Origin of the sequence: Corallococcus silvisoli (genome assembly GCF_009909145.1) — a bacterium.
Classification (GTDB): Bacteria; Myxococcota; Myxococcia; order Myxococcales; family Myxococcaceae; genus Corallococcus; species Corallococcus silvisoli.
Genome location: NZ_JAAAPJ010000028.1, coordinates 57,672 through 106,121 on the forward strand (window position 1 = coordinate 57,672; position 48,450 = coordinate 106,121).

The 48,450-nt window shown below is 70.2% G+C and carries 42 protein-coding genes and 2 riboswitches (1 of these 44 cut by a window edge); of the genes, 23 read left to right on the forward strand and 19 right to left on the reverse strand.

What is annotated here, in order from left to right:
• A protein-coding gene (locus GTY96_RS35520; protein ID WP_161667044.1) for a bifunctional metallophosphatase/5'-nucleotidase crosses the window boundary here: on the forward strand, positions 1–1,264 show its 3' portion. Its footprint begins 641 nt before the window's first position; only the last 1,264 of its 1,905 coding nucleotides appear in the window; the start codon falls outside the window, past its left edge; the stop codon is at positions 1,262–1,264.
• A gap of 12 nt (positions 1,265–1,276) precedes the next feature.
• Here the strand turns inward: GTY96_RS35520 and GTY96_RS35525 are convergent, their stop codons facing one another.
• The 4 genes from GTY96_RS35525 to GTY96_RS35540 all read right to left on the reverse strand — a co-directional run bounded on the left by GTY96_RS35525 (position 1,277) and on the right by GTY96_RS35540 (position 4,376).
• On the reverse strand, positions 1,277–1,681 hold the full coding sequence (locus GTY96_RS35525) for a hypothetical protein (protein ID WP_161667045.1): 405 nt from the start codon (positions 1,679–1,681) through the stop codon (positions 1,277–1,279).
• A 128-nt stretch (positions 1,682–1,809) separates the two neighbouring features.
• On the reverse strand, positions 1,810–2,409 hold the full coding sequence (clpP, locus tag GTY96_RS35530) for an ATP-dependent Clp endopeptidase proteolytic subunit ClpP (protein WP_143902418.1): 600 nt from the start codon (positions 2,407–2,409) through the stop codon (positions 1,810–1,812).
• Between the two features lie 112 nt (positions 2,410–2,521).
• On the reverse strand, positions 2,522–3,919 hold the full coding sequence (gene fumC, locus GTY96_RS35535) for a class II fumarate hydratase (RefSeq protein WP_161667046.1): 1,398 nt from the start codon (positions 3,917–3,919) through the stop codon (positions 2,522–2,524).
• Between the two features lie 97 nt (positions 3,920–4,016).
• Positions 4,017–4,376, reverse strand: coding sequence for a PspC domain-containing protein (locus GTY96_RS35540; RefSeq protein WP_161667047.1), 360 nt, complete (start codon positions 4,374–4,376; stop codon positions 4,017–4,019).
• A gap of 272 nt (positions 4,377–4,648) precedes the next feature.
• On the opposite strand from GTY96_RS35540, the gene aceB reads away from it, so the two are divergent.
• From aceB to GTY96_RS35555, 3 genes are all read left to right on the forward strand, one after another.
• The gene (gene aceB, locus GTY96_RS35545) at positions 4,649–6,271 is read left to right on the forward strand and encodes a malate synthase A (RefSeq protein ID WP_143902424.1); all 1,623 of its coding nucleotides are present in this window, start codon (positions 4,649–4,651) and stop codon (positions 6,269–6,271) included.
• A gap of 59 nt (positions 6,272–6,330) precedes the next feature.
• Entirely contained in the window at positions 6,331–7,617 is a 1,287-nt protein-coding gene (gene aceA, locus GTY96_RS35550; RefSeq protein ID WP_143902426.1) for an isocitrate lyase, read from the forward strand.
• A gap of 223 nt (positions 7,618–7,840) precedes the next feature.
• On the forward strand, positions 7,841–8,233 hold the full coding sequence (locus GTY96_RS35555) for a hypothetical protein (RefSeq protein ID WP_143902428.1): 393 nt from the start codon (positions 7,841–7,843) through the stop codon (positions 8,231–8,233).
• A gap of 47 nt (positions 8,234–8,280) precedes the next feature.
• Here the strand turns inward: GTY96_RS35555 and GTY96_RS35560 are convergent, their stop codons facing one another.
• The 5 genes from GTY96_RS35560 to GTY96_RS35580 form a co-directional block, all read right to left on the reverse strand.
• Positions 8,281–8,526 carry a hypothetical protein gene (locus GTY96_RS35560; RefSeq protein ID WP_143902430.1) on the reverse strand — a complete coding sequence of 82 codons (246 nt, stop codon included), beginning with the start codon at positions 8,524–8,526 and terminating at the stop codon, positions 8,281–8,283.
• Positions 8,527–8,607: 81 nt separating this feature from the next.
• A complete protein-coding gene (locus GTY96_RS35565) occupies positions 8,608–8,946 on the reverse strand; it encodes a hypothetical protein (protein ID WP_143902432.1) in 339 nt (112 codons plus the stop codon).
• A 24-nt stretch (positions 8,947–8,970) separates the two neighbouring features.
• Entirely contained in the window at positions 8,971–10,257 is a 1,287-nt protein-coding gene (locus tag GTY96_RS35570; RefSeq protein ID WP_370456585.1) for a TIGR04013 family B12-binding domain/radical SAM domain-containing protein, read from the reverse strand.
• Between the two features lie 61 nt (positions 10,258–10,318).
• The gene (locus GTY96_RS35575) at positions 10,319–11,236 is read right to left on the reverse strand and encodes a type VI immunity family protein (RefSeq protein ID WP_143902434.1); all 918 of its coding nucleotides are present in this window, start codon (positions 11,234–11,236) and stop codon (positions 10,319–10,321) included.
• Complete coding sequence (locus GTY96_RS35580) at positions 11,233–12,042, reverse strand: hypothetical protein (protein WP_161667048.1); 810 nt, start codon at positions 12,040–12,042, stop codon at positions 11,233–11,235. Before GTY96_RS35580 ends, GTY96_RS35575 begins: the two co-directional genes overlap by 4 nt.
• Before the next feature lie 94 nt (positions 12,043–12,136).
• Positions 12,137–12,349, forward strand: a riboswitch (cobalamin riboswitch).
• Positions 12,350–12,523: 174 nt separating this feature from the next.
• On the opposite strand from GTY96_RS35580, the gene GTY96_RS35585 reads away from it, so the two are divergent.
• The 8 genes from GTY96_RS35585 to GTY96_RS35620 all read left to right on the forward strand — a co-directional run bounded on the left by GTY96_RS35585 (position 12,524) and on the right by GTY96_RS35620 (position 21,134).
• On the forward strand, positions 12,524–12,940 hold the full coding sequence (locus tag GTY96_RS35585) for an acyl-CoA thioesterase (RefSeq protein ID WP_161667049.1): 417 nt from the start codon (positions 12,524–12,526) through the stop codon (positions 12,938–12,940).
• Between the two features lie 35 nt (positions 12,941–12,975).
• A riboswitch (cobalamin riboswitch) is annotated at positions 12,976–13,192 on the forward strand.
• A gap of 430 nt (positions 13,193–13,622) precedes the next feature.
• Positions 13,623–14,969: an aminotransferase family protein gene (locus GTY96_RS35590; protein ID WP_235686106.1), complete on the forward strand. Its 1,347-nt coding sequence runs from the start codon at positions 13,623–13,625 to the stop codon at positions 14,967–14,969.
• On the forward strand, positions 14,966–16,525 hold the full coding sequence (locus GTY96_RS35595) for an aldehyde dehydrogenase family protein (RefSeq protein ID WP_143902440.1): 1,560 nt from the start codon (positions 14,966–14,968) through the stop codon (positions 16,523–16,525). Before GTY96_RS35590 ends, GTY96_RS35595 begins: the two co-directional genes overlap by 4 nt.
• 13 nt (positions 16,526–16,538) lie before the next feature.
• Positions 16,539–17,891 carry an acetyl ornithine aminotransferase family protein gene (locus GTY96_RS35600; protein ID WP_143902442.1) on the forward strand — a complete coding sequence of 451 codons (1,353 nt, stop codon included), beginning with the start codon at positions 16,539–16,541 and terminating at the stop codon, positions 17,889–17,891.
• Between the two features lie 13 nt (positions 17,892–17,904).
• Entirely contained in the window at positions 17,905–18,813 is a 909-nt protein-coding gene (locus GTY96_RS35605) for a CoA transferase subunit A (RefSeq protein ID WP_143902444.1), read from the forward strand.
• The gene (locus tag GTY96_RS35610) at positions 18,803–19,576 is read left to right on the forward strand and encodes a CoA-transferase subunit beta (RefSeq protein ID WP_235686107.1); all 774 of its coding nucleotides are present in this window, start codon (positions 18,803–18,805) and stop codon (positions 19,574–19,576) included. The genes GTY96_RS35605 and GTY96_RS35610 overlap by 11 nt, the downstream gene beginning before the upstream one ends.
• A gap of 30 nt (positions 19,577–19,606) precedes the next feature.
• Entirely contained in the window at positions 19,607–20,806 is a 1,200-nt protein-coding gene (locus GTY96_RS35615; protein ID WP_143902446.1) for a thiolase family protein, read from the forward strand.
• Positions 20,807–20,843: 37 nt separating this feature from the next.
• Complete coding sequence (locus GTY96_RS35620) at positions 20,844–21,134, forward strand: hypothetical protein (RefSeq protein ID WP_143902448.1); 291 nt, start codon at positions 20,844–20,846, stop codon at positions 21,132–21,134.
• Between the two features lie 49 nt (positions 21,135–21,183).
• On the opposite strand, the gene GTY96_RS35625 is transcribed toward GTY96_RS35620, so the two are convergent.
• Complete coding sequence (locus GTY96_RS35625; RefSeq protein ID WP_407926994.1) at positions 21,184–22,254, reverse strand: polysaccharide lyase; 1,071 nt, start codon at positions 22,252–22,254, stop codon at positions 21,184–21,186.
• Between the two features lie 338 nt (positions 22,255–22,592).
• Here GTY96_RS35625 and GTY96_RS35630 point away from each other — a divergent pair, with 338 nt between their 5' ends.
• Positions 22,593–23,618: an arginine N-succinyltransferase gene (locus GTY96_RS35630; protein ID WP_161667050.1), complete on the forward strand. Its 1,026-nt coding sequence runs from the start codon at positions 22,593–22,595 to the stop codon at positions 23,616–23,618.
• Here GTY96_RS35630 and GTY96_RS38105 read toward each other — a convergent pair.
• Positions 23,602–24,789 carry a transglutaminase domain-containing protein gene (locus tag GTY96_RS38105; protein ID WP_407926995.1) on the reverse strand — a complete coding sequence of 396 codons (1,188 nt, stop codon included), beginning with the start codon at positions 24,787–24,789 and terminating at the stop codon, positions 23,602–23,604. The two genes, GTY96_RS35630 and GTY96_RS38105, sit on opposite strands and share 17 nt — an antisense overlap.
• A gap of 65 nt (positions 24,790–24,854) precedes the next feature.
• Between GTY96_RS38105 and GTY96_RS35645 the strand changes: the two genes are divergently transcribed.
• Complete coding sequence (locus GTY96_RS35645) at positions 24,855–28,004, forward strand: ABC transporter substrate-binding protein (protein WP_161667051.1); 3,150 nt, start codon at positions 24,855–24,857, stop codon at positions 28,002–28,004.
• Positions 28,005–28,061: 57 nt separating this feature from the next.
• Here GTY96_RS35645 and GTY96_RS35650 read toward each other — a convergent pair whose 3' ends face one another.
• The 3 genes from GTY96_RS35650 to GTY96_RS35660 form a co-directional block, all read right to left on the reverse strand.
• Entirely contained in the window at positions 28,062–30,203 is a 2,142-nt protein-coding gene (locus GTY96_RS35650; protein WP_161667052.1) for a hypothetical protein, read from the reverse strand.
• A 164-nt stretch (positions 30,204–30,367) separates the two neighbouring features.
• Positions 30,368–30,991 carry a DedA family protein gene (locus tag GTY96_RS35655; RefSeq protein WP_143902885.1) on the reverse strand — a complete coding sequence of 208 codons (624 nt, stop codon included), beginning with the start codon at positions 30,989–30,991 and terminating at the stop codon, positions 30,368–30,370.
• Between the two features lie 194 nt (positions 30,992–31,185).
• Positions 31,186–31,947 carry an SDR family oxidoreductase gene (locus GTY96_RS35660; protein WP_161667053.1) on the reverse strand — a complete coding sequence of 254 codons (762 nt, stop codon included), beginning with the start codon at positions 31,945–31,947 and terminating at the stop codon, positions 31,186–31,188.
• Between the two features lie 264 nt (positions 31,948–32,211).
• Between GTY96_RS35660 and GTY96_RS35665 the strand changes: the two genes are divergently transcribed.
• Positions 32,212–32,802, forward strand: coding sequence for a hypothetical protein (locus tag GTY96_RS35665; RefSeq protein WP_161667054.1), 591 nt, complete (start codon positions 32,212–32,214; stop codon positions 32,800–32,802).
• A 286-nt stretch (positions 32,803–33,088) separates the two neighbouring features.
• Here the strand turns inward: GTY96_RS35665 and GTY96_RS35670 are convergent, their stop codons facing one another.
• The 4 genes from GTY96_RS35670 to GTY96_RS35685 form a co-directional block, all read right to left on the reverse strand.
• The gene (locus GTY96_RS35670; protein ID WP_143902460.1) at positions 33,089–34,159 is read right to left on the reverse strand and encodes a radical SAM protein; all 1,071 of its coding nucleotides are present in this window, start codon (positions 34,157–34,159) and stop codon (positions 33,089–33,091) included.
• Entirely contained in the window at positions 34,156–34,395 is a 240-nt protein-coding gene (locus tag GTY96_RS35675; RefSeq protein ID WP_014399836.1) for an anti-sigma factor family protein, read from the reverse strand. The genes GTY96_RS35670 and GTY96_RS35675 overlap by 4 nt, the downstream gene beginning before the upstream one ends.
• A gap of 65 nt (positions 34,396–34,460) precedes the next feature.
• On the reverse strand, positions 34,461–35,090 hold the full coding sequence (locus GTY96_RS35680) for an RNA polymerase sigma factor (RefSeq protein WP_143902462.1): 630 nt from the start codon (positions 35,088–35,090) through the stop codon (positions 34,461–34,463).
• Positions 35,091–35,125: 35 nt separating this feature from the next.
• Entirely contained in the window at positions 35,126–35,710 is a 585-nt protein-coding gene (locus GTY96_RS35685; RefSeq protein WP_143902464.1) for a DNA-3-methyladenine glycosylase, read from the reverse strand.
• Positions 35,711–36,321: 611 nt separating this feature from the next.
• On the opposite strand from GTY96_RS35685, the gene GTY96_RS35690 reads away from it, so the two are divergent.
• From GTY96_RS35690 to GTY96_RS35710, 5 genes are all read left to right on the forward strand, one after another.
• Positions 36,322–37,158 carry a Hint domain-containing protein gene (locus tag GTY96_RS35690; protein ID WP_143902466.1) on the forward strand — a complete coding sequence of 279 codons (837 nt, stop codon included), beginning with the start codon at positions 36,322–36,324 and terminating at the stop codon, positions 37,156–37,158.
• A gap of 151 nt (positions 37,159–37,309) precedes the next feature.
• A complete protein-coding gene (locus tag GTY96_RS35695) occupies positions 37,310–39,067 on the forward strand; it encodes a M1 aminopeptidase family protein (RefSeq protein ID WP_143902468.1) in 1,758 nt (585 codons plus the stop codon).
• 41 nt (positions 39,068–39,108) lie between these two features.
• A complete protein-coding gene (locus tag GTY96_RS35700; RefSeq protein ID WP_143902470.1) occupies positions 39,109–39,921 on the forward strand; it encodes a hypothetical protein in 813 nt (270 codons plus the stop codon).
• Positions 39,922–40,073: 152 nt separating this feature from the next.
• Entirely contained in the window at positions 40,074–41,636 is a 1,563-nt protein-coding gene (locus tag GTY96_RS35705; RefSeq protein WP_255442238.1) for a M4 family metallopeptidase, read from the forward strand.
• Between the two features lie 102 nt (positions 41,637–41,738).
• Positions 41,739–42,518: a Hint domain-containing protein gene (locus tag GTY96_RS35710; protein ID WP_235686108.1), complete on the forward strand. Its 780-nt coding sequence runs from the start codon at positions 41,739–41,741 to the stop codon at positions 42,516–42,518.
• Positions 42,519–42,761: 243 nt separating this feature from the next.
• Here GTY96_RS35710 and GTY96_RS35715 read toward each other — a convergent pair whose 3' ends face one another.
• Positions 42,762–43,754, reverse strand: coding sequence for an FG-GAP repeat domain-containing protein (locus GTY96_RS35715; protein ID WP_161667055.1), 993 nt, complete (start codon positions 43,752–43,754; stop codon positions 42,762–42,764).
• Between the two features lie 382 nt (positions 43,755–44,136).
• Between GTY96_RS35715 and GTY96_RS35720 the strand changes: the two genes are divergently transcribed.
• From GTY96_RS35720 to GTY96_RS35730, 3 genes are all read left to right on the forward strand, one after another.
• On the forward strand, positions 44,137–46,128 hold the full coding sequence (locus tag GTY96_RS35720; RefSeq protein WP_161667056.1) for a HEAT repeat domain-containing protein: 1,992 nt from the start codon (positions 44,137–44,139) through the stop codon (positions 46,126–46,128).
• A gap of 133 nt (positions 46,129–46,261) precedes the next feature.
• Positions 46,262–47,416, forward strand: a complete 1,155-nt coding sequence (locus GTY96_RS35725; RefSeq protein WP_143902478.1) for a hypothetical protein — start codon at positions 46,262–46,264, stop codon at positions 47,414–47,416.
• Positions 47,417–47,691: 275 nt separating this feature from the next.
• Positions 47,692–48,276: a hypothetical protein gene (locus GTY96_RS35730; RefSeq protein ID WP_143902480.1), complete on the forward strand. Its 585-nt coding sequence runs from the start codon at positions 47,692–47,694 to the stop codon at positions 48,274–48,276.
• Positions 48,277–48,450 lie beyond the last annotated feature (174 nt).

Sequence of the window (48,450 nt, forward strand, 5' to 3'; positions counted from 1 at the left end):
CGTGGACGGCTGCCAGGACGGCACCGGCTTCTCCGGCGCGAAGTTCAAGTTCCTCGCGGCCAACGTGGCCACCGGCCCGGGCCGCACCCTCTTCCCGCGCTACGACGTGCGCACCTTCCAGGGCGTGAAGGTGGCCTTCATCGGCATGACGCTGGAAGGCACGCCGAACATCGTCACGCCGACGGGCGTCGCCGGCCTGGAGTTCAAGGACGAGGTGGAGACCGTCAACGCGCTGGTGCCGGAGCTGAAGTCGCAGGGCGTGAACGCCATCGTCGTCGTGGTGCACGAGGGCGGCACGCCCGCGGTCGACTCGCTCTACAACGAGTGCAAGGGCATCTCCGGCCCCATCGTGGACATCGCCCAGAAGCTGGACCCCGCCGTGAGCGTCATCCTCAGCGGCCACACCCATCAGGCCTACAACTGCACGCTGAGCGGCAAGCTGGTCACCAGCGCCGCGTCGGTGGGCCGGCTGCTCACGGACATCGACCTGACCCTGGACGTGGCCACCGGGCAGGTGCTGAAGGCCCAGGCCCAGAACGTCATCGTCACCCGCACGGTGACGCCCGACTCCGCCACCACCGAGCTCATCACCCGCTACAAGGGCCTCACCGCGGCGCTGGAGAACCGCGTCATCGGCTGGATTGCCCAGACCCTGGTCCGCGGCAACATCCAGACGGACCCCACCGGCCAGTCCACCATGGGCTTCGTCATCGCGGACGCGCAGCTGGAGGCCACCCGGCCCGCGAACCTGGGCGGCGCCCAGATTGCCTTCATGAACCCCGGCGGCGTGCGGGCCGACCTCGTGCGCGACCCGGCCAACCCCAGCGACCTCGGCGCCGTCACCTACGGCGAGTCCTTCACGGTGCAGCCCTTCGGCAACAGCCTGGTCACCCTGACGCTGACCGGCGCGCAGATTGAGCGCCTGCTGGAGCAGCAGTGGCCCAACGCCAGCACCACCCGCATCCTCCACCCGTCCGCGGGCTTCACGTATGCGTTCAGCGCGTCCGCGCCCCCGGGCTCCAAGGTGGACCCCGCCAGCATCCGGCTGAACGGCACGACGGTGGATCCGGCCGCGAACTACCGCGTCACGGTGAACAGCTTCCTCGCTCCGGGCGGCGACGGCTTCAGCGTCCTCACGGAGGGCAAGGCCCCCCTGGGCGGCGCGGTGGACACCGACGCGCTGGAGGCCTACCTGGCCGCGCGGAGCACGGAGGCCAACCCGCTGCCGGCCCCGGCGCTCGACCGCATCACCCGGCTGCCGTAGCCACGGCCGCGCTCAGGGACCCGAGCCGCCTGTCGCGGGGCTCGAGTCGCTGGGCTGGAAGATGCCGGTGGTGGGCACGGGCGGCGGATTGATCTCCAGGCGCCGCCCCCCCGTCACGCGCTCGGCCAGCTCATCGAACTGCAGATCCAGCAGCTTGCCGGAGCCCTGCTGGGGGAGCCCGAAGCGGATCCGCCAGTAGTTGGGCTCGAAGCGCACCCCTTCGGAGCCCTTCGCCAGGACGAGGCCGTTCTGGTGGGCATACTCCGCGCCCGAGTCGACGACGTTGCGCTCCCCCAGCTCCGCCTGCACGTCCGGGGACGAGGGGGGCACGGGGGTGCGGCGCGTGGGGCCGGTGGCACAACCAACGCCCGCCATGAGGACAGGCAGGAGAGCGGCGACGAGGAAGCGGGGGGCCATACCCGAACCTTGGGCACGCCCCCGTCAAGCCGCACCGTGGGGCACCTTGCGGAACCCCCTGCCGTCGCATGCTCGCCCGGAGCAACGGCGCGGGGGGCGCGCCCCCGCTCGCCTGGAGGCCCGCGGCGCTACTTGGGCGCCGGGACTCCCGAAGCGCGCTCCACGACCTCGTCGATGAGGCCGTACTGCCGGGCCTCCTCGGCGCTCATGAAGTAGTCGCGCTCGGTGTCCTTCTCGATGCGCTCGATGGTGTGGCCCGTGTGCTTCACGAACAGGCCGTTGAGGTACGCGCGCAGGCGGAGGATCTCCTTCGCCTGGATTTCGATGTCCGTCGCCTGCCCCTGCGCGCCACCCAGCGGCTGGTGGATCATGATGCGGCTGTTGGGCAGGGCGTAGCGCTTGCCCTTGGAGCCCGCCAGCAACAGCAGCGCGCCCGCGGAGGCGGCCTGGCCCACGCAGATGGTGGACACGGGGCATTTGACGTACTGCATCGTGTCGTACATCGCGAGCGCCGCGGTGACGGAGCCGCCCGGCGAGTTGATGTAGAGGTTGATGCCCTTGTCGGGGTCCTCGGACTCCAGGAACAGGAGCTGGGCGACGATGAGGTTGGCCACATCGTCGTTGATGGGCGTGCCCAGGAGGATGATGCGGTCCTTGAGCAGGCGGCTGTAGAGGTCGTACGCCCGCTCGCCGCGGTGCGTGGTCTCAATGACGAAGGGGACGTTCATGGCCCCCGTACCCTAATCGTCCCCCTTCCCGCGCGCTCCCCCCTTCTTGCGCGAGCGTGCGCTGTCCCACGATTGGGGGGCCCGGGGCGGCCCCCGGGGGTCGGACGGCGGCCTACAGCCCCCCGGTCATCTTCTCCGGGCGGACCCACTGGTCGAACTGTTCTTCGGTGACGAGCCCCAGCTCCACCGCGACCTCCTTGAGCGTCCTGCCCTGCTTGTGCGCCGTCTTGGCGATCCTCGCCGCGTTGTCGTAGCCGATGTGCGGGTTGAGCGCCGTCACCAGCATCAGGCTGCGCTGGAGGTTCTCCTGGAGGCGCGGGAGGTTGGGCTCGATGCCCACCGCGCAGTTCAGCCGGAAGCTGCGCATCCCGTCCGCCAGCAGCCGGCAGCTCTGGAGGAAGTTCTGGATGAGCAGCGGCTTGAAGACGTTCAGCTCGAAGTTGCCGGACGCGCCGCCCAGGGAGATGGCCACGTCGTTCCCCATCACCTGGGCGCACAGCATGGTGAGCGCCTCGCTCTGCGTGGGGTTCACCTTGCCCGGCATGATGGAGCTGCCCGGCTCGTTCTCCGGGATGTTGATTTCGCCAATGCCCGAGCGCGGCCCGGACGACAGCCACCGGATGTCATTGGCCACCTTGAACAGCACCGCCGCCAGGCCCTTGAGCGCGCCGTGCGCCTGCACCAGCGCGTCGTTGGCGGCCAGCGCCTCGAACTTGTTGGGCGCGGTGATGAAGCCATGGCCGGTGAGCCTGGCGATCTCCACCGCCACGCGCTCGGCGTAGCCCGGGGGCGCGTTGAGGCCGGTGCCCACGGCGGTGCCGCCCAGCGCCAGCTCCGACAGGTGCGGCAGCGCGGCCTCGATGTGACCCTTCGCGCGCTCCAGCTGCGCCACGTACCCGCTGAACTCCTGGCCCAGCGTGAGCGGCGTCGCGTCCTGCAGGTGCGTGCGGCCAATCTTCACGATGGACTGGAACGCCTGGGACTTCTGGGCCAGCACGTCGCGCAGGGCCTGAAGCTCCGGAAGCACGTGCTTCACCACGGCCTCCACGGCGGCCACGCTCATCGCGGTGGGGAACACGTCGTTGGAGCTCTGGCCCTTGTTGACGTCGTCGTTGGCGTGCACCTTGCGCGCCTCGCCGCGCTCGCCGCCCATGAGCTCCGAGGCGCGGTTGGCCAGCACCTCGTTGCAGTTCATGTTCGTCTGGGTGCCGCTGCCCGTCTGCCACACCAGCAGGGGGAACTCCTCCTCGTGCTGTCCGGCGAGGACCTCATCCGCGGCCTTCACGATGGCCTGGGCCTTGTCCTTGGGCAGGGTGCCGTTCTCCAGGTTCACCAGCGCGGCGGCCTTCTTCACGAGCACCAGCGCGTGCACCAGCGCCGGAGGCATGCGCTCCGTGGAGATGGCGAAGTTCTGGCGGCTTCGCTGCGTCTGCGCGCCCCAGAGCCGGTCGGCGGGGACTTCGATGGGACCGAAGGTGTCCTTCTCGATGCGAACGTTCTTCGTGCTCACGGTGCTGGCCTCCAGCGGACAGGAACGATGTCCCGCGCGATTAACATCCTCGCCCCTGTCCGTCAGGCCCAAGTGCTCCGCGGCCCCCATACGACGCTCAGACGCGACGCTCCCAGCGCGGCGCGTCCTCGTCCACGGGCGTGCTCCCCACCCGGGCAATCCAATCCAACGGCCCCTGGAAGGGGGCCCGGCCTCCGGGCCGCGCCGGGGTGAACCCCCAGAGCAGCACATAGAGCAGCAGGCTCATCCCTCCGGACGCGAACAGCAGGAGCACGAACGCCACCCGCACCAGCGCGGCGTCCACGTCCAGCTCCCGAGCCAACGCCGCGCACACGCCCAGCAGCGCCCGCCCCTCTCCCCGGTGCAGCGGCACCGTGCGCGTGCGGCAGTGCGAACACCGCGCCGCCCCCTCGGACAGCTCCCGCGAACAAGCCCTGCACCGCGTCGTGACGTCCATGAGCTGGCCTCTCCGTCCGCCCCCCGCTTGGCGAGATGGGGGCTCCATCCCTACCTACGGAGGCCGCCGCCGGGTGATTGCATCCCCCAGAACTCGTGATTTCGCGGGGTTCTGTCCCGGTGCGTCAGTGAATTTACAGATTTAATGATGGCGGTGTTGACAGCCTTACAGGCAAGCAGCTTCTAATTCACCCCGACTTCCCTTCCACAGACGGCAGGGGCATCTTTCAGCCCGTTGAGCCGCCTTTACAACGCATCTCGTCAGGAGCCGACATGGACGCCAGCACCCCCCAGGAATCTCCGGCATTCGGCCCCGGCGTGAGCGTCCAGGGGACCTGGCATCCGGACTACGCGGAGGTGCTGACGCAGGACGCCATGGCCTTCGTGGCGAAGCTGGCGCGCACCTTCGGGGAGCGGCGCGAGGCCCTGCTGGAGCGGCGCAAGAAGGTGGCGCAGGGCTGGCGCAAGGGGGAGCGCCCGCACTTCCTCCCGGAGACGGCGGACGTGCGCAAGGGCGACTGGACGGTGTCCCCGGTGCCCGCGGACCTGCAGGACCGGCGGGTGGAGATCACCGGTCCGGTGGACCGCAAGATGATCATCAACGCGCTCAACTCCGGCGCCAGCGTCTTCATGGCGGACTTCGAGGACGCCAACAGCCCCACCTGGGACAACGTGGTGCGCGGCCAGCTGAACCTGCGCGACGCCGTGCGCAAGACCATCTCCTTCACGGCGGAGAACGGGAAGCGGTACGCGCTGAACGAGCAGCACGCCGTCCTCTTCGTGCGCCCGCGCGGCTGGCACCTGCCGGAGCGCCACGTGCTTGTGGACGGCAAGCCCATCTCCGGCTCGCTCTTCGACTTCGGCCTGTTCTTCTTCCACAACGCCCGCGAGCAGCTCCAGCGCGGCACCGGCCCGTACTTCTACCTGCCCAAGATGCAGAGCCACCTGGAGGCCCGGCTGTGGAACGACGTGTTCCACCTGGCCCAGAGCGAGCTGGACATCCCGCGCGGCACCATCAAGGCCACGGTCCTCATCGAGACGCTGCCCGCCGCGTTCGAGATGGACGAAATCCTCCATGAGCTGCGCGAGCACTCGGCCGGCCTCAACTGCGGCCGCTGGGACTACATCTTCAGCTTCATCAAGACGCTCCAGTCGGACGCGTCCGTGGTGCTGCCCGACCGCGGTCAGGTCACCATGGACAAGGGCTTCCTCAACGCCTACTCGCAGCTGCTCATCCAGACCTGTCACCGCCGGGGCGCGCACGCCATGGGCGGCATGGCCGCCTTCATCCCCATCAAGGGCGACGCCGTCGCCAACGACGCGGTGATGGCCAAGGTCCGCGCGGACAAGCTGCGCGAGGCGAAGAACGGCCACGACGGCACCTGGGTCGCGCACCCCGGCCTCGTCCCGGTGGCGAAGGAGATCTTCGACGCGCAGATGAAGGGCCCGAACCAGGTGGCCAACAAGCGCGAGGACGTGCACGTCACGGAGGCGGACCTGCTCCAGGTTCCCTCCGGCACGCGCACCGAGGAGGGCCTGCGCCACAACATCCGCGTGGGCATCCAGTACACCGCCGCGTGGCTGGGCGGCCTGGGCTGCGTGCCCCTCTACAACCTGATGGAGGACGCGGCGACGGCGGAGATCTCCCGCGCCCAGGTGTGGCAGTGGATCCACCACGGGGCCACGCTGGAGGACGGCCGCAAGGTGACGCCGGAGCTGTTCCGCGAGCTGCTCGCGGAGGAGATGGCGCGGATGGCGCGCGAGGGCGCCCCCGAGCGCTACGGCCCCGCCCACATGGAGAAGTCCCGCGCGCTCTTCGAGCAGCTGTCCACCGCGCCCGCCTTCGAGGACTTCCTCACCCTGCCGGCCTACGAGGCCCTGGACGCGAAGTCCTGACGTTTCGAAGCACCGACGTTCTTCTTCAACCCTTCACCGCAGCCCCGAGGAGTCCTGGCATGTACGACGCGACGCCGACCACTTCCGATGCCTCCCCCCATGCGAAGCTCCACGCGCAGCGCTTCGACGGAATCACCCGCAACTACACCGAGAAGGACGTGGAGAAGCTCCGCGGCTCCATCCGCGTGAGCCACACGCTGGCGGAGATGGGCGCGCGCCGCCTCTGGGAGCTGCTCCACACGGACGCGTACATCAACGCGCTGGGCGCCCTCACCGGCAACCAGGCCGTGCAGATGGTGCGCGCGGGCCTCAAGGCCATCTACCTGTCCGGCTGGCAGGTCGCCGCGGACGCGAACTCCGCCGGCCAGATGTACCCGGACCAGAGCCTCTACCCGGTGGACTCCGTCCCCAGCGTGGTGAAGAAGATCAACAACGCCCTGCGCCGCGCGGATCAGATCGACCACGCCGAAGGGCGCCATGACCGCAACTGGTTCGCGCCCATCCTCGCGGACGCGGAGGCCGGCTTCGGCGGCCCGCTCAACGCCTATGAGCTGATGAAGGGGATGATCGAAGCGGGCGCCGCGGGCGTGCACTTCGAGGACCAGCTGGCCAGCGAGAAGAAGTGCGGCCACATGGGCGGCAAGGTGCTGGTGCCCACCAGCCACTTCGTGCGCACGCTGACCGCGGCGCGCCTGGCGGCGGACGTGATGGGCGTGTCCACGCTGGTGGTGGCTCGCACGGACGCGGACAGCGCCAAGCTGCTGATGAGCGACGCGGACGAGTACGACCACGCCTTCATCGACAAGGCGGCGGGCCGCACGGCGGAGGGCTTCTACCGCATCAAGGGCGGCCTGGAGTGCGCCATCGCGCGCGGCCTGGCGTACGCCCCCTACGCGGACCTGGTGTGGTGCGAGACCAGCACCCCGGACCTCGCGCAGGCGAAGGCCTTCGCGGAGGGCATCCACAAGAAGTTCCCCAACAAGATGCTCGCGTACAACTGCTCGCCGTCCTTCAACTGGAAGAAGAACCTGGACGACAGCACCATCGCGAAGTTCCAGCGGGAGCTGGGCGCCATGGGCTACAAGTTCCAGTTCGTCACCCTGGCGGGCTTCCACGCGCTGAACTTCTCCATGTACGAGCTGGCCCGTCAGTACAAGGACCGCGGCATGGCGGCCTACAGCGAGATGCAGCAGTCGGAGTTCGGCGCGGAGAAGAACGGCTACACCGCCACGCGCCACCAGCGCGAGGTGGGCACCGGCTACTTCGACCAGGTCGCCGAGGTCATCTCCGGCGGCAGCGCCAGCACCCTGGCCCTGCACGAGTCCACCGAGGCCCACCAGTTCTAGGCCCGGCGGATCATCCCAGCCTCTCCTGAAGGCCGCGGGTCCTAGTGGAATTCCCCTGGGATTTCGCGGCCTTCGCCGTTCCCAGGGCCGGGGGGCCAGCGGGCGCGGCGCCGGAATCAGCAACTTCCGGGGACCCATGGCGATAATGGGAGGAACTTGAAGCCCCAGAGGCACGCCCCCGGGTGTGCCTCCCAGCAGACCGGGGCCTTTGAAGGGAGCCGCCATGAACCGCATCACGTCCCTCTCCGGTCCTCGGGTGCAGCCGGCCACGACGAACACCGCCTCCTCCGTGTCGGGCAGCCGCTTCGGCTCGCTGATGTCGGGCGCGGCCGCGCAGCCCAAGGTGGGCGCGCAGCTGACGGGCGGCACGGTGGTGTCCTCCGCGCTGGCGCAGGCGGGGACCACGCCGCACGGCTCGCTGGTGGGCACGTACACGGCGGGCGCCACGTCCACGACCGCCAACGGCCAGCAGGCCTCGGCGACGGGGCAGGCCGGCGCGGAGCCCAAGAGCGAGGAGATGCAGGCGCTGGAGGACCTGGCCACCATGTCCGCGGTGACCATGTCCCAGTCCATCCTCCACATGGGCGGGATGAAGATCGACCTGGAGCGCGAGTAGTCCGCGCCCCAGGCCGCCGCTGCGGTTCCGAAGCCCTGGGGGAAACCTCAGGGCTTCTTCTTGTCGCTGTCGTCGCTGTACTGGTCGCGGATGCCGTCGTGCCGGCTGCGCGGGTCGCGCCAGGGCTTGTCCACGTCGGTGCGCTGGCCGCCGTCCTGCCCGGTGACGTCGTTGAGCTCGTCGGCGCGGCCCTCCGCGGGCACCTCGTCGCCGTCCGCGTCAGGGTCCTTCTGCCTCGCGGGATCCAACGGGATGCCGGCGCTCTTCTTGAGGTAGTCGTCCTTGGGGTCCATGCCGTCACTCCTCCCTTGAGTCCTCAAGGTGGTGACGGGGCCCCGTTCCGGGAGCGGCCGGGCGGACGGGCCGCCCCTGCCTCAGTTGAGGTACTTCGGCTTCGCCTGCGCGGTGGGCGCCTGGGCCTTCATCATCTCCAGGCCCTGGCGGGTGAGGACGAAGCGGACGACGCCGGAGCCGCGCTCGGTCTCGATTTCGGCCTCGAAGGCGGGCCCGGCGATGCCGCCCAGGGACACGTCCTTGCGCAGGTTGGAGACGCGGCCGGAGAGCAGATCACCCGCGACCTCCCGCGAGCCCTCCCCGCGCGAGTACAGCTCGAAGGCGGCCTCGTGCAGCGTCATCGCCAGCGCGGGCGTGAGGGGCTGGGAGCTGAAGAGCACGGAGATGAGGAGCCAGTAGGGCGGCGTCTGTTCAGCCATCGTGCGGCAGTGTAACGGGTGTGGCTACCGGGCGCGCGGCTGTCTGCGGGCGGCGATGGCCTCCGCGAGCACGCCCTGCTGCTTCCAGTGGCCGTACAGGCGGCCCTGGGACGCGAGCCAGTCCAGGCGCTGCCGGGTGCGCGCGTCCAGCCGGCCGGGCGGCGCGTCGCGGAACGGCGTGCCGGGCAGCGGCATGAAGGTGTGGCCGTGCACGCGCGCGCCCAGGTCGGACAGCCGCTGCATCAGGTCCAGGGTGGCGTCCACGTCCGCGGGCTCCTCGCCGGGCAGGCCCAGGATGAAGTCCACGTTGGGGACGAAGCCGCCCTCCACCGCGAGCCGCGCGGCGCGCACCACGGTCTCCACGTCGTGGCCGCGCCGGGTGGCCTGGAGGATGCGCTCGGAGCCGGACTGGCCGCCGATGATGAGGTTGTCGTTGGCCACGTAGCGCTTGAGCAGCGCCAGGGCCTCTGGCGTGACGTGCTCCGGGCGAACCTCCGACGGGAAGGTGCCGTAGTAGATGCGCCCGTCCGGGGCCATGGCCTCCGTCACGGCGGCGAGCAGGTCCTCCACCGCGGCCAGGTTCACGGTCTCGTCCGGGGTGCCGTAGGACATGGACGTGGGGGTGATGAAGCGCAGGTCGCGGCGGCCCGCGAGGCGCAGCTCGCGCGCCCACCGGGCGATGTTGGGCACGGAGCGGTGCCGGAAGCGCGCCTTGCTCATGAAGGGCGTCTGGCAGAAGCGGCAGGCGTAGATGCAGCCGCGCGTGATCTCGATGGCGCCGAACTTCACGTGCTTCGCGGCGAACGGGGGGAAGTCGTCCAGGCGCACGCCCTCCCCGTGACCGTGCTGCACGAGCTTGCCGTCCTTCAGGTGCGCGGTGCCGTGCGTCGTGCGCGGGTCCTCGCCCTGGAGGACGCGGACGAGCAGGGCGCGCAGGGTGTGTTCGCCCTCGCCCACGGCGACGAGGTCGAAGCCGGCCTGGAGCGTCTGAAGCGTCTCCGCGGTGGCGTGCACGCCGCCCGCGATGCAGAGCACGTCGCGGCCCTCCAGCCGTTCGCGCACCCAGTGCAGCTCCTCCACGGAGGGGCCGAAGCTGGCGGAGTAGAAGGACCACGCGGCGACGACGGTGTCGCCCGCGTCCGCGCGCTCGCGCACGGTGTCCAGCAGGGCCTCGCGGCTGCGCGGGAAGTGCAGCGACACGTCGGAGAGCGCGGGGTCGGCCTCCACGGCGCCGGCGAGCACGGTGAAGGCGTACTTGCCCGGGTACTGGTAGCTCAGGACGAGCGAGACCTTGCGAGGCGTCAGCGACATGGCGGCCCGGGATGATGCCACAGGGCCCGCGTGCGACGGGGCACGCTCGGCCGGTGCGCGGTCAGAGGAAGCGGCGCTCCCACTGGCGGACCTCGGCTTCGGTGAGGTCCCCCCAGGAGCCCCGGTGTGCGTAGAGCCAGGGCTCCAGCACGCGGGCGAGCTCGCGGTACGCGGGCAGTGTGTCACCCGCGTCCAGATCCCCTGCTTCGGGCGCGGGGCCCAACGAGACGACGGCCCGGTCCGGGGAGAGTGACTGGACCTGGGTCGCGGGAGCGTGCAGCCGGGAGCGCAGTCCCTCCGCGCCGCCCAGCTCCTGCAACACGGGCGGGCCCAGGAAGGTGAGCCATGCGGGGGCGCGGACCTTCGTGCCCAGGTGCAGCGCGAGCTGGTCCAACTGGTTCAGGTCGAAGCCCGGATGGCGCCGGGTGGTTTCGCGCAGCAGCGGCGTGAGGGTCCGGGTCCAGGCATGCACTTCGAGCGACAGGCCCGCATGCCCTGAGTCCCAGGGCAGCGCACGGCCCAGGTCGATGGCCAGCGCACGGATCCACTCCGGCCCGCGCTCGGCCAGGAACTCGGTGGGCAGCCGGAACTCCAGCGTGCAAGTGCTCTCCGGATAGGCCTCGTGGAAGCTGGCCGAGTCACTTCCTCTCCCGTGATACCTGAATGCGACTCCCGTCGCGGAGTGCGACAGCTCGTTTGCCTCAACGAAGCAAGAGGGGCTCAGGATCCGCTTCTGGAGCTCCGCCTCTCCCTCCGCATCCAGCTCCGGCCAGTCTCCGGTGTAGCAATCCCAGAACCAGCGCAGCCGTCGCGGTTCGACGGCCCGCCGGTAGCGCTCCTGCGCACGCCAGAGGGCAGGAGCGATCTCTTCGTGAGGCGCGCGCAGATAGAAGGCGATGCTGATCCCCTCCCTCATGAGGACCACGGTCGTCCCTTCAATCTCCATCGATTCACGAACTGTCGGCACCTGCTCGTTCATTGGGTGATTCCCATGTTGGGGGATACCAGGAGAGGGGCCCGTTCGCTCGCCAAGAGGTCCTGGTACACAGCATTCTGCGGCCTGTCGGCGAAGGGGCTTGCCGGCGGATAGGTGTCCCATCTGGCATCGTTGGTCGCCGGGCACGGGAACTTGAAGTCGTAGAGGGCCTGGACCTTCAGGGGGTTCCCGAGCGCGTGCAGCACCACATCGGGCGCGATGCTCCCCACCAGCAGGTGGAACTGCCCGGCCGCGAGCCACCGCGCCACCTCCTCCGGGTCCAACCACCGTATCCGCCCTGTCTTCGCGTCCCGCAGGTAGCGCGGCTCCAGGCTGAACCGCCCCGCGTCCGTGTCACCCAGGGCCCGCTGCACGCACTCCAGTGCCGCCGCGTGCTTGGCCTCTCCCAGTTGCATCGCCCGCGTCACCTGTCGCCCATTCGCGTCCACCACCTTCTCCCGGCACACCTCCGGCGAGGTCCGCTTCCCCGGCCCCAGCATCCGCTCGTTCACTTCGAAGTTCGCCTGCTTCGCGCACTCCACCAGCGCCCGCTCCACGCGCGCCACCTCCGCCGCTTCCCACAGGCGCATCATCGCGGCGGCCTGGCCGGCCCGCGCGGCCGCCCGCGACAGCCACGGCAGCACCGCGTCCTCACCCACCTGCGACGCGCACGCCGGGCTTCGCAGACATCCGGCCGTCGCGGAGTCCATCGACGCCTGTGAATAGCTCCGGGGCGCCCTCACCTCCGGCCCCGCGCACGCGGTCCACAGGAGGTAGCACAGCCACCACATCCTTCGGAGAGGAGTCACGTCGTGCCTCCTCGCACGAAAGCGCGAGCGCCTTCAACCCAACGCACTCGTGGACACTTGGCGGATGTGAACCGCGCGGCTAGCGTGCCTCCCGCCGACGGTGCCTCGCGGGAGTCCGCGAGGTTTAGCAAGGGAATCCGGTGCGAATCCGGAGCTGCCCCGCAGCGGTGAGTGGGAACGAACGCTGTCACACGCACTGGTCCGGAGTCGGACTGGGAAGCGACGGCCAGTAGACGCCACGGAGGCATCCCCATCAGGTGGGGAGCGCTCCGGAAGCACGCCCACGAGTCCGAAAACCTGCCTTCGGCCCCTGCGGAGGATCGTCTCCGACAGGGCGGTACCCCGGCCCCTCGCGGGAAGGTCCGGTCATCCCTCGCGGTCCCGTGCGTCCGCCACCGCCCGCGTCCCGGGCCCGGGAGCCGTGTGTCCCGGATCCGACGGCGCTCGGCGCTGGCGGCACCGCACGCCAGGAGTCCTTGCCATGACGTCCCCTTCTTCTTCCCTCCCTCCGTCCGCCACCGAGACCCGCATGGTCGACATGGTCTTCCCCGACCAGACCAACCACTACGGCACGCTCTTCGGCGGACAGGCGCTGCGGCTGATGGACATGTCCGCGTTCATCACCGCCAGCCGCTACGCGCGACGCACCGTCGTCACCGCGTCCAGCGAACGCGTGGACTTCCACACCCCCGTGCGCCAGGGCCAGCTGGTGGAGCTGGTGGGCCGCGTCGTCGCCACCGGCCGCACCTCCCTCACCGTGGACGTGGAGCTCTACTCGGAGGACCTGCTGTCCGGCGCGCGCCTGCTGTGCACGCGCGGGCGCTTCATCCTGGTCGCGCTCGACGCGGAGCGGCGTCCCACCGCGGTGCCGCCGCTCGCGCCGGAGAACCAGACATGACAGACATTGCCTTGACACCTGAAACAAGCCGGGCGTATAGACGACGCCATGCTGGTGCCTGGGTTTACCCAGGCTGAAAAGGGAACCCGGTCCGAATCCGGGGCTGCCCCGCAGCGGTAGGTGAGAACGACCGCCGTCCATGACACTGGAGCCCGTGTGGGCCCCGGGAAGTGACGGCCAGTAGGAACCCCGGCCCGCCTCACGCCGGACGCGCTCACAAGCCCGAAGACCTGCCCGCATCCGGCCCGTGGGAGACATCCACGGACGGTTCGACCTGGAGCCCCGAGGGAGGGCGGGAAGGTCCGAGCGCAAGCCCCTGTCTTCACAGGGATTTTCGCCTCGGCACACTCCCCTTCTCCCTTCGTGTCTCCAGCCACCCGCGGGGGTGGGGGTCGGTGTCTTCGGGCCCGTCCATGGCCCGGGTGCGCGGCGTCGCACCGGGACACCTCGCCTCCTCCTTCGTGGGTCACTGGCCGGGCGACGCGGGTCGCCCGTTAGGACGAGCGATGCGTGGAGTGCGGCGAAGACAGCGCGAAGCAGTGACAGGACGCGGAAGCCAGACACGGCACGGGAGGCCCCGGGCGCGGCGCGCCTGACGCCTCTTCGCGCATTCCTCCTCTCAATTCCTTTCATCCACCGCGAGCGCGCCCTCCACGCGCGCCGCCTGGGGAGACGTCTGTCTTTGAACGCCATCCGCTACCCGGACGGGAACGTGCTCCTGCGCAACCTGTCGCGCGAGTTCCCCGTCGTGACCCACGGCCAGGGCATCTACCTGTACGGCGCGCAGGGCCGCCGCTACCTGGACGGCTCCGCGGGCGCGCTGGTGGCCAGCGTGGGCCATGGCAACCGCGAGGTCGCGGACCGCGTCCATGAGCAGCTCCTCCAGGTCGCGTACGTCAACGGCACCCACTTCACCACCGAGGTGACGGAGGCCCTGGCCACCCGGCTGTGCGAACACGCGCCCCAGGGACTCAAGCGCGCGGCCTTCCTGGGCTCCGGTTCGGAGGCCATCGAGGCGGCGGTGAAGTTCGCCCGGCAGCTCTGGGTGGAGCGCGGACAGCCCCAGCGCTCGCGCGTCATCACGCGCGTGCCCGGCTACCACGGCAACACGCTCTACGCGCTGTCCATGTCCGGACGGCCGCACTACCAGACGTTCTTCGGCCCCATGCTGTCCCAGGTCGTCACCACGCCCGCGCCCTACCCCTACCGCTGCGGCCTGGAGGACTACGCGCGCGACGGGGCGGCGCACTACGCGCGGCACCTGGAGGAGGCCATCCAGCGCGCGGGGCCCGACACGCTCGCCGCGTTCGTGGCGGAGCCCGTCATCGGTTCATCGGCGGGAGCGTCCGTGCCGCCGCCCGGCTACTTCGAGGCGGTGTCGGCCGTCTGCCGGCGCCACGGCATCCTGATGATCGCCGACGAGGTCATGTGCGGCTGCGGGCGCACCGGCCGCTTCTTCGCGAGCGACCTCATGGACTTCACCCCGGACGTGCTCGTGATGGGCAAGGGGCTGAGCGGTGGCTACGCGCCCCTGAGCGCGGTGCTGGTGCGCGAGGACCACCTGGAGGAGCTGCGCCGGGGCTCCGGCGGCTTCATGCACGCGCAGACGTACCTCCAGGCGCCGTGCATGACGGCCGCGGGGCTCGCGGTGCTGGACTACTACGAACGGCACGACCTGGTGGCGCACGCGGAGCGCGTGGGCGCCTACCTGCAACGCCGGCTGCGAGAGGTCCTGCTGCCCCTGCCCCACGTGGGCTCCGTGCAGGGCGTGGGGCTGATGGCGGGCGTGGAGCTGGTGGAGGACAAGGCCACGAAGCGGCCCTTCCCTCGCGCGCGCAGGGCCGTGGAGGGGCTGCTCGCGGAGCTGTTCGCGCTGGGGCTCATCCTCTGGCCCAACACCGGCCACGCCGACGGGACGAACGGCGACCTGGTGATGGTGGGCCCGCCGTTGATCATCACCGAGCCCCAGGTGGACGAGCTGGTGGACCTGCTCGCCCGGGGCCTGACCCGTTTCCTGGAGCGGCCATGACCTTTCGCATCACCTATTCGGTGCTGGACGCGGACCTGACGGAGCTGCACGCGCGCTTCGACGCCGCGCTCGCCACGGTGCGCGCGCGCCTGGGCGCGGAGTACCCGTCCTGGATCGCCGGCAAGGCGCACCACAGCGGGGACCTGCTGGACAGCCGCAACCCCACGCGGCCCTCCGAAATCATCGGGCGCTTCCACCGCACCGCGCCCGGCGAGGTGGGCCGCGTGGTGCGCGCGGCGAAGGACGCCCAGCGCGCGTGGGGCGCCACCGCGTGGGAGGAGCGCGTCCAAATCCTGCGCCGCGCCGCCGACCTCATCTCCGAGCGCCGGTGGGAGCTGGCGGCGGGGATGACGCTGGAGGTGGGCAAGAACCGGCTGGAGGCCCTGGGCGACGTGGAGGAGGCCGCGGACCTGCTGCGCTACTACGCCGGGCAGGTGGAGTCCGCGCGCGGCTTCCACCTCCCCATGGCGCGCCTGTCTCCCCGCGAGGACACGCGCAGCGTGCTGCGCCCCTACGGCGTCTTCGTCGTCATCTCCCCCTTCAACTTCCCGCTCGCGCTGGCGGCGGGGATGAGCGCGGGCGCGCTGCTGGGCGGCAACGCCGTCATCCTCAAGCCCAGCGAGGAGGCCCCGGGTTGCGCGGACGGCCTCTTCCACGCCTTGAAGGACGCGGGCCTGCCGGACGGCGTGTTCCAGGTGGTGCACGGCGAGGGCGAACGCCTGGGCGCGGCGCTGGTGCGCCACCCCGCGGTGGACGGCGTGGCCTTCACCGGCAGCAGCACGGTGGGCATGGAGATCCACCGCCAGCTCACCGCGGAGCACGTGCGGCCCGCGCTGCTGGAGCTGGGCGGGAAGAACGCGACCGTTGTCTGCAAGGACGCGGACCTGGAGGCGGCGGTGGAGGGCTGCCACCGCTCGGCGTTCGGGATGTCCGGCCAGAAGTGCAGCGCGCTGTCGCGCATCTACGTGCACGAGGACGTGCGCCGCGACTTCCTCGAACGGCTGGCCCGGAAGGCCCGCGACACGGTGGTGGGGGACCCCGCGCTCGCGTCCGTCTTCATGGGGCCGGTCATCAACGCGGCCTCCGTCCGCCGCTTCGAAGAGGCCGTGGCGGAGGCGCGGCGCGACGGCACCGTGCACGCGGGCGGCGGCGCACCGGCCCTGGACGCGTCGCTCTCGCACGGCCACTTCGTCGCGCCCACGGTGGTGGAGCTGCCGCACGACCACCGGCTGATGCGCGACGAGCTGTTCCTGCCCTTCGTCGGCGTGGCGACCTTCCGCACGCTGGACGAGGCGCTGGCGCGGCTCAACGACAGCGCCTACGGCCTCACCGCCGGCATCTTCAGCGAGGACCCGGCCACCGTGGAGGCGTTCATGGCCCGCGCGGACGCCGGGGTGCTCTACGCCAACCGCCGCACGGGCGCGACGACGGGCGCGTGGCCCGGCGTGCAGCCCTTCTGCGGCTGGAAGGCCAGCGGCTCCAGCGGCAAGGGCGGCTGCGGTCCCTATTACGTCTCGCAGTTCATGCGCGAGCAGTCCCAGACCCGGATGGGTTGACCTGGAAGACCCCATGCACCCGCTCTATCCCGAAGTGAAGGTCGCGCCCCCGGGGCCCAACGCCCGGGCCATCATCGACCTGGACAAGCGCTACACCTCGCCGTCGTACATCAAGGAGTACCCCCTGGTGGTGGAGCGCGGCGAGGGGCCGTGGGTCCACGACGTGGACGGCAACCGCTTCCTGGACTTCATGGCGGGCATCGCCGTGGCCGCCACGGGGCACGCGCACCCGCACGTGGTGAAGGCCATCCAGGAGGCCGCGGGCCGCTTCCTCCACATCTGCGGCACGGACTTCTACTACGACGGCTTCTCGCGCCTCTGTGAGCGGCTGGCGAACTACCTGCCGGAGATGGGCCCCAAGAAGGTCTTCCTCACCAACTCCGGCACCGAGGCCGTGGAGGGCGCGCTCAAGCTCGCGCGCCACCACACGCGCCGGCAGACCATCATCGCCTTCAAGGGCGGCTTCCACGGCCGCACCTATGGCGCCATCTCCCTCAACTCCTCCAAGGTGGCCCAGCGCGCGTTCTTCGGCCCGCTGCTGCCGGGCGTGCTGCACATCCCCTACGCCAACCCGTACCGCTGCGCGAACGGCTGCGCGCCCGGCGCGTGCGGCGACGCCTGCAACCCGGTGCGCCTGCTGGAGACGGACTGGTTCGTCAACCACGTGGACCCGCGCGAGGTGGCCGCCATCTTCGTGGAGCCCATCCTGGGCGAGGGCGGCTACGTGGTGCCGTCCGCGGGCTTCCTCCAGGACCTGCGCCGGCTGTGCGACGCGCACGGCATCCTGCTGGTGTTCGACGAGGTGCAGTCCGGCATCGGCCGCACCGGACGGATGTTCGCGGCGGAGCACTTCGGGGTGATGCCGGACATCCTGCTGTCCGCCAAGGGCATCGCGTCCGGGATGCCGCTGGGGGCCATCATCGCGCGCGAAGCGGTGATGACCTGGCCGCGCGGCTCCCACGGCAGCACCTACGGCGGCAACCCGGTGTGCTGCGCCGCCGCGCTCGCCACGCTGGACGTCGTGGAGGGCCTGCTGGACAGCGTGCGGGACACGGGCGAGCACCTCCAATCGGGCCTCAAGGCGCTCCAGCGCGGACACCCCGTCATCGGCGACGTGCGCGGCGTGGGCCTGATGGTGGGCGCCGAGTTCGTGCACCCGAACACCCGGGAGCCCGCGAGCGCGTACGTGGCGGACCTGGAGCAGCTGGCGTTCCAGAAGGGCCTGCTGCTGCTGTCGTGCGGCAAGTCCACCATCCGCTTCGCGCCCCCGCTGGTGGTGGGCCGGCACGAGGTGGACGTGATGCTGGGGGTGCTGGGCGCGTGCCTCCAGGAGCTGGATGTCCGGCACGGCATGAAGGGGAGCTGAGGGGAGCGCGGCCATGGACAAGCTCTGTTCGATGAAGGAGGCCATCGCGGCCTCCGTGCACGATGGCGACTCAATCGTCATCGATGGCTTCACCCACCTCATCTGCTTCGCGGCGGGACACGAAATCATCCGCCAGGGCCGGCGCAACCTCACCGCCATCCGGCTCACGCCGGACCTCGTCTACGACCAGCTCATCGAAGCCGGCTGCGTGAAGCGGCTGGTGTTCAGCTGGGCCGGCAACCCGGGCGTGGGCAGCCTGCACGCGCTCCGGCGCCGCAGCGAGGCGGGCTGCGCCGAGCGGCTGGAGCTGGAGGAGTACTCGCACTTCGGGCTGCTGTCGCGCCTGCAAGCGGCGGCGGCGGGGCTGCCGTTCTGGCCGCTCGACAACTACTTCGGCGGCGACATCGCGCGGGTGAACACGAACATCCGCACCGTGCGCTGTCCGTACACCGGGCGGGAGCTGGCCACGGTGCCCGCGCTGAACCCGGACGTGACCGTCCTCCACTGCCAGCGCGCGGACCGGGAGGGCAACGCGCAGGTGTGGGGGCTGCTGGGCTCCCAGAAGGAAGCGGCCTTCGCGGCGAAGCGGGTCGTGGTCGTGGCGGAGGAGATCGTCCCCACGGAGGTCATCCGCGCGGATCCGAACCGCACCGTTGTGCCCGGCATCATCGTCAGCCACGTGGTGCATGAGCCCTGGGGCTGCCACCCCAGCTTCGTGCAGGGCTTCCACGACCGGGACAACGACTTCTACGTGAAGTGGGAGGACATCTCGCGCCAGCCGAAGACGTACCAGGACTACCTGGAGGCCTTCGTCCACGGCGTGAAGGACCGGCGCGGCTACCTGGAGCGGCTGGAGGCGGGGTTGCTCGACAAGCTGCGGGCGAAGCCCCGGCCTTGCGCGGGGGTGGACTATGGGTACTGACGCGGCCACGACGGCCAGCGCCAGCGAGCGCATGGCGTTCCGCGCCGCCCGCGAGCTGCACGACGGGGACGTGGTGTTCGTGGGCATCGGCCTGCCGAACCTCGCGTGCAACCTGGCGCGGGCCACGCATGCGCCGGGCCTGTTCATGATCTACGAGTCCGGCGCGGTGGGCGCCATCCCGGAGCGGCTGCCGGTGTCCATTGGCGACCCGTCGCTGGTGACGGACTCGCTCGCGGTGGTGGGGCAGGCGGACATCTTCCAGTGCCTGCTGCAACGGGGACACATCGAAGTGGGCTTCCTGGGCGGCGCGCAGGTGGACCGGTGGGGAAACCTCAACACCACCGTCATCGGCGACTACGCGAACCCGAAGGTCCGGCTGCCGGGCAGCGGCGGGGCCTGTGAGATCGCGGTCCATGCGCGGCGGCTGCTCATCATCATGCGGATGAGCCCGCGCACCTTCGTGGAGCGCTGCGACTTCGTCACCAGCCCGGGCCACCGCATGAACGGGCGCTCCCGGAAGGAGCTGGGCATGCCCGGCGGCGGCCCCACCCGCATCATCACGGACCTGGGCGTGCTGAGCTTCGACGAGACGGGCGAGGCGGTGCTCACCGAGGTGTACGCGGGCGTCACCCCGGAGCAGGTGAAGGCCGCCTGCGGCTGGCCGCTCAAGGTGGCGCCCGAGGTGAAGACGGGCGCGTCACCGGACGCGGCGGTGCTGCACCTGCTGCGCGAGAAGCTGGATCCGAAGCGCCTGTATCTCTGAGTCCCCGCTGTCCCCCGGAGCCCAAGTCCCATGTCGTCCGAAGCCTTCATCGTCGATGCGGTGCGAACACCCATCGGGCGTTACCGGGGCGCGCTCCAGTCCGTGCGGCCGGATGACCTGGCCGCGCACGTGCTCCGTGCGCTGGTGACGCGGCAGGGGCTGGACGCGTCGCGGGTGGACGAGGTGTTCCTCGGCTGCGCGAACCAGGCGGGCGAGGACAACCGCAACGTGGCGCGGATGGCGCTGCTGCTCGCGGGGCTGCCCCAGGGCGTGCCCGGCGTCACCGTCAACCGGCTCTGCGCGAGCGGCCTGGAGGCCATCATCCAGGGGTGCCGGATGATCCGCCTGGGGGAGGCGGACATGGTGCTCGCGGGCGGCGTGGAGTCCATGACGCGCGCCCCCTGGTCCATGCCCAAGCCCGAGGAGGGCTTCCCCTCCGGGCGGATGGAGGCGTGGGACACCGCGCTCGGCTGGCGCTACCCGAACCCTCGGCTCGCGGAGCGCTTCCCGCTGGAGCAGATGGGCGAGACCGCGGAGAACGTGGCGGAGAAGTGGGGCATCTCGCGCGAGGCGCAGGACGCCTTCGCCCTGGCCTCGCATCAGAAGGCGGTGGCCGCGCGGGGAGCCGGGCACTTCGCGCGAGAGCTGCTGCCGGTGGAGGTCCCCCAACGCAAGGGGCCTCCCCTGCGCGTGACGGAGGACGAGGGGCCGCGCGCCGACACGTCGCTTCCGAAGCTGTCCTCGCTGCGCGCCGCGTTCCGCGAGGGAGGGAGCGTGACGGCGGGCAACGCGTCGACGCTCAACGACGGCGCGGCCGCGGTGGTGCTGATGAGCGAGCGCGCGCTGAAGGCCTCCGGCAGGACGCCCCTGGCCCGGTTCGTGAGCAGCGCGAGCGTGGGCGTGGATCCGCGCTTCATGGGCGCAGGCCCGGTGCCGGCGACGCGGAAGGCGCTGGAGCGCGCGGGCTGGACGACGGACTCGCTGGACCTGGTGGAGCTGAACGAGGCCTTCGCCGCGCAGGCGCTCGCGTGCATGCGCGACCTGGAGCTGGCGCCCGAGCGCGTGAACGTGAACGGCGGCGCCATTGCCCTGGGCCACCCGCTGGGCGCGAGCGGCGCGCGCATCGTGACCACGCTCGTCCACGAGCTGGAGCGCCGCGGGGCACGACGGGGACTGGCCGCGCTGTGCGTCGGCGTGGGCCAGGGACTGGCGATGACGGTGGAGCGGTGAGTCCGAGCGAACGACGCGGAGCCCCGAGGAGCCGTCCATGACACCGACCCTGCGCATCACCTTCCACGACAGAGGGTCTGGCTGGCGCTACACGGTGGCGTTCCCCGATGGCGCCCACGAGTCCGGTCCCCTCCAGGGGCTGGAGGATCTGGCGGCCGTCCTCCAGCGCTGGGGACAGGGCCTGACCGACCTGCCGTGGACGGAGCTGCCCACGTTCGGGGGCGCCGCGCCCTCCAGCACGGAGGGCGTGTGGAGCTGGGACCCGACGCGGCTGCTCGTCGGTGAGCGCGCGGACGCGGTGACGCTCGTGCGCCGCACGAAGGGCTGAGCCCGCCTCCCGCTCCGAACCTGCCGGAGCGGGGAGCGCCTTCGCCCGCTCAGCTCCGGCGGCGGCGGCGGGCCTGCATCAGCCCCAGGAGCCCCAGCAGCGAGAACGCGGCCAGCGACCCGCCGCTCGCGGAGCACCCGCCGCGGAAGTCCACGTCGCCCTCGTCCAGCGGCGACGGCTTCACGCCCGTGCCCGTCCCCAGGTCCATGCCTGCATCCGCCACGCCCGCATCCGCCACCGGCTCCACGGGCGTACCCGCGTCCGCCACCGGCTCCACGGGCGTACCCGCGTCCACCACCGGGTCCACGGGCGGCGTCCCCGCGTCCACGACCGGATCCACCGGAGGCGTGCCCGCGTCCACCGCGGGCGTGCCCGCGTCCACCGCGGGCGTGCCCGCGTCCACCACCGGATCCGGCTTCACCACCGGAAACACGTCCTCGCGGCTCGTCGCCTGGATGAACCCGTCGTGGTAGACGACGCCGACCGGCTTGATGGTGTCGTCCCGGTACAGGCCCAGCTTCAGGTAGTTGTTCTGACCGGCGAACATCGTCATCGCCTTGCGCTTCGTCAGCACCTGCACGCCGTTGTGCCACAGCTCCACGAAGCCCACCGCCGCGTCCGGCGACCACTTCACGTGGAAGATGAACTCCTGCCACACGCCGCGCTTGAGCGCCGCGCTCCACACCGTGCCGCTCTCGTTCACGTTCAGCCGGATGAGCTCGCCCTTGACGAAGAACTCCACCGGCGGCGAGCCACAGCACCCGTCGTGGTGCCACTGCGTGAAGAGCTGCCACGAGTCCACGCTGGGGAAGTCGTTCGCGAACATCACCTTCCAGCGATACCAGTACTCCGACCCCACCTTGTCGCGGCTCAGGTAGACCAGCTCGTTGCGGTTGCCGCTGGAGTTGATGGGGTCATCCCCCTGCTTCACCGTCGCCTTCAGCGCGTACTTGCCCTCCGCCACCGGGCTCGTCACCACCTGGAGCCGGTCCGAACTCACCATCTGCTCCGAGCTGTATTGCGAGCGATTCCCTGTCTCGAAGTCCCCACGCCAGACGATTTCCGCCGCTGCGAGGCTCGGGAGCAGACACATCGCAAGCCACAGGTGCAGTGCTTTCAATGCTGAATCCTTGAGGAGGGGGGAGGGGAGGGAGCGAAACTTTGACGGCAAAGCTTCAACAAACACTACCCCAGCTCATCGCCTCACTTCATTCCCTCCCAAAGACATTCCAACATGCTTGTCAACAGGGCATGCGGCCAGCCAGGGGCCCTCCTGTTTGAGACATGTTTCACCTCGGGGCCGGGCCACCCGCACCCACCGAGCGGACAGGGGGGCGATGTCCTGAACGCAACGCGTCATTGACAAGGAGGCATGCAGGAGGCTGACGGCCCGGGGGCGTGGTGTAAGGTCGCAGGCCCTTCCGGCGCTCCCTTCCCGGGGCGCTCTTCGTGTGCCCCATGCTCGTGCTGCGAGACGTCCAGAAAACCGATTTGCCCGGCCTGAAGCGTCTTGCCGCGGTGCTGAACACGGTCAACCTGCCGAACAACGAGGAGACGCTCGAGGCCATCATCGACAAGTCGGTGAAGAGCTTCGCCGGCAAGGTGAAGGACCCGTTCGAGCGCGAGTACCTCTTCGTGCTGGAGGACGTGCGCAACAGCCTCATCATCGGCACGTCGATGATCATCGCCCAGCACGGCACCTACGACGCGCCGCACATCTACTACGAGGTGAGCGAGCGGGAGCACTACTCCGCGTCGCTGGAGCGGCACCTGCGGCACAAGGTGCTGTCCATCGCGTACAACTACGAAGGCCCCACGGAGATTGGCGGCCTGGTGGTGGACCCGCCCTACCGGGCGACGCCGGACAAGCCCGGCAAGCAGCTGTCCTTCGTGCGCTTCCTCTTCATCGCCATGCACCGGCGGCTGTTCCGGCCGCGCGTCCTGGCGGAGCTGTTGCCGCCGCTGCTCCCGGACGGGCGCAGCCTCCTGTGGGAGGCGTGCGGGAAGAAGTTCACCGGCCTCACCTACCTGGAGGCCGACCGGCTCAGCCGCCAGAACAAGGAGTTCATCAAGGAGCTGTTCCCCGCGTCGGACATCTACGCGTCGCTGTTCCCGGATCGCGTGCAGCGGGTGCTGGGCGAAGTGGGGCCGGCCACGCGCGGCGTGCAGCGGATGCTGGAGCGGGTGGGCTTCCGGTACGTGGAGCGCATCGACCCGTTCGACGGCGGCCCGCACTTCGAGGCGAACACGGCCGACGTCAGCCTGGTGCGCCGCTACCGCACGATGAAGCTGGCGGACGAGGACTTCGAGCTGGAGGGCGATGACGTGCTCGTCGCCGCCGAGCGCGAATCCGGCCGCAACCGCTTCCGCTCCGTGCGGTGCCAGGCGCGGTTGGACAACACGGTCATCTACCTGCCGGCCCGCGCCAAGGAGATCCTGGAAGTGAAGGCCGGCGCGAAGCTGTCCATCATTCCGTTCGAGTAGCGCGCACCACGCGCCAGTCCCCGCGCAGGAGCGACAACCAGCGCTCCCCGGCCTCCAGGCCGGGGCCTTCGGGGGACACCAGCGCCAGCGGCAGGTGCGTATCGGGACGCACGGGATCCAACGACGTGGGGTCCAGGTCCAGCGTCCCGCCCCCGCGCAGCGCCACCCGAACCCAGGCGTGCGGCCGCGCGGGGCCGCCGTCCACCACCAGCAGCCCGTGCACCAGCCCCACCTTCCGCCCCTGGGCGCGCGCCAGGGACGCGAAGCGCAGCGCATGGGCCAGACAGCCGCCGGCCTCGCCCTCCCCTCCCGCCCGCCAGTCCGCCGCCGTGGGCCCCTTGTCCGGGAAGGCCGCGTGCACCTTCGCGGACAGGGCCCGTGCCGCGTCCGGCGACCACTCCGTCATGTCCGGCAGGCGGCTGGGGACCACGAGGGTGCTGGCGCGGTTCACGCCATCAGCGGCGGCTCGCCGCTCGGCGCCGCCGCTCGTGTCAGCGCCCACTCCGGCCCGCGGCGCCCTCCCCTCCGCGGCGCCCGATGCGACGGTCGCTCCCGCCGAGGCCGAGGCAGCGCCAGGCGATGGTTCGTGCCCTGCCTGCCCGCCTGGCATGAGCCTCAGGGGCCCTTCGGTCCCTCCCTCCACGGGGACGCCGTCCGCGAAGAGCTCCGGGGGCGCTCGCAGCCGCTCCCCTGGCGGCGCCGCCGTGAAGCTCGAGTCGCCCACCTCCACCGCCTGGAGCCATCCCCGCGCGTCGTAGCGGGCACGGAAGCGCGCGCCGAGCATCGTGCCCTCCACGCTCGTCGCGCTCCGCGTCGTGACACAGTGAAGGCCCTCCTGGCCGGACAGCTCCTCCCGGCCCTTCACGCAGCCCTCGGGCGGCGGCCCTCTCCACAGCCACAGCGCCTGCGGCACCGCGTCCGCGTCCTTCACGCGCCCCGTGGGATCCACCGCGAGCGTCACCTCGCGCACGCGCTCACCCGCCCGGCCTTCGCGCACGTGCAGGTGCCGGCTGGTGTACGTGAACCGCCCCGCGTCCAGCGCCAGGGAGACCGTCCCCACCGGCACGCCCCGCCACGCGAAGACGAACCGGGCGGCCCTCCCGGCTTCGGTGCCCGTGCTGGCGGGGATTCCCGGGAACACCAGCATCGCGATGGCGAAGAGGGCCTTCATGTATCGCGGAGCATGCGTCGAATTGAGGACCGGCGCGAGAAGGCGGGATAGCGTTCATCCCGTCCATGGGCGCCAAACGGTACCTCTTCTCGTTCGGGCTGGCGGCGGCCCTGGTCTCCGCCTTCATCCTGGGCCTGCTGTTGTGGTGGGTGACGGGCAAGCCGGACGACACGGCCGGGTGGGCGGTGCTGCTGCTCGGGGTTCCGTTCCTCTGGCTGGCGGGCAGCTACCTCGCGTGGTTCCGCTTCGCGGCGATGCGGCGGCGCGAGCGGCGCGACCTGATGTCACGCCTCGCCGAAGGCGACCTCACCACGCCCATCCACCAGGGCTTCGAGGGCCAGGAGGACCTGCGCCGCCTCATCCTCTCCCTGCGCCGCGCCATGTCCCAGGTGCAGCGCGTGACGAGCAACCTGCACCGCACCGGCAACGGCGTGAGCGACCAGGCCCGCATGTTGCTGGAGGCCGCGCGCCGTCAGGGCGGCGCCGTGGAGCGCACGCTCACCGCGGTGGCGGGCAACGGCACCAGCCTCCAGGTGGCCATCAAGCGCGTGCTGCACATCGAGACCTTCGCGCATGAGACCACGGGCGCCCTGCTGGAGATGACGGAGCGGCTGCACCAGGTGGTGGATGGCCTGGAGACGGTCAACGACTTCAGCCAGCGCACCAGCGGCCTCACCCAGGCGATGACGGAGCGGCTGACGCACATCGCGGCGTCGGGTGACGAGCTGGGCCGCTTCGCGTCCGAGGCGGAGGACTTCGTCGCGCTGGTGGAGGGCGGCATCGACGCCGTGCGCCGGCGGGCCACCGACACCAACAGCATGGCCATGGCCGTCACCGCCACCGCCCAGCGCGGCGAGACCCTGGTGGGCGACAGCGTGCAGGGCATGTACCGGGTGGAGGAGACGGTGCGCAAGGCGGCCGAGCTGATGGAGATGCTCGGCACGCGGTCCATGGAGATTGGCCGCATCGTGGACGTCATCCAGGAGATCGCCGACCAGACGAACCTGCTGGCCCTCAACGCCGCCATCATCGCCGCGCAGGCCGGCGAGCACGGCCGCCCCTTCGGCGTGGTGGCCAATGAGATCCGCAGCCTCGCGGAGCGCACCACGCGCTCCACGCGCGAGATTGGCACCATGGTCACCGGCATCCGCGACGCGGTGGAGACCGCCGTGGCCCTGGTGCAGGAGGGCCGCGAGCAGGCCACCGCGGGCGTGGCCCTGGGCGACCGCGCCGCCGAGGCCCTGGGGGAGATCCGCAGCATCACCCAGCGCACCTTCGCGGCCGTGGAAGCCACGGTGATGGAGACGCAGCGGCTGGAGGCGCAGGGCGCCACGGTCGTGGAGGCCAGCAAGCGCGTGGCCCGGCGCGTGGAGGACATCACGCGCATGGCCATTGAGCAGTCCGGCAACGCGCGGGACCTGGTGCGACAGATTCAAGAGATGTCGCGCGTGGGGCAGAGCGCCGGCCAGAAGGCGGAGGCCCAGGCGCGCACGGGCCGCGACCTGTCGGAAGCGGTGATGCGCCTGAGCGCCGCCATTGAGGAGCTGCGGCAGGCCCATCAGGTGCTCACCCGGGGTGACGCGTCCATCCGCGAGGAGGTCGCGCAGGTGCGCGAGGACGCGCGCCGGGTCATCCGCATTGGCGACGGGTTGGATCGCACGGTGGACCAGCTGGGCCATGAGACCGCGAGCCTGGAGGCGGAGGTGTTCCGCTTCCAGCTGCCTCGGGCGCGCGCGGGCGGCACGCTGCGGGTGGGGGTGCACCAGTCGGGGTCCTTGCGCAGCCGGCAGACGGTGGATCCGCTGTACAGCGTCGAGAACCAGATGGCGGAGCTGACGGCGTGCCTCTTCTCCTGCCTCGTGCGGCTGGAGGACGGCATGCTGGTGCCCGACCTGGCCGAGCGCTGGGACGCGGACCCCTCCGCGCGCCGCTACCGCTTCTATCTGCGCCGGGGCGTCACCTTCCACGACGGCACGATGCTCACCGCCCAGGACGTGAAGCGACACCTGGAGCGGTTGATGGACCCGGCGTTGCGTTCGCCGGACCGCAGCCTGCTGGAGGACGTGGAGGGCGCTCGGGAGTACGCCAGCGGCCTCGCGCGCGAGGTGACGGGCATCGAGGTGCTGGACGAGGGCACGCTGGAGATCCGCCTGCGCGAGCCCAAGGCGTTCTTCCTCCAGCTCATGGCGCTGACGCCCACGGCGGTGGCGAAGATGGACCCCTCCGGCAAGCTGGTGGGCTCCGGGCCGTTCCGCGTCGTCGGTCTGGAGTCGGACCGCATCGTGCTGGAGCGCAACCCGGGCTACTGGCGCAGCGGGACTCCGCTGCTGGACCGGCTGGAGTTCCTCCTGTCGGACTCACGGGATCAGGCGGTGCGGCAGCTCTTGGACGGGCAGGTGGACCTCGTGTCCTACCTGCACGTCGAGCACACGGAGGCCAAGGGCCTGGAGGCGCATCAGGTCGTGGCCAGCACCACGCCCTCCACGGCGTTCGTGGGCCTCAACCTGCACGAGGCGCCCTACAACGACGTGCGCGTGCGCCGGGCGCTGCGCGCGGGCATGGACATCCCGGGCGTGGTGCAGCAGTTCCATCCGGGCGCGCGGGTGGCCCGCACCTTCACGCCCCCGGAGCTGCTGGAAGGGGCCGCCGAGCTGGGTCCCGCTCCGGGGCCGGACCTGGCGCTGGCGGAGCGGCTGTTGCGCGAGGCGGGCGTGCGGCGGTTGCAGCTGAACCTGCACCATCCGGTGGGGCGCGACACGTCCGCCGAGGACGCGGTGCTCTTCCGCCCGTTGATTCAAGCGGGGCTGCTGGAGCTGCGGCACGTGCAGATGAGCCCGGAGGAGTACCTGCCGCGGCTGCGCGAGGGGAAGGTCCCGGCCTTCCGCACGCTGTGGCTGGCGGACTTCCCGGACGCGGATGCCTTCCTGCACTTCCTGCTCAACTCCAGCGCGCAGACGGTCTACCCGCTGGGCTACCGCAATCCGGAGCTGGATCGGCTCACCGCGGAGGCGCGGGTGTCCATTGATCCAGAGCTGCGCTCGCAGCTCTACCGGCGCGCGGAGTTGCTGGCGCGCGAGGACTGCCCGCTCATCCCGCTGTACCACGACCGCACCCACGCGGCGGCGGTGGCGTCGGTGCAAAACCTGCGGCTGCACCAGACACCTCCGCAGGTGCGCTTCGAGGACCTCTGGGTGGACCCCAGCGCGGGCGCCTGAGCTGCCCGGTGAGGGCGAAACCCGCGGCTGCGTCGGACGCCGCGGACCTCGGCCGGCCTAAGGCGCCGCCCGGCGGGAGCCTCCGGGACTGGCGTGCCGCAGGGGCCAGCCACGGGACTCGGTGCGCCCTCCCAGCGGATAGGACTCCAGCAGCCAGACCCCGTCGCGGCGCAAGGCCACGTGCAGCATGTCGCCCGCGAACACAGCCCCCGCGACATGGACGCGGCCCGGCAGTGAGCACTGGCTGGCCTTCCTGCCTGAAGAGATCCACTCCAACCACGCCTGCCGCTGACCATCCGGCAGCTCCACGTCCGCGAGGACGCCCACGATGTCCCGCTGGAGCAACGCGGCTTCGTGGAAGACCCCGGGGAGCACCGGCGAAGGCAGCACGTCCACTTCGGAGAGGCCCCCGCCGTCGTCGGAGCGGAAGGCGCGCAGCACGGTGCGCAGCGCCTCGGGCGGACACGGGAGGCCATCCGTGCGGTCGCACGCGAGCGCGAACGCATGTCCGACCGCGCCCCCAGGGGACACCAGCACGGGCTCGGCCAGGGGGGACAGCGTGCGAACACCGCCGTCCCAGTCCAGCGCCCCGAGCACGCCCCCATCCGTGTCCACGAACGCCTGCGTGCCCACCAACAACCGTCCGGACGCGAGCGCCAGCGACGCCGCGCCCCCCGGGACACCGGCGCCGAGCGCATCGAGGCTCAGCGGCGCGACCCCTGCGTCCGCGTCAGGCGGCGCCCAGGATGTGAAGGCCAGCCGTCCGTCCCACGGCGTATAGAGATATGCCCCGCGCGCGGCGTCGACGGCGAGCCGAGCCGCGCCGCCCCCCGGCTCGTCAGGCCCCACCGCGAGCGGCACTCCCGCATCCGCGCTCAGCATCACCAGCCGCGAGCGCCGCGCCTCCGCGCCCGCGAACGGTGTCTCGCTCCACGTGACATACGTCAGCACCTCGCCTTCCGCCGTGAGCGCCACGCGGCCCGCGCCCGTGCCGGGCACACCCGCGGGCACCCCTGCGTCCAGCGCCCCAACGGAGGCCCCCAGCGGCGCGCGCCAGCGAAGCTCCCCCGCCCCCCGGGGCGCATAGGCCTCCAGTGCCTCCGGCGCGAGCACCACCACGCCCGCGCCCGACGCCGCCAGCAACGTCCGCGCCCCCCCATCCGCGTAGGGCGATTCGTAGCGAAGCAGCCCGCGATCCGTGTACGCGGCGAGCCAGCAGCCCGCGTCCTCGCCGCACACCGACGCGTAGACCGTGTCGTCATCCGCCAGCAGCACCGGTCCACCGTCCTCCGCGACCGGCTCGCCTCCCAGCGCCGCGCTGAAGACGGCCTCCAGGTCCCCCGCGTCCGGACGCACGCACGCGCCCTCCTGGCACGTGCCCTCGTCCTGACAGGGGGTGGCGGGAGCGCAGACGAAGCCGTCCGGCGGCGTCACCGACCGGCACGTGCCACTGATGCAGACCTCGGCCCGCTGGCAGCTCACCGCGCCGCACGGGCTGAAGTCCGCCACGTCCACCTCCTTGCAGCCCACGTTGCGGTCGCACACCCCCGCCTTGCACGGGTCGCGCGGCGGCGGGCACACGACCTTCTCCGTCACGCAGCCCTGCGTCGGAGAGCAGCTGTCCACCGTGCACGGGTTGTCGTCATTGCACGTGCGTGGCCTCCCCACGCAGACGCCCGCCTGGCATGTGCCATTCTCCTGGCAGCGGCTGCTGGGGATGCATGATGCGCCGTCCGCCTGCGGGGACTCGATGCACAGGCCGGACTCCAGGTCGAAGCGCGACTCGCGGCACTCGCCCTGTGGCACGCACGGCAGCGGACGCACGCCCACGCCCACGAGCTTCACCTTCGCCGTGGTGCGCCCCGCGGTGAGCACCAGCTCGCCCTCCACGGGCTCGCTGCCCGCCGAGAACAGGATGTCCACCGTGCCCGTGCCGCTGCCCGTCACGACAATCTGGGACACGACGACGAAGAAGGGCGCGTCCGTCACCGCCTCCACCTGGACGCCCGCGCGGCCGGTGGCCACCAACGTCAGCGAGCGGCGCACCTGGGTGCCCTCCAGCACCCGGCCGAAGTCCACCACCGTGTCCTGCGGCCGGAAGCTGGCGCTCGCGCCGCCCACGTTGGGGCCATCACCACATTGGCACCCACCCAGGAGCAGCAACATCAGGAGCCACCAGCGAGCACTAGCACGGACCATGCCCTGACTCAACCGCGCCACCCGGCTCCGCGCAACGTGCGCCCTCCGCGTGCGGGTCGCCCCGCGCACAGTCTCCACGCCCCGGCGGGCCATCCCGCGTTCGCGGGCACCACCGCGCCCGGTCCATGCCCTCCGCCGCGCACGGCGAGTGGGCGCTGGCGTCGCTATGGCCCCACGGGCGACGCGCGCCGGCGTGTCAGCGCCCTCACGCCGAAGCCCAGCGCCGCCACTCCAATCAACCCGATGACCGCGTACTGGTAGCGCGACACGAGCAGCGTCAGGCGCTCCAGGTTGCCCCCCACCGCCATGCCCAACGCCAGAATCAGGCCGCTGTGCGCCAGCGCGGACACCGCGCCCAGCAGCAGCGCGTTGATGCGGGGCACCCGCGCCGCGCCCGCCGCGATGAAGATGATGCCCCGGATGCCCGGCAGGAACCGGTTCACCAGGAGCAGCCACGGCCCCGTGTGCCGCATCCGCGCCTGCACCGACTCCAGCCGCGCGTGCGTGAGCCCGAAGAAGGAGCGCCCCGGATTCGCCTCGAAGCGCTTCGCCAGCCACTGGCCCACTTCGTAGTTGATGAACGCGCCCACCACGCTGCCCGCGGTCACCACCGCCAGCACCAGCCACCAGGGCTTCTCACCCCGCACGGCGTAGATGCCGCCCATGAGGACGATGGTGTCCCCGGGGAACGGCGGCACCACGTACTCCAGCATCGCCGCCACGCCGAGCACCAGGAACCCGAACGGCCCTAGCGCCCCAATCAGCTTGTCGACGTGCTCGATCCACATCATCCGCGCGGCTGCTCCCACCCAAGGGTTCCGTGAGCAGACATAAGCCTTGTTCGCTCCAGGCGGAACCCATGCGAGCCCCCGCCCGCCCGCCGGTGAACACGCCCAGGGCGCCAGGTCCTCGCGGCGCCTCGGAGGCCCCCCAGCCCCGGGCGGCCCGCGCGGTCGCGAGGACCGCCCGGGCCGGGCCGGACTCAGACGAGCGAGAGCCCACCGTCGACGGTGAAGACGCTGCCCGTGACGAAGGAGGACTCGTCGCTCGCGAGGAAGACGGCCGCGTTGGCGATCTCCTCGGGGCTCGCGATCCGCTGGAGCGCATGGAGCCGCGCGGCGGCGGTGCGCTGCGCCTCCGTCTCGTTCCATTGCCGGAACATGGGCGTATCCGCGCCTCCGGAGACGAGGACGTTCGCGCGGACTCCTTGCAGGGCGTACTCGGCGGCGACGGTGCGCGTGAGCCCGATGAGCCCCGTCTTGGCGGCGGCGTACCCGGACGTCCCGGGCATCGCCTTCGTGTATCCGACGAAGGTCCCGATATTGATGACGCTGCCTCCGCCTGATTTCAGCATCGCGCCCACCTCATGCTTCGTCGACATGAACGCGCTCACCAGGTAGCCGTCCAGCCACTCCCGGAAGCAGGCCGTCTCCATCGCGTGGGTCGGCGCGCCGCCGAAGCTGCCTCCCGCGGCGTTGACGCCCACATCGAGGCGCCCGAACGTCGCTTGCGTGAACCGGGTCAGGGCTTCGACCTCGCCCTCCTTCGTCACGTCCGCGGCGTGGGCCACCACCTGCCCGCCCGTCTCGCGAGCCAGCCGCGCGGTGGCCTCCAGCTCCGGGACACGCCTGCCGGCCGCCACCACCCGCGCGCCCTCCTGCGCGAACGCGAGGGCCGTGGCCCGGCCGATTCCCGAACCCGCCCCCGTCACGATGGCCACCTTCCCGCTCAAGCGCTGCGTCATTCGCGTTTCCTCCATGACACCGTGGCCCCCTTGAGAGTCGCGCCCGCGGAGCCGAAGCAGCGGCGCACAGCCTGAGTAGCGGTTGCTGGAGGAGCCCGCGCTCCGCTTGTTGCGGTCGAATCCAGGGGCGCGCACCGGGCCCCATGCGGCGAGGAGGGCCTGCTTGATCAGGCGTCACCTCCCATCGTCCCAGGGTGCAGGTTGCTCGCCAGGGAGCACATGAGGACGTTTCGCGACGAAGCGCACCCTGACTGGGAGGAGCCCTTGCCTACGAGTCTCACGACCAAGATGTCCCTGCTGTCGGAACCCGAAGTCCGGCTCGTGCTGTCCAGCACTCCCGGCAAGGTGACGGAGCTGTCGTCCCGGGAACTGCGCGGGCGCATCCAGCGCGCGCGGCGCCTCATGAAGAAGTACGAGGACCTGGCGCGAATTCAGCGGCGAGAGGCCCTGCGCAAGCGCGTGCCCACCCGCTCCCGGCGCGCCGAGGGCAACGCGAACACGGTGCGCAAGGCGCGCTACTTCCAGCAGGCGCTGACGCGCTTCGAGAAGCGACTGGCGCAGGTGGAGCGCATGGCGGCGAGGACTCTCACCCGGCCCCCGCGCAAGGTGGTGGGCGCGCGGAGGACGCGCACGGCGACGCCCGCCCGGAAGACGCCGCGAGCTTCGGGTGGACGCAAGCCTGTCCGCCGCGTGCGTGCCGCGGGACGCACCGCGACGGCCTCGGTCCGCGAGACACGCACCCAGCGGCGCAAGGGCGGCGCGCGCAAGCAGCAGGGCTTCACCGCGGTCCGCCGCAACGCGCACGCAGTGGCACGCAACCGCCGCACCCAGGCCCGCAAGGACCAGCGGCGCTGAGCAAGCACCCACAGCGCTGATCAGGCATCACCGGCACTGAGCGCGCACACAGCGCTGAGCAAGCATCGGCTGCGCTGAGCAAGCATCGGCTGCGCTGAGCAAGCAGCGGCTGCGCTGAACAAGCGGCGGCTGCGCTGAACAAGCAGCGGCTGCGCTGAACAAGCAGCGGCTGCGCTGAACAAGCAGCGGCTGCCATGGGCAAGCGCCTGCGGCGCTGAGCAAGAGCCCGGGAGGTGCGAACGCCGTCGTGGCGCGACGGGCTGCTCCGGTGGCAGCCCTGGGGAAACTACACGGCGGGGCGCGACGCCGCGGGCGTCGGCAACACCGTGCCGCCGTACTGACTGGCCGCCAGCGTGCCGCACGCGGCGCCAATCTCCTTGCCGCCCGAATAGCGCCGCGCGATGGGCGCCTTGAGAATCTGGAGGTGGTCGCGAAACGCGCTCAACTCCTCCGCCGTGGGCGGCAGGTACTTCCCCGTCGGGTCCGTCACGTCGATGAGGTCCACCTTGATGGGGATGCCCTCGAAGGCCACCTTCAGCGCCTCCGCGTCCTCGCGCCCCAGGTTGAAGCCCTGGATGGCCACGTAGGCGATCATCGCCCGCTCCCGCCGCGCCTCGCTGTACTCGCGGATGGCCTGGATCAGCTCCGGCAGCGGGTGCGTCTTCTCGATGGGGAGCACCTTCGCGCGCTTCTCCGGGATGGCGCTCGTCACGGAGAACGCCAGCCGGAACGGATGCCCCTCGCGCGTGTAGCGCCGGATGGCCGGCACGTGCCCCGCCGTGGAGAACGTGATGGCCGTGCCGGAGATGGAGAAGCCCGCCGGGTGCGAGAGGATCTGCGCCGCGCGCACCGTCTCCTTGTAGTTGAGCAACGGCTCGCCCATCCCCATGAACACCACGCCGCCCACGCGCCGGTCCGCCTCCGCCCGCACCTGCATCACCTGATCCAGGATCTCCCAGGTCTGAAGGTTGCGCTGGAAGCCCAGCTTGCCCGTCATGCAGAAGTCGCACGCCAGCGCGCAGCCCACCTGGCTGGACACACAGACGACGTACTTCTCCTCGAAGATGGGGATGCGCACCGCCTCGATGCGGCCGCCCAGCGGCGACTCGAAGAGGTACTTCACGAACCCGTCGTCCGCCTGCCGCCGCTCCACCACCTTCAGGGAGGGCATCTGGGCCTGGGCCCGGAGCAGGTCCGCCACGCGGCGCGGCACCTGGGGCGCCTGCGCGACGGCCTCCACCGTGGGCCGCGCATGGGCGAAGACCCCCGCGAACACCTTGCGCACCGCGGTGGGAGAAGGCTGGGCCGGCGCGAGCGCCGCTTCCAGCTCTGGCAGCGACAGTTGTTTCAGGTTCACGAGCAGGACTTGATCTTCGAGCGCAGGAACTCGGTCAGCTTCGCCGACACCTCGCGGGGCATCTTCAGCGCCATGGCGCGCTTGCACAGCCCGGGCGTGGCCCGGTAGGTGCTGAGGAACTCCTCGCAGGGCTTGCAGCCCGACAGGTGCTCCTGGAGGTGCCGCGCCTCCTCCTCGGGCATCTCACCCTCGAGGAATTCCAGCAGGAGGTTGATGGAATCTTTGCACGTATACATCCGAACCTCGGCTGGCTGCGGCTCCCCTCGTTCCAGTTCGAAGATGCCGAGGCGCCCTGGGGGTTTCACACCCCGCGATTGTCCCGGTTGTAGAACAGGTCGATGGCTTCTCGCAGCGCGAGCCGCGCCCGATGCAGGCGGCTCTTGATTGCGGGGATGGAATCCCCCGTCGCTTCCGAGATCTGTTCGTAGCTGAGGCCGTCCACATCTTTCAAGAGGAAGACTTCCCGGTACCCCTCGGGAAGCCGGTCGGCCGCCTGCTGGATGGCCTGCCCCAGCTCCGCGTCCAGCGCCTTCTCCTCCGCGTCCCGGCTCCAGTCCGTGACGGGGTAGTCCGCCAGGGTCCCCCGCTCGGTGAACTCCGGGGCCTGCAATTCGGCCTCCGCCGCCTGGGCCACCCGCCGGTGACGCAGGCGCATGAGCGCGTGGTTGGCCGCGATGCGGTGGACCCAGGACCCGAAGGCCGCCTCGCCCCGGAAGTCCTTGAGGTGTTGATAGGCGGACAAGAAGGTGTCCTGGGTGATTTCCGCCGCGTCCGCCTCCGAGCGCGTCATCCGCAGCGCCAGGCCGTACACCCGGTCCTGGTGCAGGCCGACGAGCGTCTCGAAGGCGGAAACGTCCCCGTCCTGAGCCCGCGCCAGGAGACGCCGGTCTTCTTCCTGCCGGTCATCTTCCTGGGGAACCTCGTGGGACATGGCGCTTTCCACCCAACCAGCCGGAACGTTCCGCGTCAAGGCCGACGGCGAGGCCCCCGGGACACGAAGCGGCTGACGTGTCCACTGTCCCGGTCCCACAGCCGCAAGGGTTCAGCGGCCCACGCCCCGGCGTACTCCACCCCGATGCGCGGCCCCCGCGCCACCCGCGCCTCCGGCACCGGCGTCCCCGGAGACAGGTGCAGCCGGTCCGAGTCCAGCCAGAGCCCGTTGTGGTTCAGGTTCACCCCCAGCACCCGACACAGCCTCCCGGGACCGTCCGTGCGCTCGCCGGGTGGGATGCCCTCCACCGGCTCCACGCCCCGCACCAGCACCGCCGACGCCACCCCTTCCCCATCCGTGACCACGTTGAAGCAGTGGTGCATCCCATAGATGAGGTAGACGTACGACCGCCCCGCCGGCCCGAACATCACCTCCGTGCGCGGCGTGCGCCCCTTGGCGGAGTGACTCGCCAGGTCATGCTCGCCCAGGTAGGCCTCCACCTCCACGATGCGGCCCACGCGGCGGCCCGCCACGCCGTCCACCACCAGCAGCGTCCCCAGGAGGTCGCGCGCCACCTCCAGGGCGGGGCGCGCGTAGAAGGTCAGGGGCAGTCTTGGCACGGCGCGGTCCTTCCCGCCTCGGGTGGGGGTCCGTCAACCTCTTCCCATGGTTGGCGGGGGACGGGTGGCCGAAGGCGGGGGGCCTGCGCCGCGGGTTGCACCCACCCTCGCTGAACGGACCCAACGAAACCGAAGCAACTCCATGCATGAGCGACACGCAGCAGCCCACGCGTCAAGCTTCACCCGGCCAAGGAAGCGGGGGACGCGGCGCCATTTCCATACGGACTCATCGTCCGTGTTGATTTGCCATCCACCAACGCCATCACACGGCATTTCCTGTACCGCGCCGCGTCTTCACTGACGCGCCGCATTCGGCCGCCGCGGCAAGTCGCGTTGCGATTCCAGAATCCAGCGACATGGATTCGTCTGTCATTGAGTCCACGCAAGCCACTGGATTCACGTCGCCTTCCTTGGGTCGCGCGTCAATCCCAGGGCTCGCCCGGCAGGATCGGGCTCATCCATTTCAATCCCAGGCGGAATCCATCCAAACCCGCAAAATTCTCAGGCCTTGACTTGCCAGCACTGGCAATTCTACTTTACTTTGAGTGAAGACGAGCATAGTCGACATTGCCGTAAAAAACAGCATTAGCTGAATATTCTAGGAGAAGACCATGAAGGGACTTTCTTGCCTGGCTGTTCTTGCCTGTGCAGTGCTCTCCTCGACGGCATCGGCCCAGCTCGCCACGCGATGCTTCACCGATGACCAACTCACCACCACCACGCTGTCACAGGGCCGTAACAACTGGTCCTTCAAGTGTGGCTACATCTCTCAGGCCAAGCGGGACTTCCTCAACGCCGAGGGCGAGTACCAGGTGTACTCCGGCGGCTGCTATTCGTTCGCCACCACGGGCCCCACCACGACCTGTACCTTCTATGTCCCGGTCGACGTGAACGCCGCCTGCATCCCGAACCTCGTCAAGCTGGGGACGTGCGTGACGGGTTGCTACACGGCGAAGCAGCGCGTCTCCTTCGGCGGCGAGTACTGGCCCATCGCCGACGCCTACGCCTCCGGTGTCCGCACCGTCACGGCGCTCACCAAGGACGCGCTGCTCGACGCGCCCGCCACGGGTGAGCAGCCGATTCGCGCCTTCGTCGCGGGCGACACCGTGGAGGACGTGTTCGCCATCGAGACCGCGGATGGTCGCCGCGTCGAGGTGACGGCCGAGCACCCGATGGTCCTCGCCTCCGGCGAGATGGTGAAGGCGAAGTCGCTGAAGGACGGCGACCTGCTCCTCGGCACCCAGGGTGAGCGGGTGGAGATCCGCCAGATCTCCGTGTTCCGCTACGAGGGCAAGACCTGGAACGTCCAGCCCACCAGCCACGAGAAGATCGAGAACGTCCTCGACGTGGAGGGCCTGCTGACGGGCTCCGTGCGGTTCCAGAACGAGTGGGCCGACGACCACTATCGCCTCTCGCTGCGTGACGAGGCGTCTGTCGACGGTCTCTGAGCCAGTTCGCCGCACCCGTCGTGTGCTCCCGAGGGGCATCCATCGCCCTCTTGGGAGCGTTTGAAGTGAGCGAAGGGATGGCATCGCGAGGCGGGCTCGCTGGGCTCCGGGGCCTGCCTCGCTGTTCTCGTCACGTCACGAGAAGGACTCTATGCGAAGCGATGAAGGATTCACCGGCGAGGGGTTCGCGGGCAGGGCCTTGCGCAGGCTGCTGGTGGCAGGAGTGCTGGGGCTGGGGGCGGCTGGCTGTGACCCGATGGGAGAGGACCCTGTCGCGCCGGGCAGTCCACGCACGATGGAGTACGCCTTCGATGGCACCGCGCCGCTCGCGGGGCCGCAGGGAGAGTTCTCGGCCACCGTCACCCGGTATGAATACGAATTCAACACGCAGACGGGGGCCGCGCGCTCCGCGCTCTTCCTGAACGTGGACTTCCCGGGAGGCGACTGTTTCGTGGTCGGCGCGCCCGGTGGGCTCACCAACGTCAAATGGAACGGCCAGACGGCCCTCCGCGTCGAAACGCTCCCTGGCGCCGTGCGCGTGTGTGGTCCGGGCCAGGCCGCGGGTCAGGTGAAGCTCGAGGCGAACCTCACCGTTCCGCTCCAGACCTATGACTACACGCAGGTGGGCTTCTCCCGTAGGACGGACCGCGGCGGCAACACGTTCTCCTACCTGCTGAACTGGGTCGAGTCGTGTCAACTGTTCGGCCCCTGCGACAACCGCACGAGCGAGCTCGCCAGCTACGTCATCACCGTCAAGCACGCCTCCAATGAGCGCGTCCTGTGCCCGGGGACCCGGACGCTCCCCAACAACACCACCACGAAGTGCGAGCTGACCGGCCTCACGAAGGCGCCCACCTATTCATCCTTCGCCGTGGCCTCCAACCGCGCCTGGGTGAGCAGCACGTTCGCGGAGGTCACCAACAAGTTCAAGCTGACCGTCTTCGAGATTCCGGGGGGGCGCCTCGCCAGCTCCCTGAATGCGACGAGCGTCACGGCGTACCTGAACTGGATCATCGGGCTGCTCGGGCCGCTTCCCTATGGGACGGACCTCCGCGTCGCGAGCGGGCCCACGGACTGGTTGGGGGCGGAGCACCCTGGCAACATCATCCTCCGCGAAGACCTGCCAGACCTGCGGCGCGACTACGCAGACATGACCATGCACACGTTGATGCACGAGGTCGTGCACCAGTGGGCCGGCAATCGCACGACGCTGTCGACCTCCATGGACTTCATCTGGAAGGAAGCCATCGCCGAGTACCTCACCTATATCTTCGAGCTCCAGAGCCGCCCCGCGGGCGAGGCCGAGCAGACGCGGGCCTACTGGGACCGGCTGGCTCGCACCGCCGCCTACTATCCGCAGCCAGGAGATTCACCGCCCCCCGTCTTGGTATCCCGCGCGGCGGATGTCTATGGCACAGGGCCCATGATTCTCTTCCTGCAACTGGAGCCCCTGCTGGGCCAGCAGACGGTCATCGATGGCATCAAGCACTTCTTGAAGTTGCCGGGACACCGCGGCGTCAGCGACCTGCGCGACTCGCTCGAGTTCGTCTCCGGCAAGGATCTGGCCCCCTACTTCGCGGCCTGGGTCCATGGCAGCGGAGACCCGGACTGGCCCTACTTCAACGTGACGACCCAGCAGGCGAATGGCGCGCTCACGGTGACGGCGCAGCAGTGGTCCGTCGCCGGCACCCGCTTCCCCGTGTCGGTGGACGTCCTGCTGGAGGGCGCCACGCAGAAGAAGCTGGTCACCCTGAACTATGGCCTGGCGCCGACGTCGGACACGCTCGTCGTCACGGTGCCCTTCACCGAGCCGCTCGTCCAGGTGACGGTGGACCCGGAGAATCGGGTCGTCAACCGCAGGTTCTTCGGGCTCACGAAGGAGCCTCGCCCGCCGAGCTGGCTGTTCTGATCTCCCACGCGTCACTTCATCATCGAGAAGGAGTGGAGCCCATGAGTGGACATCCGCCTGAGCATGCCGCTGTGAAGAAGTCGTCCGGGGCGCGCATGGTGGGCCCCGGGCTGGGGCTGCTGGTCCTCGTCGGCACGGGAGTCTATGCCCTCGTCGCCTGGGTGGGCTTCGGGGCTCCAGCGTCACCCGGCGCGGCGCGGCCACCGGGCGCCACGGCGATGACGCCCGGCGCCCGGAGCGCCACCGCCCCGGCGCCCGCGCGCCCCGGGGAGCGGCCCGCGACCGCCAAGGCCGTGCCCGTACCTGCTGGAGCGCAGGACCCGGTCCAGGTCGAACGCGAGGCCGCGAAGCAGGCGGCGGTCCAGTATCGGGCGGGGCGCTTCAATGCCTTCTTCCGCAAGGAGGTCTTCCTCGAGGAGCTCACGCGGAACGGCGCCGGACCGAAGATCGCCGCGCTGAAGGACTCGCTGGCGGACCCCTCCGCCCTCCAGCAACTCCCCGACGGCGCCCAGTTCCTGGAGAGCAAGCCCGAGCCCGTGCTGGAGCGGATGGCGATGATCGACCTGCTCTTCGAACTGGCGCCCAAGGACACGGCCGCGCGAGACGCGATGACCTCGCTCGCGCTGGCCCCCATCGACCGGGGGCTGTCCGACTCGGTGAAGAAGGGTCTGGTCGGAGAGAAGTACGACCTCCTGTTCCGGCTCGCCCAGGTCGACCGGCAGCTCGCCGTCGACACCTACACGAAGCTGGAGAACGAGAAGCTCAAGAGCCTGCTGCTCGACGCGCTGGTCGCGGGATTGGCCGAATCAGGGGCCTCCCCCGATGAAGTCAGACGGATGACGCGTCACCTCTAGCAGCCCCGCCGTGGACATCTCCGCATGTCCAGACGTACCAGCGCACCCACGGCCCCCCAGTCGACTCACCGACCCCCGCCTCCGGGGGCTCGGGAGGGCTGCGTCTGCGCTGTATCCGCGAAGCACCATCCAACAGCAGCAAGGAGCGTATTGTGAATCGAGCCTGGACGCAGGGGTTGATTGGCGCGTGTTGTGTCGTGATGGGTGCCGCTTGTGGCGACGCACCCGAGGGTGCAACGGCTTCTCCCGAAGGCGTCCAGCAGGGGCCGGCGGATGTGCGGGCGGCCCTCGCCGCCCTGAAGCAGGTGGAGGTGGTGGACGTCAGCAAGGATGGCGTCCCCACGTTCATCCGCGGCAACCTGGGGACCGCCGACAGGTCGCTCGTGGCCCCCAAGGCCGGCGAGGCGCTGACCTCGGCGCTGAGCGCCATCGCCCCGGTGTTCCGCCTCCGCGTGGACGAGCTGCGCGCGCGCTCCTCCCGCACGGACGACATCGGCTTCACCCACGTCCGGTATGATCAGGTGCGCAAGGGCGTGCCGGTGGTGGGCGGCGAGCTCATCGTCCACGTCAATGCCTCCGGCGAGGTGTATGCGGCCAACGGCTCGGCGCGCGGAGCCGTGGAGCCGTCGACGCTGAGCCGCCTGTCGCCCCAGGAGGCGGCGGCCGCTGGCGCGGGCACGCTCAGCGCCCAGGGGGAGCCTCGCGTCGTCTACTACCTGAGCGCCGAGGGCGTCCTGTCCTCCGCGTACGAAGTGACGCGGGTGGGCACCCGCGAGGGCATGCCCGCGCGCGACCTGGTCTACGTGGACGCCGCCACGGGGAAGATCCTCGACGTGCACCCGCAGATCCACTCCGCCATGAACCGCAACCTCTACTCGGCCAACAACCAGTGGACGACGCCGGGCACGCTGCGGCGCAGCGAGGGCGGCGCGGCCACGGGCGACAATCACATCGACCGCAACTACGCCCACCTCGGTACGACCTACGCCTGCTACGAGACGGTCTTCGGCCGTGACTCGTTCGACGACCACGGCGCGGGCATCACCAGCACCGTCCACTACGGCTCCGGCTACGTCAACGCCTACTGGGACGGCGTGCAGGTCGTCTTCGGCGATGGCGATGGCGTCAACTCGGGCCAGCTCGGCCTGGACCTGGACGTCGCGTCGCATGAAATCACCCACGCGGTGACGCAGTACGAGTCCGGGCTCGTCTACCGCAATGAGTCCGGCGCGCTCAACGAGAGCCTGTCCGACGTCTCCGCCGCCATCTGCGAGAGCTGGTCCCGCGGCGGCGTGGTGGACGCGAACGTGTGGATGATTGGCGAGTTCATCTGGACGCCGGGAATCAACGGGGACGCGCTGCGCTACATGGGCAACCCGACGCAGGACGGCTCGTCCAAGGACTACTACCCGGAGCGCTACACGGGCACCGCGGACAACGGCGGCGTGCACTGGAACTCGGGCATCCAGAACCTGGCGTTCAAGCTGCTGGTCACCGGCGGCACGCACCCGCGAGGGAAGACCGCCATCAACGTGGGCGGCGTCGGCATGAACCGCGCGGCGCAGACCTTCTACTTCGCGGCGACCAACTACTACACGTCGACCACCACCATGTCCCAGGCCAAGGCCTACACCGTCCAGGCCGCGCAGGACCGGTACGACGCCTCCGTCGTGAACTCGGTGCGCAACGCCTGGAGCGCCGTGGGTGTGCCGTAGGCGTTGCAAGCGCAGTCCACCGAAACACAACCCAACGGAGAACCCATGAAGCACATCCTCATCGCATCCGCAGTCTTCGCAGTCTGCTTCTCGAGCACGGCCATGGCCCAGCTCTCCACCCGTTGCTTCCAGGACGACCAGCTCACCACGTCGGAGCTGGCGAAGGGGCGCAACGCGTGGGCTCGTCGGTGCGGCCTCATCACCGCCACGCGTGAGGCGTACCTGAATGGAGAGAACGAGTACCAGGTCTTCACCAACGGCTGCTACTCGTACCCGGCGGTGCCCGCGGGCTCCAGCTGTACGTTCTTCGTGCCCGCGGTGGAGTCGGCGGCCTGCATCCCCAACCTGACCAAGCTGGGGACGTGTGTCGCGGGCTGCGTCACGCCGAGCATGAAGGTGCAGTTCGCGGGCCGCATGGTTCCGGTGCCGGAGGCCTACGAGTCGGGCGTTCACACGGTGACGGCGCTGTCGCAGGACTCCACCGCGGACCTGCTGAGCTACGGCGAGCAGCCCATCCGCAGCTTCGTGGCGGGTGACACCCAGGAAGACATCTTCACGCTGGAGACCCAGGAGGGCCGCCGGCTGGAGGTGACGGCCGAGCACCCGATGGTCCTCGAGGACGGAACGATGGTGAAGGCCCGGACCCTGACGGCCGGTGACGTGCTGATGGGCGCCGACGGCGCGAAGCTGCACCTGTCCCGCGTGACGGTGTTCAGCTTCAAGGGCACGGTGTGGAACGTGCGTCCGGAGAGCAAGGAGAAGATCGAGAACGTGATGAACGCCGAAGGCTTCCTCACGGGCTCCGTGCGCTTCCAGAACGAGTGGGCGCAGGACGACTTCCGCCTGTCGCTGCGCGACGACCTCGACATCCGCGGCCTGTAGTCCGGCGCCGCCCCGTCCCAGGTCGTCCAGGTGGGGCTCCGGCGATGTCTCGCCGGAGCCCCGTCCTTCCGGGGAGGTCGCGCTCCCGAGGCCTCAGCCCTCGGTGCGCGACTCGGCCTCCACCGGAGCCAGGAGGCACCGCGCCGCGGCCCCGGTCCCCGAACCGGGGCGGAGAAATCTTTATCAGACGGCCTTGAAAGGGCCGCCTGTCTGACAAGGACGGAAAGCGTGGCCTGGTGTTCGCTAGGGCTGGACGGGTGTCGTGACCCCCAGGAGGACCTCCACCGTGTCCTGGGTGGTCCACGCCAGGTCGGGGAAGCCGTCCGCGTTCAGGTCGGCGGCCAGCAGCGACGTGGGGGGCGCGCCGGACGCGACCCGCTCGGGCGCTTCGAAGGTGCCGTCCCCCTTGCCAAGCAGCAGGAAGACACCCCCCGAGAAGCTGGTGAGCGCGAGGTCGGGCTTCCCATCTTGATTGAAGTCCGCGGCCACGAGCTCGCCGGGCTCGTCGACGGGAATGCGGGACGTGGCCGTGAAGCCACCCCTCCCGTCGCCCTGGTGCACGGAGAGATAGCCGGAGGCGCCAAGGCCATGGGAGATGACCAGATCCACCCGGGCGTCGCCATTCACGTCCAGGGTCGCGAACCGGAAGGGCTCGTCGTCTCCCGTTCCTCCCAAGAGATGCGAGGCCACGGCCCTCAGCGGTCCGCCCCGCTGCCCGAGCAGCACGTCGACGGTGAAGCTGTTGGTGTTGAGAACGAGGACGTCGGGCACGCCATCCTGGTTCACATCCGCGATGAGCAGGTCCCGGGGGAGGCCCGTGACGGAGTGGGGGCGGGCCTCGCCGAAGGTCCCATCCCCGCGACCCGCGAGCAGGGTGACGTTGAAGAAGCCGGCCGAGCCGGCATTCTTCGTCATGACGTCCAGGTTGCCGTCCGCATCGAGGTCCGCGACCTGCACCCGCTGGGAGTGATTGCCCAGGGAGTACGAGACGGCCTCCTGGAACGCTCCGTCTCCGCGTCCCAGGCGGACGGTCAGCGCGTTGGCGAAGTGGCCGACGATGAGCAGGTCCTGGTGACCATCCCGGTCGATGTCCGTGAGGGCCACGTCCATGGGCGTCGTGCCCGCCGCGAGGGAGTGGGGGGCGCCGAAGGCTCCGCCCCCTGTCCCTTCCAGGATGGAGACCTGCTCCTCGGCCGCCGCGATGAGGACCAGGTCGGGGATTCCATCTCCGCTCACGTCGGCGGCGTGGAGTCCCCGCGCCTGTCCCCCGCCCGCGGAGTGGGTCGTGCTGGCCTCCTGGAAGCCCAGCCATCGCGGTTTCGGAGGAGGCGGTGCGGGAGGGGTCGAGGAGCAGGCGAGCCCCGCGCAGCCAAGAAGCATGACAGTGGTTCGGAGCATGGCCCGGGGCGAGCGGCCCGCGGCCAACTCCGAGGTGAGACAGGACAGCGCGAGCCCGAAAGCAAGACGAGAGCGACCGAGAGGCTTCTCCATGAAAGAACCCGTGGCTTTTTGAGTGTCGTGGAATCCCCGAACACTGCCTTCAAGTCGCATTGACATACAAGTGTTGCCTTTCCAACCCCATCTCTGACGGCGGCATCGCCGCCCTTCGGAGGACTCCGTGCGCCGGAAGCCTTTCCGTATCATCGCGCTGGCCTCTGTCCTGGTGTTGCTGGGCCTGGGAGGCGTCTGGTGGAACCACTCCGGGGTGGCCGCCGCGGCCGCGGGAGGCGGCTCGACGGCCACGGGTGTCCCGTCGCCAGCGCCACCTGTTTCCGTCGCGGGAGCACCGTCGGGAAAGGACCCGACCGGGGCGCGGGCCTGGGTGGCGGGGATGCTCTACCGCTATGCCGCGAGCGCGGACCTGAAGGTCTCTTTTGGAAGGTCCCCGGGACAGGGCAAGGACGCGACCCATCCCGCCGGCATGCATTTCTCCCTCCGGGGTGAGTGGGAGGTCGGCGTCGTCTCCGTCAACGCCGAGGCCATCAAGCTCCGCGTGCACCTGAAGCCGAGCGTGTTCGAGTTGAGCGTCGAGGAGCAGAGCGCGATCGCGCCCGATGCGCGTCAGGCGATGATGGCCATCCTCGCGATGCCCTTCTTCGTGACGCTCGACAAGGCGGGGGCGGTGACGCTGACGCACTTCGAGCAGGGCGTGGACGAGCTGGCGCGCGGGCTGCTCCGGACCCTGGTGGCGTCATCCCAGTTCGTGGTGCGCGGGGTCCCTCCGGCCACCTGGCAGTCCGAGGAGTACGACACCTCCGGTCGCTACCTGGCGGACTATCAGCGCCTGCCCGCGAACCGCTTCGAGAAGCGCAAGAAGACCTATGGCGCGGTGGCGACGCCGCAGGGGCTCCTCCCGGTGGGGTCGGACCTGCGCTTGAGCGTCGGCGGCGTCACGAACATCGAGCTGGGCGAGGACCTGTGGCCGCAGTCACTGAACGGCCGGGAGCGGCTGACGGTGGACTCGGGCGAGGGCGTCCCCACGGTGACCAACGAGCTCGAGCTGAGCCTGCGCCTGCTCGAGCGGCGGATGGACCCTTCGCTGAGCAACGCGTTCGCGGCGCGCGAGCCCTTCCTGAGCACCGCCATGCTCGCCAGCTTCCAGGGGCAGGCGACGGATCCGCTCGCCCACCATCGACAGGTGCTGGGGAACCGGAGCCTCGACGACATCCTCAAGGAGCTGAGGGCGCTGCCCGAGGACGAGAAGGCCCGGGACGACGCGCGGACGCGGGCCCTGGAGCAGCTCCGGGCGCTCTTCATGCTCCGCCCCGCCGAGGCCCTCAAGGTCCCCGACCTGCTGCGCTCGGGGCTCACGCCCCTGGCCGCCAGTCCCCTGCTGGGGGCGCTCTCCGCGGCCAGCACGCCGGAGGCCATCCGCTCCCTCGTGGTCGCGTCTGGAGACACCGCGCTGGAGTCGGATGTCCGCATGGACGCGGTCTCCGCGCTGGGCTCGGCGGGTGAGCCCAACCGGGAGGGCGTGGATGCGCTGCGAACGCTGGCCCAGGATCCGGATCCGAAGCTGCGGGGCACGGCGACGCTGGCGTTCGGCAATGCCGCGTACCAGATGGGCGACACCGACGCGCGGGGCTCCGATGCCCTGGTCGAGGAGCTGAAGAACAACTACCGCGGCGCGCGCTCGCCGGAGCAGCAGTCCCTGATCCTGCGGTCCCTGGGCAACACCCGGGCGCCGAGCGCGCTGCAGACCCTCACCGATGCGCTGCGCTCGGAGTCTCCGCAGGTCCGGGAGTCGGCGCTGGTGGCCTTGCGCGCGATCCCCGGCCCCGAGGCGGACCGTCTCCTGGCGGAGCGACTCTTGTCAGACACCGTGTCGGAGGTGCGCAGGAGCGCTGTCTTCTCCTGCGGATTCCGTCCACTGGCCCCCCTGCTTCCAGCGCTGGGACAGGCCTTGCGCAAGGACTCCTCGGATGGCGTCCGCGCGGACATCGTCCAACTCCTCGGCCAGGTCCGCGGCTCCGTGCCAGACGCCATGGCATTGCTGCGCTGGGCCAGCCAGAACGAGCGCCATCCCGAGATCCGCCGGATGGCCACGGTCTTCGTCGACACGCCCACGGGCGCCGTCCCTTCACAGCCGGGCTCCGACCTCATTCGCTGACGAGGACCTGACGCGACCGCTTCTCCTGGCGATTCCCAGCAATGGCAACACGCCTGGATTGCCATCAACCGACCGATGTCTGCGTTTTCACGGAGAGTAAAACCCGCTGGCTTCACCCAAGGAAAGGCCAAACATGTTCAAGTCCGTATTCCGTACCATCGCGCTGGCTGCGGTGGTGTTCCCGGGGTTCGCGGTCGCACAGAGCTATGTCGACCCGAATCCTTACGTGGTTCAGCCTGGGAAGTATCCGTTCGCGGTCTATCCCGCGGGCTATGTGATGAATGACCGGGTGGCTTGGGAGTCGCAGGTGGCTCCGTTCAACCCGAACACGACGTACACGGTCGGCCAGGAGTACGCGATCCTCCAGGACGAGACGAACAGGACGGGGGGCGTGCTCCAGTTGGATCCAACGGACTACACGCACAACATCACCATCCAGCAGGCGACGATCCCCGAGGCGTTCCAGCACCTGGTGCCGCCGCCCACGGAGATCATGCCGTGGACGAACCCGGTCCAGACGTTCAACAAGACGTACGTCCGCACGGAGAAGTTCGGCAACAGCATCTTCGGCGCCGGCTACTCCATCAACGCGGTGGTCACCGCGGAGACGGCCACGCAGACCGCGGAGAAGAAGGTCCAGTCCGTCGCGGAGGGCAAGATCTTCGGCACCGCCTTCTCGACGGAGAAGGAGCTGGTCCGCGGGCGGGCCAACGTGTCGGGCCAGGCCGGGGGCGCCAACAGTGGCACCGCGGCCCTGTACCTGCTGGGGCAGGAGATCTGGTCGAGCAGCCTGTACGCCGAGTACTCGCCGCCGCCCATCAACTGGAGCCGCACGTTCTTCTCTGTCTCCAAGACGTTCGTGGTGGGCCCGGTGCCCATCACCGTGAAGGCGGCGCTCGCCGGCGGAGTGAAGCTGACCGTCTACGGGCAGATTGGCCCGACGGTGGCCAAGTTGTCGGCGACTCCGGGCGGGTGGTCCAACGTCACGGCTTCGGCCTCGGTGGACGTCATCATCGTGGCGTTCGGAGTGGAGGGGAGCGTGGCCCTCATCAATGCGACCATGCCGTCCTCGGGTGAGCTGTTCTGGCCGGTGTGCACGCTCGACTGGAAGCTCAAGTCGGACCTCAACCTGAACACGCTGTCGGGCACGCTGAAGGCGTTCGCGAAGATCCGCATCCTCTTCTTCAGCAAGACATGGTGGGTGACCATCGCGAGCTGGCCCGGCATCACCCGCAACTGGGCGCTGCTGAACCTCACTGAATCGCAGCCGCTCGGCATCTGTTCCTGACGTCGTCGACGCAAGGACGGTCGCCACGCCCGAAGCGTGGCGACCGGCCCCCCCCGGTGTCAGCGCGGTGGTCGCCTTGGCTGGACACGGATGGCTTCAAGTCGGAGAGGTAAAGACCCACGGGCGGTGCAACCGTGACTTCACCATTATACAGATTATCCAGCGAGCTAAATCACACTCACCTGGAGTACGATATCGCGACCGCACCTTCCCTGAGTGGAGGTCGCGGCTGCACGCGTTGCATCCCTCCGCGGCAGGCAAAGGAGCCCATCCTCATGAAGCGGAACCTCAAGTGCTCGCTGGCTGTTTCCCTGCTGTCCCTCATGCCGTCGCTTGCGTTCGCGGAGCCGCAGTACCACCACCAAGGTGACATCGAGCTGCTCACCCGGCGCAGCGAGTTCGTCAGCATCCGCGCCCAGGAGACGGTGCAACTCCCACAGCGCAGCCGGGGAGGTGCTTCGTCGTCGCTCGCAGCCACCGTCCCGGAGACCTTCTTCATCGCCAACTGGACTGGCGCCAACTTGTTCCCCGGATACAGCCTCTACGGAACTCCCACCTGGCTGCCGCCCTACCCGTTGGGCTCGAATCCGCCGCCCAACATCACGGGCTACTTCCGGATGAACCTGCCTCCCCTCACGGCAGTGAGCCAGTACTACTACTACACGAACAACGAACGGGACCCGGCCAACCCCGGCGCGAAGACGTGTGTCTGGCAGCTGGTGGTCTCCGTCTCCGGCGGCGTCTGCTCGGCCACCCTCTACGCGACCACCTACGGCATCGCGACCTGCGCCTTCGATGCACGGCAGTCCCACATCGAAACCGACACATGCGAGACCCAGGTCACCACCATCATCCAGTGAGCTGAATCACGCGCCTCTGGCGGCCTCGCCGCGCGCCGCGACTTCCCCGCGGGGAGGTCGCGGCGACAGGGCCCGCACGGACGACGCGGGCAATCCCCTAGAGCGCCGATCAGGTTACTTCAAGGGAGCAGGCAAGCGGCAGAGGCTCGACGCGGGCTGTCGCCGTGTGATCAG

Excerpts from the sequence above, each read along its gene's own strand:
- GTY96_RS35525 (WP_161667045.1), bottom strand. The coding sequence starts at position 1,681 with ATGGCCCCCCGCTTCCTCGTCGCCGCTCTCCTGCCTGTCCTCATGGCG.
- clpP (WP_143902418.1), bottom strand. The coding sequence starts at position 2,409 with ATGAACGTCCCCTTCGTCATTGAGACCACGCACCGCGGCGAGCGGGCG.
- GTY96_RS35540 (WP_161667047.1), bottom strand. The coding sequence starts at position 4,376 with ATGGACGTCACGACGCGGTGCAGGGCTTGTTCGCGGGAGCTGTCCGAG.
- aceB (WP_143902424.1), top strand. The coding sequence starts at position 4,649 with ATGGACGCCAGCACCCCCCAGGAATCTCCGGCATTCGGCCCCGGCGTG.
- aceA (WP_143902426.1), top strand. The coding sequence starts at position 6,331 with ATGTACGACGCGACGCCGACCACTTCCGATGCCTCCCCCCATGCGAAG.
- GTY96_RS35555 (WP_143902428.1), top strand. The coding sequence starts at position 7,841 with ATGAACCGCATCACGTCCCTCTCCGGTCCTCGGGTGCAGCCGGCCACG.
- GTY96_RS35560 (WP_143902430.1), bottom strand. The coding sequence starts at position 8,526 with ATGGACCCCAAGGACGACTACCTCAAGAAGAGCGCCGGCATCCCGTTG.
- GTY96_RS35565 (WP_143902432.1), bottom strand. The coding sequence starts at position 8,946 with ATGGCTGAACAGACGCCGCCCTACTGGCTCCTCATCTCCGTGCTCTTC.
- GTY96_RS35570 (WP_370456585.1), bottom strand. The coding sequence starts at position 10,257 with ATGTCGCTGACGCCTCGCAAGGTCTCGCTCGTCCTGAGCTACCAGTAC.
- GTY96_RS35575 (WP_143902434.1), bottom strand. The coding sequence starts at position 11,236 with ATGAACGAGCAGGTGCCGACAGTTCGTGAATCGATGGAGATTGAAGGG.
- GTY96_RS35585 (WP_161667049.1), top strand. The coding sequence starts at position 12,524 with ATGACGTCCCCTTCTTCTTCCCTCCCTCCGTCCGCCACCGAGACCCGC.
- GTY96_RS35595 (WP_143902440.1), top strand. The coding sequence starts at position 14,966 with ATGACCTTTCGCATCACCTATTCGGTGCTGGACGCGGACCTGACGGAG.
- GTY96_RS35600 (WP_143902442.1), top strand. The coding sequence starts at position 16,539 with ATGCACCCGCTCTATCCCGAAGTGAAGGTCGCGCCCCCGGGGCCCAAC.
- GTY96_RS35605 (WP_143902444.1), top strand. The coding sequence starts at position 17,905 with ATGGACAAGCTCTGTTCGATGAAGGAGGCCATCGCGGCCTCCGTGCAC.
- GTY96_RS35610 (WP_235686107.1), top strand. The coding sequence starts at position 18,803 with ATGGGTACTGACGCGGCCACGACGGCCAGCGCCAGCGAGCGCATGGCG.
- GTY96_RS35615 (WP_143902446.1), top strand. The coding sequence starts at position 19,607 with ATGTCGTCCGAAGCCTTCATCGTCGATGCGGTGCGAACACCCATCGGG.
- GTY96_RS35620 (WP_143902448.1), top strand. The coding sequence starts at position 20,844 with ATGACACCGACCCTGCGCATCACCTTCCACGACAGAGGGTCTGGCTGG.
- GTY96_RS35630 (WP_161667050.1), top strand. The coding sequence starts at position 22,593 with ATGCTCGTGCTGCGAGACGTCCAGAAAACCGATTTGCCCGGCCTGAAG.
- GTY96_RS38105 (WP_407926995.1), bottom strand. The coding sequence starts at position 24,789 with ATGAAGGCCCTCTTCGCCATCGCGATGCTGGTGTTCCCGGGAATCCCC.
- GTY96_RS35645 (WP_161667051.1), top strand. The coding sequence starts at position 24,855 with ATGGGCGCCAAACGGTACCTCTTCTCGTTCGGGCTGGCGGCGGCCCTG.
- GTY96_RS35650 (WP_161667052.1), bottom strand. The coding sequence starts at position 30,203 with ATGGTCCGTGCTAGTGCTCGCTGGTGGCTCCTGATGTTGCTGCTCCTG.
- GTY96_RS35655 (WP_143902885.1), bottom strand. The coding sequence starts at position 30,991 with ATGTGGATCGAGCACGTCGACAAGCTGATTGGGGCGCTAGGGCCGTTC.
- GTY96_RS35660 (WP_161667053.1), bottom strand. The coding sequence starts at position 31,947 with ATGACGCAGCGCTTGAGCGGGAAGGTGGCCATCGTGACGGGGGCGGGT.
- GTY96_RS35675 (WP_014399836.1), bottom strand. The coding sequence starts at position 34,395 with ATGTATACGTGCAAAGATTCCATCAACCTCCTGCTGGAATTCCTCGAG.
- GTY96_RS35680 (WP_143902462.1), bottom strand. The coding sequence starts at position 35,090 with ATGTCCCACGAGGTTCCCCAGGAAGATGACCGGCAGGAAGAAGACCGG.
- GTY96_RS35690 (WP_143902466.1), top strand. The coding sequence starts at position 36,322 with ATGAAGGGACTTTCTTGCCTGGCTGTTCTTGCCTGTGCAGTGCTCTCC.
- GTY96_RS35695 (WP_143902468.1), top strand. The coding sequence starts at position 37,310 with ATGCGAAGCGATGAAGGATTCACCGGCGAGGGGTTCGCGGGCAGGGCC.
- GTY96_RS35700 (WP_143902470.1), top strand. The coding sequence starts at position 39,109 with ATGAGTGGACATCCGCCTGAGCATGCCGCTGTGAAGAAGTCGTCCGGG.
- GTY96_RS35710 (WP_235686108.1), top strand. The coding sequence starts at position 41,739 with ATGGCCCAGCTCTCCACCCGTTGCTTCCAGGACGACCAGCTCACCACG.
- GTY96_RS35725 (WP_143902478.1), top strand. The coding sequence starts at position 46,262 with ATGTTCAAGTCCGTATTCCGTACCATCGCGCTGGCTGCGGTGGTGTTC.
- GTY96_RS35730 (WP_143902480.1), top strand. The coding sequence starts at position 47,692 with ATGAAGCGGAACCTCAAGTGCTCGCTGGCTGTTTCCCTGCTGTCCCTC.